Origin of the sequence: Heyndrickxia shackletonii (assembly GCF_001420715.1) — a bacterium.
In the GTDB taxonomy this organism is placed as follows: Bacteria; Bacillota; Bacilli; order Bacillales; family Bacillaceae_C; genus Margalitia; species Margalitia shackletonii.
The window spans coordinates 2,386,185-2,443,855 of the sequence record NZ_LJJC01000004.1 but is presented as its reverse complement, the minus strand read 5'-3'; the positions used below and the strand labels follow the sequence as shown (position 1 = coordinate 2,443,855).

The following is a 57,671-nucleotide window of genomic DNA, read 5'->3' as shown; positions in this document are numbered from 1 at the left end:
AGTGGATAAGGAACAAGAATATAGATCAATGGCAGTATCTATTAGAAGGAGGCGATGATGAAGAAATCAGTCAAGCTATTTCTAACCAGCTTACTTACAAGGTATTGGAAGGCAGTGAACTAATTGGTACGTTTACGCTTTCCCCAACACAAAGTGAGTGGGATGTACATATCTTCGGTCCAGAAGAAGATCAAAATTCACTGTATTTACATAGGTTGGCAGTTGCGCCGCGCAAGATGGGTAAAGGTATTGGAATGGCCATTATTCAATGGATACAAGAGAATATCCAAACAGATAAAAAGTATTTAAAATTAGATTGTGTGGCACATAACAAAAAACTAAACCAATTTTATCAAAAAAATGGATTTGAATATATTGGTGAGACGGATAGTCATAGTAAATATCAAAAAAGAATAAGGGGATAAATTCCCTTTATGAAATCTTCCTCATAATACGTAATGGCGAGTGCTGAAACAATTTGTCTTTGAACAAAATGTACATGAGCAGCAAAATAACCATTAAACAGACAGTTATTAATATTTCTTTTGAGTGCTTTTTCGTTTGTTTATTTTGAAACTGTTCCTTATATTTCAACTGGATTTTTTTCTTTTTAAAGTCTAATTTCATATTTCCTCCTAAAAATGGAATATTATTTATAATCTATTCTCCTTCTTTACAATAAATCCTTTTATAAGTATGAATATTTTTCCTCTTTTTAGTTCAGAAATAATTTAGAGGCTAAGAAGAGGAAAGTTGATGTGAGAATTCATGATTAATCTAAGAAAGTTTAAAAAGAAAAACTATACTATCGTTGATAATAAAATAGAGTATCTCAATAACCAGCCTAAAGTTACCGTTATTACCCCAGTTTATAATGCGGAAAAATATTTACGGAAAACGATTGAATCTGTTATTTCTCAAACATTAGGAATCGATAATATTGAATATATTTTAGTGGATGATTGCTCGAAGGATCAATCCAGAAAGATTCTTCTGGAATATTGCACTAAGTTTCCAACTATTAAGAGTGTCTTTTTAAAAGGCAATACAGGAACACCGGGGCAGCCGAGAAACATCGGAATTGAATTATCCACCTCGAAATACATTACCTTTTTAGATGCGGACGACTGGCTGGAACCAAATGGACTGGAAATCCTATTCAATATTTTAGAAGAAACGAATGATGACTATATCGTTGGCAAAACAATTGAGGTACAGCAAAATGGAACGAAAATAGTGGGGGAACATGAATCATGCAAGGAGAGAAGAATAGTATCTCCATACTCCATCCCTCATATTTTTCAACATTTAGGACCGAGAGCGAGAATGTGTAGGACAGATTTACTGAAAACAAATAAAATATATTTTCCGGAGATGAAATTTGCCGAGGATAAACAGTTTTTTATTGATGTATTAACAGCTTGTAGATCGATATCTACGACAACAGCTCCCATCTATTATTTAAATCGAGTGGATAATAGCGGCCGTTTAACAAATCAGACCAATATCCTTCAAAAGACTAATTGTAATTTGAAAGTTATCCAATATGTTATAAAGAAGAATTTAGATGTGGAAAAAGAAAAAATGATTTTAAATCGTTTGTACGAATTTGATTCGATTTCAAGATTTTTTAACACACCTCATTTTCAGAGGACAAGACTCAAATTCATTTATTATTTTACCTTTCGAAGAGTGTTAAGAACGGCAAAGTTCCTGAGGTATGAGTTTTCGGAGAATTTTTCAGACCCATTAAATAAAGTTGTGTATGAATTATTTCGAAATAGAAAATATAAGGAGCTTGTAAAGCTTTTGGAATGGAACAAAAAAGAAAAGATAAAGGAGATTCATATTAAAGAGAATCTCCCATATTTTAAAGTGCCATTTCTTGATGAGCCATTTCGATATATAAGATCTCCTATGTTTGCTTTAGTAAAAGAAGAGAGTATCCTTGAGAATAAATATATCCTTCATTTTAAGGTTTATGGAACCAATAAAGTATCCATAACTGACATTATCATCCGAAACTCAAAGGATGTCCTATTTGAGCACCACTTTGAAGTAGAAATGGAAGAAGACGGAAATGGCAGAGTAATCATTGATCTTGTATTACTGAAACATTTACCGCCTGCGCATTATTCCATTTATTTACGTTTTAACGATTATATGAAAATCAATATCCGTAAGATAGATACGAAACAATCCAAACGATGTTTTCAAAATAGGGACTATATTTTTTATCAAACCAGATACTCAAATGTCGGGTTGAAAATAAACAGTGTTTAGAGTATTTCCTTTTTTATAAAGCAATTGTTAAATCTCATTTTCTCCATAATACTAAAGGATCTGCTTATAAAATTCTACAGCAGATTCCGCCATTTTAAGTATTTTATTTTGCAGGTCAAGTGGTTTAATCACCTTTATTTTGTCAGTAAATCCAAGGACATATCTCTTGGCTTCATCCTCTGTATCAAAAGATAGCTTAACTGGAATCCACTCATCATTCGTTCGGGTGCCGATTTCAATAATACGTACAAAATATCCTGTAAATGTTAATCTCGGTAAGATAGACTCCGCGACCTCTGCATGCACTTCGTAAGTAGGTAAATTCTCTAAAAAAGCTTTTGTGGAGGAATTCCAGTAATGTGCAAGATTAAAGTTTTTTGGTCTTTCGAAAGTTTCATTCACTGGCATTGCATATTGAATACGTGAAGCACGATAATTTCGTATTTCACCATTTTCTTTGGAGGCAATAAAGTACCATCGGTGGCCTTTCGCAACTAGCCCAAGTGGCCCAACAATCCGCTCATCCTTATTTCCATCCGCACGCGTATATACGATTTTTAACTTATTTTCTTTCCATATGGCATTTTTAAGGATTTCAAAGGATACTATTTTTTCTTTTTGTTTTCTCCATGTATTTGTGTCAATATGTATCCGATTCCATATCTCTTTTGCGTTTTCACGATCTTTTATAGGGAGGGAAGCAATTAATTTATTTCTGGCATCATCAGATGTCCGGCCTAAATCTAAATCATCCAATAATTGGGCAGAAGGAGAAACAAGTAGAGCATGTATTTCCGATTCTTTTAATCCAGTCAAATCTGTTTGAAATCCTTCTAATAAGGACCATCCGCCCTTTTTACCGCGATCCGCAAAAACCGGAATACCTATACCGCTTAAAGCTTCCATATCTCTATAAATGGTTCGCTCAGAAACTTCTAGCTTCTCTGCTAATTCTTTTGCTGTCACTCGACCTTGTGTTTGTAATAACAAAAGAATGGATATCAAGCGATCTCCTCTCATCTCCAATTCACCTGCACTTTCAGTATTTTTATTTAAATATGACATTAGATGTCAAGAAATGCAATGTACAATGAAAATATCTTATTTAGGAAAGGATGGAACAGATGAAACCATTAACAGGAAAAGTTGCATTAGTCACAGGAGGAAGCAGGGGAGCTGGTCGGGCAATTGCTGTTGAATTAGGAAAAGCCGGTGCAACGGTATATGTAACCGGCCGGAGCACGAAAGGAAATTCCACTAATAATTGGCCGGGAACGATAGATGATACCGTTAAACAAATCGAAGCTTATGGAGGAAAGGGTATTGCAATTCGTTGTGATCATCGAAACGATTCGGAAACAGAAGCTGTCATTCAGCAAGTTCGGAAGGAGCAGGGGAAACTAGATATTCTAATCAATAATGTGTGGGGAGCGCATGATCTTGGTGTAGAAGGAGGGGCATTTTGGGAATTGCCATTAGAGCATTGGGATACTATGTTTACTACCGGTGTTCGGGCTCAATTAGCAACAAATCATTTTGCGATTCCTTTACTCCGTGAAAATACACAAGCCCTCATTATTCACACAACCTTTTGGGACGATAACAAATATACTGGTCAGTTTTATTACGATTTAGCGAAAAATGCTTTAATTCGTATGGCTTATGGGCTTTCAATAGAATTACATCAGGATAATATTGCTGTTATTGCCGTTTCACCAGGATTTATGAGAACGGAGCTGGTGTTGAAGCACCATGGATCAGATGAGGAACATTGGCAAGAGTCCGAAGAATTAAGGTTTACCGAAACTCCTTATTATGTTGGACGTGGAATAGCAGCGTTAGCAAAGGACCCAGATGTCATGAAAAAAACAGGACTAGTATTAAAAGCAGGTGATTTAGCCAAAGAATATCAGTTTACCGATATAGATGGGCGATATATCCCACCGTTTTCAATATAAATGATGGTTTCCAGAGAAAATTCGGTGGAAAAGGATGAATCCTAAATCCTTTTCCGTCTTATTCAAACTGACTTTGCTTTCATAAAAAAAGAGGCACACATAGAATGTGTACCTCAAAATATGCTTAACTCGCAAGCTGTGCTTTTTCTTGTTTCACTTTTTTCGTTTCTTGTCCTTTTAGACCGTTGAAGACAAGGTTTAAAACAATCGCTACAATGCTTCCAGATACAATTCCGCTGCCAAGAATCAAACGAATGGATTCAGGAAGCTTAGAAAGTACATCTGGAGCGATAGAAATACCTACTCCAATCGCAATAGAAGAAGCGATGATGAACATGTTTTCAATTCTGTTAAAATCAACTTGTGCAAGTTGGCGTACACCAGAGGCAACCACCATACCAAACATTGGAATCATCGCACCGCCTAATACCGGATTTGGAATAATGGTAGTAAGAGCTGCTACTTTAGGTAAAAGGCCAAGAGCCATAATAATTACACAAGCAGAGAATACAACTTTACGAGATTTTACTCCAGTTAGAGCGACTAACCCAACGTTTTGGGAATAAGTTGTGTATGGGAAGGCTTGAAAAATACCGCCGATAACCTGAGCAAGACCCTCAGAACGAAGTCCTAGCTTAACATCTTTTCCTTCAATTTTTTTCCCAACGATATCACCTAATGCAAAGAATACTCCTGTTGATTCAATCATACTGACGATTCCAACTAGAACCATACTAAGAATAGCAGATATATGGAAGGTTGGAGCTCCAAAGCGGAATGGGTGCACCATATGGAACCATGATGCTTTACCGACAACAGAGTAATCAACAAGTCCCATAAAGGATGCAACCACTGTGCCAAGAATTAGGGAAAGCAGAATGGAAATCATTTTTAAATAGCCTTTGAAAAATTTATTCATAATAACGATAGACACAAATGTAATGGTTGCTAATAAAAGATTTGTTCCGCTTGCATACCCAGGTGTATTTGCTGTACCTGTAATATCTCCAAATGCTGCACTTATCAAAGATGCACCGATTATGGTAACAACTGATCCTGTAACGACTGGCGGGAAAAACTTTACAATTTTATCCATAAATTGTGCTAAAATAAATACAACGATACCAGAAACAATAATCGCTCCATATATGGCCGTAATCCCGGAAGTTTTTCCGATAGCAATCATCGGACCTACTGCTTGGAAAGCACATCCCAATAATATCGGCAGTTTAATACCGAAATATTTTCCGCCAACGACTTGAAGCAGGGAAGCGACTCCGCAGCAAAATAAATCGATAGAGATTAAATACGTTAATTGCTCAGCAGTCATTCCGATAGCTGGGCCAACAATTAACGGCACTACCACTGCACCTGCATACATAGCGAGCACGTGCTGGAAACCAAGCGCTCCAAATTTCCAAAAACCTAATTTCTTCTTCACGTTGACCTCTCCTTTAATCTTCTATGAATTCAACTGTATGATTGGTAAGGCTTTTGATTCTTGCAAGGGATAAAACATCGAAGCCTGCATCTTTCAGCTTCCTGCCGCCTTCTTGAAACGATTTTTCGATGACAATTCCGATTCCCACAACTTCAGCACCTGCCTGTTTGACAATGGATGCAAGTCCAAGCGCTGCTTCACCGTGTGCCAAAAAATCATCAATGATGAGTACTTTGTCATCGGTAGAAAGAAAAGATTTACCGATATGAATCTCATTTTCTATTTGTTTCGTAAAAGAGAATACTCTTTCTACCCAAACATCGCCCTTCATGGTCATCGGCTTTTGTTTTTTCGCGAATACCATTGGAACTCCTAATTCCATCGCTGTTGTAAGAGCCGGAGGGATTCCGGATGATTCTAGAGTCAACACTTTCGTCACATTCTTGTTTTTAAAATAAGAAGCAAACTCTTTTCCCATATCAAATGTTAGTTGCGGATCAATTTGATGATTTAGAAAAGAATCGACTTTTAATACTCCGTCTGAAATGACTCGTCCTTCTGAGATAATTTTTTCTTTTAGACTTTGCATGCTGCACCTCCGAGAAAAATAAAAGACCTCGTAGAAAACTTTTACAAGTGAAAAGTTTCTACGAGGTCATACATACACCACGTCAAATAAACTTTCACTCGTAGTCAGTCCATTTACGGTGGACCGGTAGAAACTTGCAGACCGTATCTCTGCGATTATACGAGATGAATCATTCGTGTTTTTTGATTAGTATAAGACAAAATCCCTCTTTTGAAAAGAGTTTTTTTTGCAGAAAACGAATTTTCTATATAATTCAGATAGTATTATTAGGAAATAAGGTGAATTGTTGTAAACGCTTATTTATTTGATTTCATTTAACTTTTCGATAATATTAATAGTAACGAAAATATTCTGCTTTCATGGAGGATATCAACTATGGCAAGAACAAGATATACAAATCCAAATGGCGATAGAAACGTCAATTCCTTTAGAAGATTGATGCGATGGCAAAGGGAGCGCCGAAAAAAGATAAAGGATTTGTCTTATGTCGTTCCGCAAGAAGAGGATAAAAAGGATGCTTATCTGCAAAAGAATAGGGAAGACACTACCATCACTTGGATTGGGCATTCATCCTTTCTGATTCAAATGAACGGGTTAAATATTGTAACGGATATTGTTTGGGCTAAGAGAATGGGGTTTGATATTAGACTTGCTGAACCTGGCTTGAATCCTGAACAAATGCCGGAAATGGATGTGGTTTTAATCTCACACAGCCATTATGATCACTTGGATATTCCTTCTTTAAGGAAGTTGAAAGGAAACCCGGTATTTTTAGCTCCAGTTGGACTAAAAAACTATTTAGAGAGAAGAAAATTTTCACCTGTGAAAGAATTTAACTGGTGGGACTCAACCACCATTAAAAACGTTACATTTACGTTCGTTCCTTCCAAACACTGGACAAAGAGAACCTTAACGGATACGAATACTTCACATTGGGGAGGATGGGTGTTGGAAGGTAGAGGGAAGACTATCTATTTTGCAGGGGATAGCGGATATTTTGATGGTTTTAAGGAAATTGGGAAAAAATTCAAGATTGACTATGCATTAATCCCAATTGGCGCATATGAACCGGAATGGTTTATGTCTGCTCAACATATAAATCCTGAAGAAGCTGTTCAGGTATTTTTAGATGTACAGGCAAAAGTGTTTATTCCTATGCATTATGGTGCTTTTCGTTTGGCAGATGATACTCCGAAAGAAGCATTAGATCGTTTAATGGATGCATGGGAAAAGCAAGAAATAGATAAATCGTCTTTAGCGATTCTAAAATTGGGGGAAACGTTGACTATTTGAAATAATGATTAACATTTCTCCTAGCTTTTTTTAAAATTTTTCTTTTAATTAGGATTGTCATAAAAGATGGACTGTGCTATTCTTAGTATGTAATCGGTTACATATATAGGGGTGATAGAGCTGGCAACAATACGAGATGTAGCGAAAGAAGCAGGAGTATCCGTCGCGACGGTTTCCCGGGTGTTAAATGAAACCGGTTACGTGCATGAAGATACGAAAAAGGCTGTTACCTCAGCAATAGAAAAGCTAAATTATAGTCCAAACGAAGTGGCGCGTTCCCTTTATACACGAAAATCTAAGTTAATCGGGTTATTGCTCCCAGATATAACAAACCCATTTTTCCCATTGTTAGCGCGGGGAGTGGAGGATGAATTGCGATTGCATGATTTCCGCTTAATCTTTGGAAATACGGATGAAAACGCGGAGAAAGAACAGGATTATATTCAAACCTTTCAGCAAAATAATGTCATCGGAATCATTTCTATGACCAATCAATTAAGTAAAGCAACCTATCAGGATTTATCCATCCCGGTTGTTTTTCTTGATCGAACATCTTCCAGTCTTCCTTCTGTATATGCAGATGGCAAAGAAGGCGGACGGATTGCTGCAATGGAAATGTTAAAAAGGGGAAGCAGACGAATCACTTTGATTAAAGGACCTTCGCATATACAAACGGCACAAGATCGATTTAAAGGCTCTCTTGAAGTTTTAAGTGCTTCAGAAGTTGATTTTTATGTGATGTCAACGTCTTCTTTTTCCTTTACAGAAGCGGAAAAATGGGCAAAAGAGCTTTTCGGCAAATATGAAGATACCGACGGAGTAATCGCAAGTAACGATATTGTTGCAACAGCGGTTATACATGAAGCATTGCGAATGGGAAAGTCGATTCCAAATGATATACAAATTATCGGGTTTGATGATATTCCCCACAGCAGCTTGTTATTTCCGCCTTTATCAACGATACGACAGCCTGCTTATGAAATGGGCAGAGAAGCTGCAAAATTATTAATGAAATTAATGAAGAATAATCAAATGAAAGAAAATAGTATACAATTACCTGTTACATTCATCGAAAGAAGTACAACTAGAAAGGTTGATGATTATGTCTAAACTAGTCGTAATTGGGAGTTCTTCCATGGATTTGGTCGTTTCTGCTGCGAAACGACCTAGTGCAGGGGAAACCATTATTGGGGATTCCTTTAAAACGGTTCCTGGAGGAAAAGGAGCGAATCAAGCCGTTGCAGCAGCTAGATTAGGTGCAGATGTTTTGATGATTGGATGCGTTGGAAAGGACAATTACGGGAAAGCAATTTTAGATAATTTTAAGAAAAATAATGTTCGCATCGATTATGTGGAACCGGTTACACATTATGATACCGGAACAGCACACATCATTCTTGCAGAAGGTGACAACAGTATCATCGTCGTAAAAGGGGCAAATGACTTGCTGACTCCTGACTATATTGATAAAGCAAAAGATGTGATTCAAGCTGCCGATATCGTCTTGATCCAGCAGGAAATACCGGAGGAAACCGTTGAACATGTCGCTGAACTGTGTCATAGCTTTCAAGTTCCTTTATTATTAAACCCTGCACCTGCAAGGGAAATTAGTCAAAATGTGATTGAAAAAGCTGCCTATCTTACGCCAAATGAACATGAGGTCACCATCTTATTTAAGGGTTTGACAAAAGATGAAGCACTGAAAAAATATCCAAACAAGCTTTTTATTACAGAAGGAAAACGGGGAGTTCGATATTTCGACGGGGAAAAGGAAGTTCTTGTCCCTTCATATAAAGTGGAGGCAGTGGATACAACAGGTGCCGGTGATACTTTTAATGCTGCATTTGCCGTTGCATTGTCTGAAGGAAAAAGCGTGAAAGAAAGCTTACAGTTCGCTAATCGCGCAGCATCCCTTTCGGTTACGAAGTTTGGGGCACAAGGCGGGATGCCAACAAGAGATGAGGTAGAGAGGAAATTACAAGCATGAAACGACATGGAATGTTAAATAGTCATATTTCAAAAATATTAACGGATCTTGGGCATACAGATCAGATTGTCATTGCCGACGCAGGATTACCCATTCCGGAAGGCGTTCTCAAAATTGACTTATCTTTAAAGCTAGGAATTCCTAGTTTTAAAGAGGTTGTATCTGTCATCGCGGATGACATGGTAATTGAAAAGATTGTCATTGCGAGTGAAATGGAAACACAAAATCCTGCAACCTATCAATTTATGAATAAACACTTTCCGGAAGTTTTAAAGGAAAAGGTATCCCACGAAACATTAAAAGATCTAACTAGAAATGCAAAGGCGGTTATTCGAACCGGTGAAGCTACACCATATGCTAATTGTATATTACAGGCAGGGGTTATTTTTTAAAAAGGGGTGAAACCAATGGAAATCTCAATGCGGAATATTCATAAAGCTTTTGGCGCCAATCAAGTGTTAACGGGTGTTAACTTTGAGCTTCATAATGGAGAGGTCCATGCGCTGATGGGAGAAAATGGCGCAGGGAAATCAACGCTTATGAATATTCTTACTGGTTTACATAAAATGGATCAAGGAAGCATTATGATTGACGGAAAGGAAACAAGCTTTAGTAATCCAAAAGTTGCCGAGGAGTCCGGTATAACCTTTATTCATCAGGAATTGAATATTTGGCCGGATATGACCGTTTTGGAAAATCTATTTATCGGGAAAGAACGAAAAAACGCATTTGGCTTTTTAAAAATGCAAGAAATGAAAACGCTAGCAAAGGAACAATTTGAGAAATTATCCGTTTCAATCCCATTGGATAAAGAAGCAGGCCAATGTTCCGTTGGCCAGCAGCAAATGATTGAAATCGCTAAAGCTTTATTGACAGATGCTAAAGTTATTATTATGGACGAGCCGACTGCTGCACTTACGGAAAGGGAAATTCAAAAGTTATTTGAAGTAATTGCTGCACTAAAAAAAGAAGGCGTTTCCATTGTTTATATTTCCCATCGTATGGAAGAAATTTTTACAATATGTGATCGAATTACGGTCATGAGAGATGGAAAAACAGTTGATACAAAAAAAATTCCCGAAACCAGCTTTGATGAAGTGGTACGAAAAATGGTTGGACGGGAGCTGACAGAAAGATATCCTGAACGAAATCCAGCCTTAGGCAAAACCATTTTTGAGGTAAAGAATTTATCGCGAAGCGGTGTTTTTGAAAATGTCGATTTTTCCGTAAAGTCAGGTGAAATTATTGGTTTTTCAGGCTTAATGGGTTCCGGAAGAACGGAGATTATGAGAGCTATTTTTGGTTTAGATTCACTAGATTCAGGTGAAATTTGGATGGATGGAAATAAGGTATCTATCAAAAAGCCTCATCAAGCTATTAATCTCGGCATCGGATTCATAACAGAGGATCGAAAGGATGAAGGGCTTATTTTAGATTTTTCCATCACTGAAAATATGGTATTGCCTAGCTTAAAAAGCTTTGCTCCAAAAGGATTTATGCAAGAAAAAAGTGAACGTGAGTTTGTCAATATGCTGATTAAACGATTAACGGTAAAAACAGAGACAGCCTCTACGAGAGTCGGAAGTCTTTCAGGCGGGAATCAGCAAAAGGTTGTTATCGCAAAATGGGTAGGAATTGCTCCAAAGGTTTTGATTATGGATGAACCAACACGAGGTGTGGATGTTGGGGCAAAAAGAGAAATTTATGAATTGATGAATGAACTAACTCAGCGAGGGGTGGCCATCATTATGGTTTCCTCGGAGCTTCCGGAAATTCTCGGAATGAGCGACCGAATATATGTCGTTCATGAAGGCAAAATCAGCGGAGAGTTAAAGAAAGAAGAGGCAACGCAAGAAAGAATCATGACATTAGCAACGGGAGGTCAGTAAGATGAAAGCAGTCAGTGAGGAGAAATCGACAGTACGTGTCAATCATGTAAGTAATGTAATGCAAAAACTCGGTCCGCTACTAGGATTTATTATCATTGTCATTATCGTTTCTATTTTAAATCCAAGTTTTCTTCAACCCTTAAATATTTTAAATCTATTAAGACAAATTGCGATTAATGCGCTAATTGCGTTCGGGATGACATTTGTTATATTAACAGGCGGGATTGATTTATCTGTCGGCTCGATATTAGCTTTGTCAAGTGCACTTATGGCCGGCATGATGGTATCAGGATTAGATCCTATCTTAGCTATTATTATCGGATCGCTATTAGGCGGAGTAATGGGAATGGTTAATGGTTTGTTGATTACAAAAGGAAAGATGGCTCCATTTATTGCAACATTAGCAACGATGACCGTTTTTCGTGGACTTACCCTCGTATATACAGACGGGAACCCTATTACTGGATTAAGTAACAGCCGTTTGTTTCAGCTATTTGGACGGGGCTACCAATTTGGGATACCGGTGCCAGCCATTACGATGATTATTGCATTTGTAATATTATATCTTATCCTTCACAAAACCTCTTTTGGCCGTAAAACATATGCGATTGGCGGAAATGAGAAGGCAGCTATGATTTCCGGAATTAAAGTCACAAAAGTGAAAGTGATGATCTATTCATTGGCAGGAGTTCTTTCTGCATTAGCGGGCGCCATTTTAACATCCCGACTTGATTCAGCTCAGCCAACTGCTGGTACTTCCTATGAATTGGATGCCATTGCAGCGGTTGTTTTAGGCGGGACAAGCTTATCAGGCGGCCGCGGAAAAATATTCGGTACACTGATTGGTGCATTAATTATCGGTACTTTAAATAATGGTTTGAATCTTTTGGGCGTATCATCCTTTTATCAAATGGTCGTAAAAGGAATTGTCATCTTAATTGCAGTCTTACTAGATCGTAAAAAAGCAGCATAGGAGGGATGAATGATGAAAAGATTAATTTTATTAGTAATGACCGTATCTCTTGTTTTACTTGGAGCGTGTTCTATGGAACCGCCAAATTGGGCAAAACCTGCAGAAAAGCATAACTTAAAAAATATTAAAATAGGATTATCTGTCTCTACATTAAATAATCCATTCTTCGTATCGCTTAAAGATGGTGTTATGAAGGAAGCGAAAGCAAAAGGAATGCATGTAACCGTTGTGGATGCACAAAATGATTCGGCAAAGCAAGTGAATGATGTTCAAGATTTATTGCAGCAGGGTGTGGATGTATTATTAATTAACCCGACCGACTCAGCTGCCATTTCAACAGCAGTTCAATCTGCTAATGAAGTAGGAGTTCCTGTTATCACTCTTGACCGTTCTTCGGATAAAGGGAAAGTAGAAACATTGGTTGCCTCTGATAATATTAAAGGGGGAAAAATGGCCGCGAATTTTATCATTGATCAAGTCGGAAAAAATGCCAAAGTAGTAGAATTGCAAGGTGTTCCAGGTGCTTCCGCTACACGTGAAAGAGGAAAAGGATTCCATCAGATTGCGGACAAAGAGCTGCAAGTAGTGGAAAGTCAATCTGCTCATTTTGACCGTACGGAAGGACTTAATGTAATGGAAAATCTGATTCAAGGTCATCCGGATATTAAGGCCGTATTTGCACAAAACGACGAAATGGCTTTAGGAGCTCTAGAAGCGATTAATAGTTCTGGTAAAAATATCGTCGTCGTTGGCTTTGACGGAAATGACGATGCACTTAAATCTATTAAAGACGGAAAATTAAATGCTACTGTAGCCCAACAACCCGAACTTATCGGTAAGTTGGCGGTTAACGCTGCAGGAGATGTACTAAAAGGGAAGAAAGTAAAAAAATACATTCCTGCACCTTTAAAACTGGTGACGAAAAAATAATCGTATCCCCCCGTGCTTGGTTAACACGGGGGATTTTTTTGTCTCTCCAAAACATATGAAAAAAATTTCGTAAGAAAGCGCATTCAATTTAATTAGCCACCCTAAATATCAAAAAAATGGATTATAATAGGGGAAAAAGACAACAGGAGAAGAGATCATTGGATAAACAAAATAGCAAGTACCGCTGGGTTGTTTTTGCTACCGTCTTGTTTTCATATTTTATCATTGTTAGTCAAAGAACTGCTCCAGGCCTTATTTCTGATCAATTAATGAAGGAGTTTCACATTACAGCATCAACTATTGGTGCTTTAACGAGTATTCAATTTCTAGCATATGCCGGTTTGCAAATTCCAATTGGCATTTTGTCAGATCGGTTTGGACCAAATCGATTTCTCATCGCAGGTACATTATTGAATGGTATTGGGACTTTATTTTATAGTATAGCGCCTAATGAAGCAGTGCTTTTTGCTGCCAGATTACTGGTAGGACTAGGAGATGCAACCATTTGGATCAACTTGGTTCTAATCTTAAGTCAGTGGTTTAAAGTAAATGAATTTGTCGGATTACTTGGCTGGGCCGGGATGTCAGGAAGCTTTGGTTCCATTATGGCAACTGTCCCATTCTCCAGTATGATTGCTGCCTTTGGCTGGAGAAAACCGTTTTTGACATTTGGGATTCTAATTATTCTGACAGGCATATTACTTTATTGTGTACTTGTACAAAAACCAAAGAAATGGGAATCTGCCAAGAATGTGTCAGTCAACGAACATTCAAAACGAGAAAAAACGTTCACCATTTTACGCCGCCTCGTTTCGAGCCGGCAAGCATGGGCAACCTTTTTATGCCATTTTGGGATTGTCGGTACATATGTTGGCTTTATAGGATCATGGGCGGTTCCTTATGGAATGTCCGTTTACGGAATGACGCGGTCAGGTGCCAGTCAGCTCATTATGATTGGTCTTATTGGTGCGATTATCGGAGCACCTGTTACGACCTGGATTTCCAGTCGCTTAAAATCCAATAAAAAACCATATATAGTCGTACAAATTATTATCTTTTTAGGCTGGTTTTCCTTTCTTTTATTTAATGGAAAGCCGCCTTACGTGATGCTAATAGCTCTATTTCTCATTATAGGATATGGAAACGGGGCAAGTGCTTTGACATTTGCAGTGGTTCGGAAGTCATTTGATATTAAAGAGGTTGGTGTGGTATCAGGGTTTGCCAATACCGGCGGATTTTTAAGTGCTGTATTACTACCAACCATATTCGGAAAGGTACTGGATCATTTTCAACATGCATCAAGTTCGGTTGGGTATCACTATGGCTTCTTTATACCGGTGATTTTTTCACTGTTTGCGATTTTTGGTGGGATCCTCATTAAGGAATCTAGCAGCGAAGTGCAAACAAAGGAAACAACCCTTCGTTCTAATGAAATATAATTTACGATACAATGCTGGATCTACTTGTAATCAAAGTAGATCTTTTTTATGTAGGATGAAACTTATATAAGGGAACGAAATGAAGGGCAGGGAACAAACACATATAGATGAAGCTGGGCATATTGAATTGCGGAAAGCGCACATTAACTAGAATGTGGGGGACATAAAATCCAACATGAGGTACATTCTTGAAGTGAAAGGGCACATAAAAAGAAGCAGGTCGCATTGAATTACAGAAAAGGCATATTCATTGGAATCTAGGGAACAAAAACTCCAACATGGCGCACATACATAAAGATAAAGGGAACAATAAATTGTTTTTAGTTTCTCGTAGGCAAAGCTTTATGAAGCTCTTCATTAATTTAAAAAAGTGGAAATAGTAGGAAATAGAAATGACCGAATTCCTTTCATATGGAATTCCGGTCATTTCCATTTCAACTTTTTATTGCACTAAACACCCATTCGTACAGCAAACTAACAGGGTCAACTGAACCATAGAAAAACAAAAATATCTTATTTCTGACGGGACGTTATTACCCAAAACAATAGAGCAAAAGCACTGACAGCTGCACCTAATATACAAACTCCATTCCATCCAAAAATTGCGTATATGTTGGTTGAAGCAATTGAACCTGTTGCACTGCCTATAGAATAAAAAACCATGTAAGCAGCGGTAAGTCGACTTCTTGCTTCAGGAAGTACTGTAAAAATCATACTTTGGTTAGTGACGTGTACGGCTTGCACAGCAAGGTCAAGAAGAATAATACCAATAATCAAAACGAACAAGGAGTAATGGATAAGGCTAATTAAAAACCAGGATATTAACAATAAAGTTAGGGCTATACCTGTTGTTCGCTGCCCCAATCCTTGATCTGCCATCCGTCCAGCTCGAGTAGCAGCTAATGCTCCGGCCACTCCAACAAGACCAAATGCTCCAATGGCAGTGTGTGGAAGAGAATAAGGTGCCGAGCTAAGAGGCAGTACCAATGAAGTCCACAGAATACTGAAAGAAATAAAAATTAGTAGTGCCAGTATACCGCGAACCAGTAGAATCCTTTCTTGTATGAAAAAGAAAAAGACGGAACGCAATAGCTCTGGATAGGACATCGATGATTGATTATCCGTATAATTCGGTAATTTCCAGTTTAATAAACATACGACGAAAAGCATGAGTGCGGCAGAGGTAAGATAGACTAGACGCCAACTACCTATATCTGTCAATACCCCTGCGAATACTCGTGCCAGAAGAATTCCGATCACAACTCCACTGGTAACGAAACCTACTATACTTCCACGCTCTGCTGGAGAAGACAATGTGGATGCGTATGCGACGAGTGTTTGTGTTACGGTAGCAAGCATTCCTACCACTGCCATCCCTATAAAAAGTACAGTACTCGTGGGAGCCAAACCAATAATAACAAGACCAGCAACTGATAATAGCATTTGGCCAATAATCAGTCTCCGTTGGTTCAATAAATCACCTAGTGGAACTAGAAAGAGTAATCCAAGTGCATAGCAGATTTGGGTGATTGTAATGATAATGCCAATAGTTGAATGATCGATTTTGAACTCATATGATAAAGCATCAAGCAACGGGTGTGCGAAGTATATATTTGCAACAGCCATCCCACAAGCGATAGCAAACAACAGCGCCAAATAGCGCGACATGGTTGTTCTGGAACCTGATTGCAACTGATCATCTTTAGGTTTGGCAATCATTGTTGCTTTTTCTTTAACTTTCTCCATTATTAACATCCCCTTTATGTACCTAACAGTATAATATACCGTTCAGTACAAAATGATTCTTAATAAATATAACTATAGATAATTTTTAATGTCAAGTTGTTAATACGGATATTTATATCTCGATAAAACAATTACAATTTGACTAATTTACTTTGTTTAAATATGATTATAATATACTATTCGGTACATAAAGGGAGGATAATCCAATTACTCAAATTCGCAAGAGTAAGATTAATTTCCTGTAGGCAATTTTTTGAAAAGAGGGATTATTATGGTTCGACAACGTGAATTTGATAAGGAAAGAGCATTAGATGATGCTATGCGGATATTTTGGGAGAAAGGGTACAAGGGTACGTCATTAAATGATCTGACAAACAAAATGGGCATACAACGACCAAGCTTATACTCAGCTTTTGGAGACAAAGAGGAATTATTTGAAACTGCGTTACGCAAATATTCAAAGTTACATGCCTCCAATATTCGAAAAAAACTTCAAAACCCTCAATCTGTAAAGGAAGCATTCCGAACATTTTTTGAAGAGTGGGTGGAAGAAGAATATAAAGAAAGTCCAAGTAAGGGATGTTTTTGTATTAATACAATGGTTGAACTTGCTTCTCATGATGAAAAATTTGAAATCCTTACTAGGGAACATCAGATGTATCTTTCGGTCATATTCCAAGAAACGATTGCAGTAGGAATTAAATCAGGTGAACTCGATAGCAATCTAAATGCTAAAATGTTAGCACAGACACTAGTCGTTTCACTAATCGGACTTACCGTGTTAATGAAATCCCGTCCAGAGCGTTCATTTATAGAGAATACTGTAGAAATGATATTATCATTATTAAAATAATTTCTGCCCATTTAGGATGAGGCATTTTTTATCGATGAAATTGCATACCATTCTTTTCTTGAAAATATGCAATGATACCATTGGTCCACGGGAATATTAGATGTCCTTTTTTAAAACTTGAATCGGAAATTAATTGGGTATAAGATAGTGCAGATAGTATTACTATTTAGGAGTTATTTTATGAAAAAAATACTGATACCGACCATAATTATCTTATTAGGTTTTGTATCCTACTTTTCTTTGAACCCACATACGCATTCAAAGAAAAAGGAAAATTTAGTGTTATTGCCTGCCAAACCAGGACAAGTTGGAGTAGACAGCAGTAAATTATCACAAATTGATTCCATTGTAACGAAAGCAATAACAGACGGGGTCACCCCTGGAGCGGTAGTTCTTATTTCCAAGGATGGAAAAATCATAAAGGACTCGGCGTACGGTTATGCTGAAAAATATGATAAAGGGCTTCCACTTGCAAATCCAAGAAAAATGACGGTTAACACGATGTTTGATCTCGCTTCTATTACAAAGGTGATGGCTACAACACAAGCAGTAATGAAGCTGGTGGAAGATGGGAAGATTTCGATCCATGACCCAGTTGTTAAGTATTTTCCGGATTTCGGCAAGAATGGAAAATCCGCGATTACAATAGAAGATTTGTTAACTCATACTTCCGGTTTACCTTACTGGGAACCAGCTTATTTATATGCAAATGACTCATCAGAGGTATTGAAATTTATTGAAAACTTGAAGTTAGATTACAATACAGGTTCAAAACGTGTGTATAGTGACTTTAATTTTATGCTGCTTGGTTATATCGTTGAAAAGGTAACTCATGAATCACTTGAAACTTATGCAGAAACGCAATTTTATCGCCCGCTTGGTTTAAAACGTATCATGTTCTCCCCAAACAAAAAAGGAATGAAAGATATTGCTGCAACTTCTTGGGGAAATCCATATGAATACAATGAGATATCTGAACTTGGCTTAGACCCGGATCAGTTTTCAAAATGGAGATCCTATACTTATGTTGGAGAAGTGGAAGACGGAAACAGCTTTTATGCGAATAATGGGGTTGCCGGCCATGCAGGGTTATTTTCATCTGCAAAAGATTTAGCAGTCATAGGACAGATGCTTATGAATGGTGGAAAATACGGAAAAACGGACATTTTTAAGGACAAAACAATTGAAGAATTCACATCCGAAGATCGGTTTGGTCAAGGGTTAGGGTGGGAGAGAAATCAACCATTTATGGGAAAACTTCATTCTAGGGATGCATTTGGTCATAATGGGTCTACTGGAACACAAGTGATTATTGATCCGAACTATAATTTACAAATTATCGTATTAACAAATAAACAAAATAACGGATTACCAAAAGATGGTACATATCCAAGTACTACTCCATTAACTGCTGATATTGCGGATACAGTATATCAAGCTATAAAATAAACCTGCCAATTATGGCAGGTTTTTCGATAGGAATGCAATTTTTGGTAACACCCTTGATACCTGACACCGCTAGTTGATGGTGGATATTCGGATGTTATCTGCAGAGCCGGTTACCATATGTCCGCATAATGGACATTGTGCTTGCAATCCTTTGAATGCGCTTACATTAAAAACGTCTAAATTACCAAATGAAAAAGGTGAACGAAACCACGTTTTGCAATTATTATTTGTACAACAAAGCTCTAAAATTTTTTCTGCCATCGTTTTTCAAATCCCCTTTTTCATTATGTATATTAAAGAGAAATGATTTTAGTATATAAAGGGAATAAAAAAGCCTTCTCCATTGAGAAGACTAAAGTTTATTTGACTAGTCCAATACTCTTCAATCCGTTATATACACCGGAATTAGTTACTTCCGTAGTCTTATGCTTTGCATAGGCAAACAGATCTGGGTGACCATTTCCCATGGCAAAACCCTCTCCGACAACTTGAAGCATTTCTTTATCATTCATACCATCACCAAAAGCGATAGCACATTCTGAAGGTAAGTTAAGATAATCGAGAACTTTACTTACAGCATACCCTTTATTCACTTTATCGCGAATAACATCATAGCAATGACGCAAACCATCCACATTCACTTGAGAAAGGTGAATACCTTCTTGATCATACAGACTTGTTTCATTTTCGTCTACATTAATAAGCGTCAAACCAAGAATATCCTTTACTATATCAGCAGTAAAAGCGATATTCTGTTGTAAATGAAATTTCTCCGTAATTTCTTTAGTAAATGGAGACTCCATGTCTAAAAAAGCATTTTTTTCATGTGTATAAAAAACAATTTCATGATGATGCTTTTTAGCTATCTGAATGTATTTTTCAATCAGAAAAGAATCCATTGGTTCTTTAACAACACTATTCCCTTTATAAACCGCATAAGCGCCATTATAGCCGATAAACGAATGGATACTAAGCTCTTTTGCTATATCATAAATCTCGTGGAGCGGTCTCCCAGTCGCCAGAATAACTTCAATCCCTTGCTGTTTTACTTCTTTAATTGCTTTTTTAGTAGAGTCCTCTATCGTATCATCTGGACGCAAAATCGTTCCGTCAATATCTAAAAATAAGATTTTATAGTTACTCATGATCCTTCTCCCATTATATCTTTTTATATACAAGTGCATTTTACCATAAAACATATATTCTTGTTCCTCTAAGGTTCGTACAAAAAAGTACTTTATTGAAAGGCTAATGGTTTAGGCATTTAACAAATCCAGTTTTTGCGGTATAATATAGAATGCAAGAATACGACATTATAACCTAATATACTAAATTTTTCGTTGTAAGATTCAAAGCAGAAAGAGAGTGTTCAAAAATGGGTCGTAAATGGAATAATATTAAGGACAAAAAAGCATCAAAGGATGCTAATACAAGTAGAATTTATGCTAAGTTTGGCCGTGAGATATATGTAGTGGCAAAACAAGGTGAACCAGATCCTGAAGCAAACCAAGCGTTAAAATTCGTACTTGAACGCGCTAAAACATATAATGTTCCAAAACATATCATTGATCGTGCTATTGAAAAAGCAAAAGGCGGTTCAGATGAAAGCTATGATGAGCTACGCTACGAAGGCTTTGGTCCGAACGGTTCTATGGTAATTGTTGACGCCTTGACAAATAACGTAAATCGCACAGCTGCAGATGTCCGTGCTGCATTTGGTAAAAATGGCGGTAACATGGGTGTAAGTGGTTCTGTTGCCTATATGTTTGACTCAACAGCTGTAATTGGCGTTGAAGGAAAATCGGAAGAAGAAGCACTAGAACTTTTAATGGAAGCAGATGTAGATGTACGTGACATCATCGAAGAAGACGATTCAGTTATCGTATATGCTGATCCAGACCAATTTAACGCCGTACAGGAAGCATTCAAACAAGCAGGAATAACGGAATTCTCTGTTGCTGAAATTACGATGATGGCTCAAAATGAAGTAACCCTTGATGATGAGGCAAAAGCTAAATTTGAAAAATTAATTGATGCATTAGAAGATTTAGATGATGTTCAGCAAGTGTATCATAATGTGGATTTAGGGGAGTAATGCAAAAAACCTTGGTACACAAGGGTTTTACTAAATATTATCTCCTAGAAATTTAATGAACGATGATGTACAGTTTATAAAATCATAATAATTATTATGGTAAACGTTTTACCCACTTTTTGTATGAGAAATTCATATGAAGGGTGGGTTTTTTGTTTGTTTTTAGAAGATGTCTATAAGGAATTTTTATATGATCTTGAAATCAAAAACTATTCTCCAAGAACTATTAAAGGGTATAAAAACAACAACAAGGCATTTCTAAACTACTTAAAAAATGAATTTGAGATTGATGAACTAGAAGAAGTTACTTCCAAACACATTAAGTCCTATTTAATGAATTTGAAACAAAAGGGTTTAAAAGAATTATATATCAACAGTGTCCATAAGTGTTTACGTTCCTATTTTAAATTCATGGTTGAAGAAGGTTACATTGCAGAAAAGCGAAATCCAATTCTTTCTGTTAAATTCATGAAGGAACCAAAGGTCATCATTAAAACGTTTACTGATGATGAAATTAAACGAATGATAAATGCCTTTCCTAATAATAACTATCTAAATTTGCGGAACCGTCTTATCATAATGTTTTTTGTTGACTTAGGAATCAGAAATCTTGAACTTTGTTCCCTTACTCATTTAAATATCATGGAAACTATCATTCAAATACGGGGAAAAGGGAATAAGGATAGACATTTATACGTTTCACCTTTATTAAAGAAATACATGATTAAATACGAGCGTATAAAACATGAATATTTTAAAGATAAATTAATGATTGAAAACAATTACTTTCTTTCACGTAATGGTAAAACATTGACGATAGATGCTATTGAAAAAATTATCAAGGAAGCAGGAAAAAGGGCAAAAGTAAGAGATTCCATTCGTTGTAGCCCACACACGATAAGGCATTATTACGCTCAGAAACAATTAAAATTAGGGCTAGATGTGTATAGTTTAAGTCGGCTGTTAGGTCACGAATCCACAATGATTACAACCCGATATTTACAGTCATTGAATGATGAAAATATAGTTGAAATGGCAAAATCAACAAGCCCATTATCTAATCTATAAAAAGGAGTTAATAAATGAATCAATTAGATCAAGAATGGTTGCTACTAATACTTGAAGCAAAACAGCTAGGTCTAACAGTTGAGGATATACGAGAATATTTACAAGAAAATCAAAAGGAGATAATCGAAGATGATAAATAAGTATGAAAATAACGTTTTAGAATGGATTAAAAATCACTTTGATATGTCGGCTATTGTTGTTGAAGATTTCAATGTTTTACCTTACGGGAAGCGTATTCTTGATATGGAGGGAAATGAAATGACTGTCTTTTATGATTTTTGGACAGGTAATGTTAAAGAATTGTTTCCTCATGAAATAGCTTAAATAAAAAAGAAAAATGGCTTAGAGATACTCGCAATATCCCTAAGCCGATAAGTTTTCATTCAACTAAAACTGAATAAGAAACATCCTATTCCCCTTTATTATAAAATTTTAAAAAATAGATTGCAAGGGGTCTAGTTTACTATTGTCTTTTTTAGGATGTTTCAGTGTGAGTTGCCGATAAGCACACTATAATAAATTTCGTCAGGTAATGACCCAGCCATAGCTTAAAATGGGGATAGGACACAATAAGCATTTCCCTATTTATGCTTGTGTCTGAATGGTGAGGGCTACCATTAAGTGCTGATCGAAGGAAGGGTAGAGGTTGATATACCTGCAAGATATTTCACAAGTAGAATGTGTGCAAATTTGCGTATATTCGAAACTCTTAGGGCTACTTGATAGAGTAGGAATATTGAGAAGAAAATTCTCCGACAAATAGGGTGTTACAAATACGGATACCACAGACCGATACACTAAAAGGAACAGTCGCTTGTCTATTGTCATTGATTATTTTTTAATCTTTGACAGTAGGCAACAACTATGCCCAAGCCGTTGTCCACGACACTCAACCTAAAAGTTTAGGGAACATCAAAATCAAAGTCAAGTAAATAACATGAAAAACTTCATAATATTTTATAATAAAACCAAAGTTTTATCTTAATAAAATAATAATAGAAAAATAGAAAAAATAGTTGCCAAAATGAAAATAAATGCGTATAATAGAAGGGAGACCTTTAAAAATGTTTATAAATATCCCATAATATCATACTATATATTATTAACTTTAAGGATATAATAAACCATTTTTAATAAGGTGTCAACAAAAAAATAAAAACAGGAGGTCATGCTATGACATATTTGAAAGAAGAAAATGTTTCAAGTTGGAATATGGAACAAATTGCACTAAGGAAGGGGTTGCCTAATCTATATATATCAATGTTGAAGGCAATGGAAGGAGATCACAGATTTTTAGATTTACAGATAATGAGAAAGAGGAAAATTGAATACTGGGATAATGACAGAAAGATTCATGAATACATAATTGTTGTAGATAAAACATTAAACAAATATTTAACGAAATTGAAGAAGATTTATTGTAGCAATACTGAACATACTTTTTCCGCCAAATATAATGATTTAAAAGTTGGAGTAAGATCAACAAATAAAGTGTTTGAAGCAAGTGAAATTGAATCTATGTTTATTAATTACATAATTACATTTCCATATGGCTTTGTTGAGGTTTTAGATGGAATGTTTGTTACTGTACCTAGCATTAAGAATTTCAAAGGGGAAAATGACGAACACTCTAATAATAAATTAGTAAAATACATAGTTAGTAGCTTTGAAAAACAAGTGGTACTAAAAAGAATACATAAGGAAAAAGATGTAAAAAGATTAATGGTCAAGGGGAAAACGTATTTTGTTAAACAGAATGATTTAGAAGAAATCTCATATGAAGATATAATACTTTCTCAAAGTTCAGATGATGATGATACTGTTTCATTTGAGGAACTTATCAGCGAAAACTACTCTACATACGATTACGGAAAGAAAAAGGAATACAATTACATAATTAATAACTACCGAGACATATTAACGGATAAACAACTAGAACGCTTTGATTTGTTGGTGAATGCAGTAGAAACAGGGCAATTTGAAATAGATCATCTATTTCATCCAATACATAAGAATCAGTTTAATATTGAAGCTGTAGGGAAGATTTTATTTCCTGACCAAGATAATAATTATCGTCAACCAGCGGTTAGGAATATGTTGAAATCAATGAAAAGCAGAGTGAATAAGGATTTAAAAAAGCAAGGATTCGAGGAAATAGAAATCAGAAGTGACCTTGCACCGTTTCCAATGCTTCCACCAAAAGAGAATAAAATGTTTATAGATTTTAATATTGGTAGAAAATATATTAGAAAAAATTATCACATAAATGATTTATACGAAGGTATTGTTAAGTTTTATACTGATGAACAAGTTATTCCTCTTTATGAGTTGGTTGAATTGATGACAGGAAAAACAACGGTAGCTGAATTAATTAAAAAATATCATATAGATAAGAAAGTGGCTCGATCACTTGATGGAGCAGTATATACATACATACCTGATGAATTTGGGGAAGAAGTTATTAAGGGGAAAACATTTCGCTTATTAGAAAAGAAAATTGTTGTGAAAGATGGAACAAGTTATAGATATATTGATTTAAAGAATGTGGAAAATTTTAATATAATATCCTAAAATTGTTATTATTTTGTAATAACTATAAATAGAAGGGGATGTATTCTCCTTTATTCTTTCATGTTTGACCTCTCCCTTCTTGACCGCTTGGAAATATCCGAGTGGTTTTTATTTTGGATAAATACTCATAAATATTAATCAGATGGAGGAATGAAAATGGTAGAAATGATTTGTTTATCAGTAGTAGCAATTGCAGGAATGATTTTAATATCAAAAGATGGGAGGTAGGATAATGTGGATTTATCAAATATTCCATTAGACACTTGGCTTGGACAGGGTATATTCTGTTTACTTTTTGTATGGTTGCTGATTGATACCCGAAAAGAAGCCAAGCAAAGGGAGGATAAACTTTCAGCACAAATTGATAGGCAAAATGAAGCACAAGAAAAAATAGCTTTATCCTTACAACGCGTAGAAACACAAATTGAAGAATTAAAGGAGGGTAAATAATGGCTGAAGTTACTCAAGACGCTTATATTGCACTAAGAACATACATCACATCTAATTGGAAAACTGTATCACTAAGGAATGATACAAATAGAGAAATTAAACGACTTACATACGATAGTTCAAAGGTTAAATGGACACATACTAAAACTACAGAACAAGTACAAACAGGTGTCAATGACTTTGACGAACCGATTTATGACTATGTAGAAGTCGAAAGCAATCAAACATTAGAATTAACAATTACTCTCGCTGGTGCTGATTTTTCACTTCCAGCAACAATTAGTAAATCAGTCATCCTTAACAGTAATAATAAGGAAATCAGCGTAGAAAGTTTTCAACCCTTTACTTTTGAAAATGCAGGAGATCAATTAACTATTAAGCACAAAATACAAGTACCTGCGATTGCGTAGGTGATGGATTATGCAAATTGAAGTAGTTTCGTATATTTCCCCGATCAACTCCCTCGCAAGTCACAATAAAGAAGTAAATTTGAAGAATGAAACAGTTGAATTAATATCCGCTATTAATCATCTTGTTTCAGAAGCAGAAGTGCCGAAAAAACAAACGATAGTAATTGAATCATATGTATCAACAATTAATGGTGCAATAGTCAAAAGTGGTAATGAAATACAAAACGTTACTATTTCCTTGTCATCATTTGTAAGCCCTATAAATGGCGAAATTGACGTTAGAATTAAAATAATACCTAATGTAACAGTTTGCGAATTAAGCACCATAGAGGGGCAATCTAGTTGCTATTACATAGAAAATCCTTCATTTGTGGAGGTGATTTAGATGTTACAAGGGGACACAGTAAGATTGCAGTGTCATTTTAAGACATTTGACGGAAAGTCAGTCGATCCAATCGACCTTAAATTGACTATTTATAATAGTAAAAAGGAACAAATTGAACAAATACCATTAGATGATACTCACAAAGAGAATGTGGGTATTTTTTATTACGATTACAGTCCTGCCAGTGAATTGAACGAATTTATTTTCGAGTTTGCTGGCAGTGTTAATAATAAACCTATCCTATCTAGGGGTAGAGTAGAAATTAAATTTAATCAATAGGAGGTCACAAAATGGCACAAGAAATCAGTTTTACACAGGAACAACTAGATGAAGCAATTCAAAACGCAAAGAATGAATGGGTTGAAAAGGAACTTAATCCTATCATTACTGAAAGGGATGAATTATTACAATTCAAACCAAAAGATTTATCGGATGAAGAAAAAGCGTTACAAACTAAACAACAGGAATTATTTGATAAAGAGATTCAATTCGAATTGAAATCAGCAGGACTTGAACAATTTGCAGGTGTCGTCAAAGTGACGAATACTGACGAATTAACAACGGTGATTGAATCACTTACAGGTATTGTAAATGATATTAAAGTATCACTAGGGTATATCCCCGACAATCACAAGCAACAAAATGAATACGATACCTTTGCACAAAAGAATGATACCAAAGGCATGATTGCAACAAAATTAAGTAAATTATTTGGGTAAATTGCACTTTAACAATATGTTGGAGTGCTTTTTATATTAAAAATATTGGGTAGCGACCTAAACGCTAAAGGAGAATTTATATTATGTTTAAATCTACGAACTTTACTGAATTAGAACAAATTTCATTAGCGAAAGAAATTGCAGTTATCGGAGTACAAGCAACACCATTTACATCAATGTTAATGGCAAAAGGAAATATTGAGAAAGCATTGTCTACTGTCTATACATGGAGAGAAAAGACACTTGATAAAACTGATGATTTATCCGCAGTTGAAGGTGAAGATACTGCAGTATTTTATGAATCAGCAAGAGCAGAACTAAATAACATTTTGGAAATCTTCAAGAAAGGTGCACAAATTTCAGGAACAGCAATTGCAATGAAATCAACTCAATTTGCAGAGGAAGTAAACGATCGCCTTCTTGAATTGAAAATTAACATGGAAAAGAAATTCATCAATGGATTGCGTAATGATGGTTCTGCAGCACCTTTCAAACGTCAACTAAGTGGATTAATTGAAATGGCTGACCCTTCCAATGCTGTAAGTGTGACAGGAAGTGTCACAGAAGATGATGTTAAAAAGGTTATGCGTAATCTTTGGAATCAAGATTTAGCAGAAGGTCAAGTTTATGCTTTTGTAAATGCTGACATTAAAGAACAAATTGACGCTATTTACAAAGACAAATATGGTTATAACCATGTAACTACTTCTTTCGGCTTGCTTGTAGATTCTATTAATACAAACTACGGAACTGTAAACTTTGTACTTAGTAAACACGTTCCAGCCGACAAAATTGTTGTATTCAATGATAACTATGTTGATCTTGCCTATCTTCGTGAGCCACACTTTGAGCCATTAGCAAAAACGGGTGATTCAATTAAAGGTCAAGTTATTGCTGAAGCAACATTAAAAGTAGGTTCTAAGAAAGGTGTAGCAGTTGTAACTGTTGCAAGTAAATAATTCATTACATAACAAGGAACGTTCTTCTTAAATGGGGAGCGTTCTTTTATTTAATCAAAAGGAGAAAAGAGGATGAATGACAGAGATATTTATTTTCTAAAACGCAGACATAAGAAAATTAGTATGCAAAAAATAGCGAAATATATTGGTTGCAGCCAGTCATTAATTTCACGTTATGAAATAGGTGACTGTTTAATGTCAGAAGAAAAGATACAGCTTTACAAAGAATTTATAGATAACTATAAAAAATAATCAAGAATTGAGAGGTGAAACAGTGAACAGATATAGAAATTCGTCATGACCACTTCCTTTTATTTCATGAATGAGCGTTTGAAGAAAAATGAACACTTCAAACAATATGCTCTAGGAATAAAAGGAGGAAGCATTTCACTATTTTGTGAGATGTGGTTAATGACGACAAATAATGTTGTCATAGGATGTTTATAATTAAAAGGTAGTGGGAGATTTTCAATCTTTCGCTAATTGATGAAAGAATATTACAAAGAAAAATGTCCATCTTGGGCAAATAACGTTGAGGTTAAAAATGATTTAATACTAGGTGATGATATAGACAGCTTAGCAACTTGCAATCTATTAACCGACATAACAAATGAAAATTGGAAAGTTAATTACTTCTATAATTTTAAGGATTTTTACATACATACTGAAACTGAATTATCGACTATCGGGGTTGATATGGCTTTTACAAGGAATGTGAAGTGTTTTGATAACCATGTATCAAAGGAACATTCTAATAGCCCATACAACCCTTTTTGTATGAATTTAAACTTATACAAAGGTGTTAGTCGTGAAAACTACGGTAAAAAGTATTCTATGTCAACTTTACTCATGGTTATGAGTTATTATGATATTCCTTTACCAAAGTCACAAGAAGGTAAGGAATTACTGTTAGCGGTTGATACAGCTTTTAAGGGATATTACAGTAGTTATTTTAACCCTATACATACTAATTGGCTTGAAATCTTAGAGTACACAGAATTAATTGACATTCTGAAACAAAGGGATAGTAAATATTTTTACGACATTATCAAATACTTTGGATTACATGAAAAAGTATGGATTGATGAAAATGGCTTTCTTCAATCAAATATTAAACTTGAAGAAATTCAGCCATATTTTGATTGGAAACTAGAATTACCTAAGCAACAGTTTTCTTTAAGGAAGGAATGTATTAGAGAAGGTCATGAAATAGGAAAGAAGAGTATCCCAGAAAGAAGTCAATTAATCTCATTAGCTTTTACATCTAAAAATTATATTTCTTATACATACAAAGCATAAGTGGGGTCAATTATGACCCTGCCCTTTTTTATTAAATAAGTTTGACTTTATTTGACTTTTGACCAAATTTGACTATAATAAAAATAGGAGGATTTACCTATGAAGAACTATTTTTTCTGTTACAACAAGCGTGTATCTGATTTTCTAAAATCGAAGGAAATACACCATATTACAGTGGCACAAGATCCAAAGACGAAGAAAATTTTTAGTTTATTTGAAATTAACGAGCCACTCAAAAAGGCACTTGATGAATATAAAACACAAACGAAATAAATAATATCTCTTTATCTAAATCTATCTATAATCGGAGGTCACTAAATGAGAGTTAGTGAATTAGTAACAATAGAACAAATTAAAAGCTGGAAATCTGGCGATATTATCACCATTAAAGCAGGAACAGGAGCAGGAAAAAGCTACTTCATCAAAAACAACCTTTATGCAAGAGCAAAAAAAAATAAGAGAAAGATATTATTTCTCATACATAGAACTAATTGCGTGAATCAGTTTCAGTTAGAAATTGAACATGATAAAAAGACCGACAATATACATATTATGACATATCAGAAACTCGAAGCAATTTATAAAAATGGTGGAAGTTTTGACTTTACACCCTATAAATATATCGTTTGTGATGAGTTCCATTATTTTATGTCAGACGCTTCGTTTAATAAAACAACTGATATTTCATTAAATAGGATTCTTGAACAAAATAAAAAAATAAGAATCTTCATGTCTGCGACTGGTGACTATATGACAAAATACATACGAAAATATAAAAAATTGAATACAAAGGATTATGAATTACCAATTGATTTTAGCTTTATAAAAGAATTAACTTTTTTCAATAAAGATGAATCATTGGAAAAGTTTATTGAGGAAGCTATTAAGAAAAATCATAAAGGAATATTTTTCATTCAATCTGCCAAGAAAGCGTACAATTTGTATGAAAAATATAAGGAGCATTGTTTATTCAACTGCAGTAAATCAAACGCAGATTACTATAAATATGTTGATGAAGAAAAAATAAATCAAATGCTACTAAAAGAACAGTTCGAGGAAAAAATCCTTATAACTACAACTTGTTTAGACGCTGGTGTGAATATTATTGATCCTGATTTAAAGCATATTGTTTGTGATGTGAACGATACAGGAACACTTATTCAATGTATAGGTAGAAAACGACTGGAAAATAAAGATGACCACATTTATCTTTACATCAAGACAATAAACAATCAAACACTTGGAGGATTTCAAACACAGTTATCAAAGAAACTTGAAATGGCAAGATTCTTAAGAAAACATACAGTACAGGAATACATTGAGAAGTATCCGAGAGATTATGATAAATGGAGCATTGTTTATGATGATGTTGTAGAAGGTGAATCAGACAAAGGCACTAAGAAGGTAAATGACTTAATGTATTTTAAATGTCTTACTGATGGTTCAGAAATAGATATTATGTTAAGTCAAGGTGATTTTGGTTATTGCAAGGTAATTGCAAGGAAATTTGGTTTCTATGATGAATATGACGGATACCAATACAGAGTGATTGAGGAAGAATACGAGAATAACCAATTAGAAACTTATCTTGATAATGTAGTTGGAAAAGTAATGTTGAATAAAAGCGACAGGAAGGAACTGATTGAAAAAGTCAATGTCAAACAGGATGGAAAACTGTTAAAGAGTTTAGATAGCTTAAATTCTGCATTAAGAGAACGTAATATTGATTTTTTCATTAAGCAATTTGAAACAAGTCGTGTACTTGAAGGTAAGAAGAAAAAATATAAATCAGCATGGAAGGTTATGAAATTGGTAGAAAAATAGTTTTACCCCCCTAAATGAGCGTAAACCTCTTTATAGAGCTTGTCGCCCAAAAAAGGGGGTAGATTTAAAATATTCACCCCTAGGGACTAACTTTTCCGCTATCGCTACAAAGTAAGTCCTTCCCCTCAAGGGGAAATCTTATCTTTCTTAGGATGGTTTATTATGAACTGTCCTTTTTTCTATTCACAAATATAATCATTGGAGGAATATATAATGAAGCAAATTATTAATAGTATTCAATTACATATCAATGAATTACAGGATAATGTAGCACATTTAAAGGAAATTAATGATAACCAATTTAAATTGTATGATGAAGCGTTGTCCATCATGGACAAAATGGAAGGTGATAAGTAATGAATATTTATCAAGCATTACAAAATGTATCCTATAAGAAACAGGAATACTTTAAATGGAAACATGATATAAGATTCAATCAGTCCATTCCTAAGAAATCAGAAGAAGAATTTCTAAAGGTTGTTGATTTGAAATCATTAAACACTTTTCATAGGTGGGAACGATCACAGGAATATAAAAATTTATTATTGTTACTGTTAGAATCAAAAGTTGCAAATGATTTTGATGAAATATACAGAGTAGTTACGGATAAGGCAAAGGATGGAGATGAGAAATCTATTCGTCTCTTTTTGTCTATGCAGAAGGATATACAATCAAATGCAAAATTGGCAGCACAAACATTTACAAGTGTTGAAGATGAAGAAGATACGGAAGATGATGATTTAGATTTAAGTTGAGGGGGGACTATATTTAGTCCTCCTTTTTTTATTGGAGGTGAGTAGATGGCGGTTAAAAGTAAAAATAAGAAATTGGACAAGGTCATGAAGGACTTTCGATTGTTTGCTAAGAATTTTATTAAGATTATTGATAATAATGGGGATACTATACCTTTTACATTGAATCCTGAACAGGAACAATTCACAAATGAAATGGTTAAATATAATATCATTTTGAAAGGTCGTCAGATAGGATTTACAACGTGGTCATTGGCTTATATGTTGTATTCCGCATGTACTAAGCCCGATACAAACTATTTAATGATGACACACCATAATAAAGTTACACAAAGTTTACTAAGACGTATCAATAAAATGTACAACTCTCTTCCACATGATAACCCTAAGTATTCTCATTTGTTCCCTAAAAAGTTAATTAGCAACAGGGATGAAATATATTTTGATAATGGTTCACGTATTCAAGTTGCTACTGCTGGCGGTGAAGATAGTATAAGTGGTAACACATTTGAATTAATTCATCTATCAGAAATGGCTAAATATCCAAATGAAGCCCAGGAAGAAATCATTGCTACAAGTATTCCTGCCCTTGCAAAGAACCCAAATAGTAAGATCATTATTGAATCTACAGCAATGGGCTATAACGTATATCAAGAAATGTTTGTTAAGGCATACAGAGGTAAGGAATCAGTATGGAAAGCACACTTTTACAGTTGGCTTGCAAAAGCATATAGTGAACAATTTAAACATTCATTTGATGAAGCCGAGACATGGTACAAGTTACATAATCATGGTAAGAGATTGACATATGATGAACTTGAACATGATGAAAGGATTCTTAGGGATAAATATAAGGCAACTTTTAGACAGTTAATGTTTAGACGTTATTATATAGAAACAAATTCATTAGAAAAGTTTATGCGTGAATTTCCCACTACTCCAGATGAAGCATTTGCAGAAAGTAATAATGCTGTATTTGATACTAAGAAAATATTAGAAAGGTTACAGAACGTCATACCACCACTTGAAACTAAGGAAATATATGACGAATTGCCGGACATTTTAAAGCCATATATTAATAATAGTTTATTCATCTACCATTTACCTAAGAAGGGAATTAAACATTATGCAGGTGTTGACGTTGCTTCGGGTACTGGTGGAGATAATTCTACAATGGCTATTTATAATGCTGATGGTCAACAAATGGCTTCATTCTATGCAAATGAAATTCCTGTCTACAAGTTTGCGGAAATCGTAAACAGTTTAGGCAGGTATTTTAATTATGCCTTTATTTGTGTGGAAAGGAATAGTTATGGGTTGCCTCTTCTTGAAAAGTTACGAAAGGAATATGGTTATTTGAATCTATTGAAACAGAAAATATTTGACCAAAAGGGTAAGAAGAAACTTCAACTTGGATTCATGACCACTACCACAACGAAGCCGATAATCATAAATGATTTAAAGGAAAACTTTGAATTAGGCATGATTAATATAGAATGTGTTGAGACACTGGAAGAAATGAAAATCTATCAAGAGGTTAAAGGGAAAATGGGCAATAAAAAAGGTGCTAATTTGCATGATGACTTAGTTATTGCTACAGCTATGATGTGCCAAGCAATGAAGCAAAGTAAATATTATGTAGATATTTGAGGTTAGGTTCAGCCAAGAACTTAGACCTCTTTTTAATTTGTAAAGGAGGAATAAAAATTGAGTGATAAATTAGATCAGTACATAAATGATAAATATGACAATGCTAGTGATTGGTTTATTGAGGAAGTACAATCTATAAGCAATCAACAACGTGTATTAGATGTAATGGATAAAAAGAAATATCTAAATGGAAGTCATAAGATTAAGCAGACCCCAAGTTATAAATATAATGGCAAAGAGTTTAATCCTAGACGAATTGTATTGCAGTATGCTAAGACGTTATTGTCATTTCAGCAAAATTATCTGCTTGGAAACCCGATTACATTTACAGGTAATGAAGATATTGTAAAGGAATTTCTTAGAGTAAATAAGCAAGGTAAGTATAATCGTTTAAATCAGAAGATACTTGATAAGGTGCTGAAATATGGTTCAGTAGCAGAGTATGTATATTTGGATGGAAAGGTAATTAAATCAAAGTTGATTGATCCAAGTGAGGGCTTTCCTGTTTATGATAACGAGAATAATCTTATTGCTTTTATTGAAGCGTATGTGAGTGATGGGATTAGTTATTATAATGTGTTTACTGATAAGTATGTGGAGAAATATAACAATGAAGGTGATACGCTGAAATTAATAGACAGGAAGGTATCATTAAGTGGAATGCCTATTGTCTATCATAATGATAATGAATTATCAGATGTAGAAGGTAGAAGTGAATTAGATGATTGGATAGAGATATTGGACAGTATGGAGGACTTAATAAGTAAATATACTGATTCGTTCTACAAATTCATTGATCCGATATTTATTACTAAAGGTCAGACACTAAAAGGTGAATCTATACCAAGTGAAATTGTTGGAAAAGGTATAAATATGGATGATGGAGCAGATGCAGAGTTTTTGAGTAATAAATTAGATTATAAATCCTTTGAAACGATCTATAAGACGTTATTGCAATCGTTATTAGATACAAGTAGTACACCTGCTGTAAGTATGAATAAGACAGACATAAGCAATTTGTCGGAAGTAAGTTTAAAACTATTATTCTCATTAGCGGATGAAAAGGCAGGGTTAAATGAACAATTCATGCGTGAAGGTATTGAACAGAGAAATGAGAAGATTAGAAAGTTGTTAGCATTACAGGGAGTGACATTTGATGAAGAATCATTTGATACATTAGATTTCGTGTTTCATTATAACCAACCTTCTAATGATAAAGAAACGATTGAAAACCTAGAGAAGTTAAATGGTATGGGGGCTATTAGTTTAGAAACGATATTGGCTAAGAATCCTTATGTAAATGATGTGGCTACAGAATTAAAAAGGTTGTCCAATGTGGATAATAAAAAGGGAAATAACGAGGGAAATAATCATAATGATAAACAGGTCAGTTAAATTGACATGAATGGGTGCGAAGTTTAATAGAAATGTTGTAGTGTCAAGGTTAGATACTTTACATACTATATTAAACTTCACGCCCCTGTTATTATATTTTTTGTTGATTTTTTTAAAATAATGGGTTAGAATTATTGTCAACTAGAAAATTTTCTGAAAAATAGGCAAAGTTGAGTAGTACCAACACTTTTGGGGGTATGAAAGATTGCTACCTATAACAATGATTATGTTAACTTGGCTAATCCTTATCATAATAAATCTTAGATACAGGATAAGATACCTATTTTTTGGAAGAAATTCTTATAAAATTTTGCTTTTATTAGTCCATTTAATAGGATAGCCGATACCCCAAAGTCAAAAAATCAGCCCCCTAGCATACCATTTTACACACCCAATAAAAAAATTCATAAACTTCAAAGGATTCCCATATTTTATATCGAATGTACTAGATAAAAAGATATAAGGGGGGATTTTTATATTTATCTTTATTATTGTTGTTGTTGTAATACTTGTAATTGGCTATGCTGTATCGGCTTCACAAACAAAACATGACAAAAAAGTAAATCAAACAAGGGTAAATGTTAGAACAGACATTCAAAACAATTTACACTCCAAGGATTTTTACATAACAAGAAATTATCTTTCAGAGGAAAGTAGAAGTGGGATTTATTATGATGAAAAAAGTAAACGTTTTGCAGTCATAAAATTATCTCGAAAAAAATCTGATCCAACTCAATATCATTATTCACTAAAATTAATAGAATCAAAGGATATTGTAGAATCTGAAATTCTTCAAGATGATGTATCCATTACTAAAACGTCAAGAGGTGGACAACTAGCTGGTGCATTAATCGGTGGAGTTATTGCAGGTGGTGTTGGTGCTGTAATTGGTGGTGTTACTTCTTCTAAATCTACTACTGAAAAGATAAAGAAATTAACATTAAGGATTACAGTAAATGATACAAGCCAACCTATTATTGATGTTGTCTTTGCTGATTTTCCATCACCGAAGAATAAGAATGAAATTAAATTCACTGTAGATAGTATTGATTATTTTCATAAAGTTATAAGCGTCTTATTAAAACAGAATGAAAATGAAAAAAATCAAGTAATAATGCCTAATGCTATAAATTCTGTTGCAGATGAACTAAGGAAACTATCTGAACTAAAAAATGATGGTATTTTATCAGATGATGAGTTTCAACAACAAAAACAAAAAATACTCTCGAATTGAGGTGATTTACACATGATGGATAAGTTAATAGAGATGGATAAGAACCTAAGAATAGGACTTCTCTTGACCGCCTTCTTTTTGTCTTTTATTATATTTTTTGCTACTAGCAGTGGATGGTTTGTGTTATTAGGATTTGTTTTTATAGGAATACTTATAGTTTCCAATATTAAATATGATAAAAAGTATCGTGAAAATATTGAAAGTTCTTTAGAAGAAACTTTAAATCAATACGGTTTTGTATCAGATGTTTCTTATTTAAGTGATGACTACATTTCAGGAATAGCAATAAATGAATCTACACAGAAATTAGCTTTGCTAAAGAGAAATGCTAGGAATCAACCTTTTGTATTTAAAACGTTTGATTTTAATGAAGTTTTAGAGTCAGAAATAATTGAAGATGGTGCTTCAATAACTAAAACTTCAAGAGGAAGTCAAATAGGTGGTGCAATTGTTGGAGGAGCGTTAGCGGGTGGAGTTGGAGCAGTTATAGGTGGATTGAGTGCAAAACAAACATCAAATGAACGTGTTTATAGGGTTACATTAAACATAGTTGTAAATGATTTATTAAATCCAATTTACGAGATTAACTTTCTAAATGTCACTAATCCTCTAGATAAAAATAGTGAATTAGTAAGAGGTATGTATTCAGACATAAACAAATGGCATAAAATGATAAGTGTCATTTTAAAGAGAAATCAATTAAATAGTTAGCAATGTAAATAAGAGGTGTCAATATTTGATACTTCTTTTTTTATATAAAAAGAGAGGAATGATATTATGAATAACCTTCAACGTGTCCAATTAGAAACAAAAGGAGTTAAGTTAGATCAGTCAGAATTGTCTATTTATCTCCAAGAAAACGACTTGCAGCCATTTGATGAATATAACCCACAATCAGCAACAAATAAACGGAATATTTATCGTAGTGCATTAAGTGTACTTGAAAGTATCGCTTCATCACCCGACACTATGAAGTCATATAAGATGGATGATATTACCATACGGGATTTTCACGCAAAAGTATTGAATCAGATTGACAATTTGGAACGGAAAATAAGGCAAATGAAAACGGATGATCAGTTAAAAGGGGAATCTAACTTTTTCATGTTGTTTGCGGATTAAAAAAGGGTACTGCAATATTGCAATACCAAAAGTAGTTATAAAAAATATGCGAAAATTGTCGCAGTTTAATTATAACATTAATGGAATTTTACTGTAAATGATATAGTACAAAAGGAGGTATATAAATGTTTAATCTAGTTGATGACTTTCAATATATATTAGATAGTTTAGGTGTAGATGTTCAGATTAATGCAGTATCTACAAAGGCAGTAATAACTAATACACCTGTAAATGCTAATTATGATGATAAGAAGATCAATACACTTGATGTAATTAAACGCGGTGACAAGGTTAATTATGGTGATGGAGTGTTTTTAATCATTTCAGAGGTTAATGGGAATAGATACGGAAAATATAAAGCATTATTGAGAAGAACTAATTTTAGTTTACCTATTAAAATTGACGAAATAAAAGAGTTAGTTGGAACTAATGATTTTGGTGAACCCGTTTATAAAATAACTCCAATTAATGTAAATGAAGAATGTATAGTTGCTAATCAAACTGCTTCAGTGGAAAACGGTTCTATTAGATTACCAAATGGAAATATTGATTTAATGTTCCAAGACAATGAGAATACAAAGAAGATTAAACTTAACGACACCTTCACAGTAGCAGGACAGAAGTATAAGGTAATTGGATTTGATAATACTGAAATAGGATTAATTATTGCTAAATGTGAAAAAACTACTGCACTAAATTAGAAATATTATGATAAACCGATATTAAGTTATTGCAAAAGTCCACCCTATAAATTATAATAAATGTAATAATTTTCATACAAAATGTGGACAGTATAAACGTTGGTATATCAACATTTTTCATTAAATTTTAGATGATGTTCAGCAAGTGTATCATAATGTGGATTTAGGGGAGTAATGCAAAAAGCAGATCTTGAGAAGATCTGCTTTTTTAGATAATAGAGAATTCCATGTCCGTTGAGTCGCCAACCGTAATCCCTCGAGTTACTTTATAGCTCCTGCTACATCATACAAATCCAGGTCAATGTCAGTTTTGCTACCTAGGGCAAGCTTAGCAAGCTCTGATCCAATAAACGGCCCCATTGTTAATCCTGATGCCCCAAGTCCATTTGCCACAAAAATACCTTTATACCCAGGTAGTTCCCCGATAACGGGTAAAAATTCAGGAGTAAAAGGACGAAATCCAACTCTAGTTTCCATATATGTACTTTCCATTAATCCTGGAGCAATCTCCAACGCTTTGTTGAAAATTTCCTGCATTCCACCGGCAGTAATTCGAGTATCGAATCCCACATTATTTTCATGTGTTGCCCCAATCACAATCCGGCCTTCGTCAAAAGCTAATAGATATTGATCACTTGGAGGTATCACTACGGGCCATTCACTTGTATTTACTTGAGGTAATTCCAAATGAATAATTTGAGCCTTTTGAAAATGAACTTGAAAGTTTACGCCAAGCAGCTCTAAAAGTTGATTTGCCCATGCTCCAGCTGTAACAATGACGGAATCAGCAAAAATGGAGTTTCCATCTACGGAAATACCCGAAACTTGCTTGCCTTCAAATAGGAGTGTAGCATCACCAATGATGATTTTTGCACCATGTTTTTTGGCCCCATTTAATAAGGAATCACGAAGTGCTCGTCCATCAACGCGTGCAGCTCCGCTGACGTGAACCGCACCATAGCCATCAGCAAGCGGGGGAAACAATTCTCGCGTTTCTTCGGGAGTGAGGATGGACACTTCTCCCATTTCGGGTGCTTCATCTTTACGCTTCAAAGCCCGCTTCTCCATAGCTATCAGTTTTTCCTCATCCCTATGGATACTGATAGCACCTACCCGCGCATACCCTGTATTTTTTTCGTGATCTTTTTCAAGTTCTTTTATAAGAGTTGGATAATATTTTGCTCCGCCCTTAGCCAATTGGTACCACGCTTTATTCCTTCTCTGTGAGAGCCATGGACATACAATCCCTGCCGCTGCATCTGTTGCCTGACCAATGTCTTTTCGATCTACGACTATTACTTCCGCTTTTGCTTTTGCAAGATGATAGGCAGTGGAGGCACCGAGAATTCCTGCTCCAACCACAATATACTTTTTCATAAAAAACATCCTTTTTTTAACTTTAGTCCAGATTAATGATAACCATGAACACCTATTTAATTCAAGAAATCTTATTAAATTGGTTTGAAACAATTAATGAAACCCAATAAATGAATTTTTTGTCTTTAAAGGTGTCTTTACATCTGTACATTAAAGTGTTATATTTCATGTTGGAATAAGTAATTATTTGTGAAACTATTATTCTCAAAAAATTTACATTATAGAAGGAGTACATCATTATGGAAAAAAGTATAGCGGTGTCTCAAAGAAAACTGCTTCTCATCTCCGGTACAGGGTGGATGTTTGATGCCTTGGATGTAGGTATTTTATCCTTTGTAATTGCTGCACTTGCAAAGGATTGGAATCTAAACCCTGCACAAATGGGGTGGATTGGCAGTATTAATTCTATCGGAATGGCTGTCGGGGCCCTCCTTTTTGGGATATTAGCGGATAAATTTGGGCGAAAATCCATTTTTATGATCACTTTATTGTTCTTTTCTATTGGCAGTGGACTTTCAGCACTTGCACCAACCTTAACTATTTTTCTTATTTTACGTTTTCTCATTGGTATGGGGTTAGGAGGAGAATTACCGGTAGCTTCGACTCTCGTTTCCGAGAGTGTTCCGACGAAAGACAGAGGAAGAGTAGTTGTTTTATTAGAAAGCTTTTGGGCTGGCGGCTGGTTAATTGCGGCGCTTATTTCTTATTTTGTTATCCCGAAATTTGGCTGGCAAATTGCATTATTAATTTGTACCATTCCAGCTTTCTATGCTTTATATTTACGCTTAAGCCTACCTGATTCACCAAGATTTCAAACGGTGAATAAAGAAAAGCGCGAATCTGTCCTTAAAAAAATCAAACAAGTTTGGTCTAAAAAATATGCAAAAAGAACATTAATGCTATGGGTTGTCTGGTTTACAGTCGTATTTTCTTATTACGGAATGTTTCTATGGCTTCCAAGTGTAATGGTATTAAAGGGATTCAGCCTTATTAAAAGCTTTGAATATGTGTTAATCATGACGTTAGCACAGCTCCCTGGCTATTTTATGGCAGCTTGGCTAATTGAAAAAGTAGGTAGAAAATTTGTTCTCGTAACTTTTTTACTGGGAACAGCAATATTTGCTTACCTTTTTGGAAATGGGGAAAGCTTAACGATGCTAATTGTGTCCGGAATGTTCCTTTCTTTCTTTAATTTAGGCGCATGGGGAGCACTTTACGCCTATTCACCAGAGCAATATCCAACGGTTATCCGTGGAACAGGTACAGGTATGGCGGCAGCTTTTGGACGAATTGGAGGTATTTTCGGTCCATTATTAGTGGGAAATCTTGTATCTCAAAAAGTATCCACTGATTATATTTTTACAATTTTTTGCATATCCATTGTTATTGGCGTATTATTCGTTTTGTTCCTTGGTAAGGAAACGAAGCAAGTGGAGCTTGATTAGTATAAAAAGCTATCCTGTTGGGATAGCTTTTTTTGTCATACTTGGTAAGGATTATTAGATCTATATTTAGTGTAAACTCGCATTTGACTAACTTTTCTAAATTTTCATTGCGCATTTTTTTGATGTTACATATAATATTTTATAAGAAGACGTTCAAATTAATTTGAACGATAAATAAAAATTGAAGGTGACAGGAAATATGAAGGAACAATTGGAGGTATATGAAATTACCACGCTTGAGGAAGCGAAGGTATTAACAAATGAATTAAGGATGAAGATATTTTCCATTTATTTTGACCAAAAACCGAGATCAGCAAAGCAACTCGCGGATGAACTTGGCCTTTCACCCTCGAAGGTTCATTACCATATTCGGGAGTTAGTAAAGGTGGGACTCCTCTTTCTGTATGATACAAAGGAGGTAAACGGGATTATCGAAAAATACTATTTGCCGATTGCGAAGGATGTAAGGATTTTAATCAACCAGTTAGATACAGAAGGGAAACAGCAAATAGTAGATAAAACGATAAGCGATATGAAAAAACAGCTATTAGAGTCTTTTGATCATCATCCGGACCATAGTTTATTCCGAAGTTTAAATTTGCATCTAAATCTAACGGAGAAACAAGAATTAGAAACAGAATTAATTACTTTAATGGAGAAGTGGGAGAAGAGAATCAAATCCAGAGAACCTAAGGGCGATAAAAATTATGGAATTTTTATTTCCATGTTTGCAAAATCTTAATCCAATGGGGGAAAACAAGTGGAAGGTTATAAGGGGTTTCAATCATTTTTATTCTTATGGGGCGGTCAATTAGGGTCCTTATTAGGTTCAAGTTTAACATCCTTTGCTTTAGGGGTATATATTTTGCAAAAGACGGGGTCTGTATCCAATTTTGCGATTACACTGCTTTGTATGTCTATTCCAGGTCTTCTCATTTCACCATTTGCCGGTGCACTCGTAGACAAGTGGAATCGAAAAGGGATGATGCTTGCAAGCGATTGTTTATCAGGAATTGCAACACTCGGAATATTTGTTACCCTTTTCTTTTCGCAACTTCAGTTATGGCATATATATACAGCTGTCATCATGTGGTCCATTGCGGGGGCAATGCAGTTCCCAGCTTATCAAGCGATTGTGGCGCAAATCGTAGAAAAGAAACATCTTGGACGTGCAAACGGTCTTATTCAAATGTCAGATGCCGCTTCCAGTATAGTTGCTCCACCAATTGCAGGCATCTTACTGCCTTTTATACATCTTCAGGGAATCCTCATCATCGATTTCTTATCTTTCTTTTTAGCAATATTCTCTTTGTTAGTTGTAAAAATTCCGCCAATACATGCTTCTGAATCCTTTAGAAAAAAACAATCCATTTTAATCGATATTAAAGACGGAATTCAATATTTACGGCTGAACAAGGCTTTGTTATGGTTTTTAACTTATTTTTCATTGGCTAATTTTATACTAGGATTCGAAAATGTCCTGCTACAACCGTTAATCCTCTCCATAAGTAATACAAAAAGCCTTGGATTTGTTATGTCATGTATTGGAGTAAGCATGGTTTTAGGCGGATTGGTGATGAGTGCTTGGGGTGGTCCGAAACGAAAAACAAGAGGTGTTTTTGGATTTGGCCTAATTAGCTCCATCTGTTTTACCTTCATTTGGATTTGCCATTCTATTCCGGTGATGTGCATATTTATCTTCCTATCCTTTTTCTTTTTACCTTTTGGAAATACGTGTTCGCAGGTTATTTGGCAAAGTAAAGTGGAACTTAACATCCAAGGTCGTGTATTCGCTTTACGCAGAATGATTGCCATGTCCCTTATGCCAATTTCCTACTTATTATCAGCACCACTATTAGATCATGTATTTACCCCGTTGATGGACTCTCATGCACTTGGCGGCCAATTTCTTGGTGGATGGTTTGGAGTGGGTGAAAATGGCGGAATACGATTGTTTCTGATGATTTTAGGGTTGATTTGGGTTTTAACGTCGGTTATTCTTTCATTTCATAAAGAAATTAAATTATTGGATGAGGATAATAAACTAAAGGATTCTGTCGTTCCTGCTTCTGTTTCGTAGACTTGGCCTGTTCTTAGTGCAGGCTCTTTCTTTTGTCACTTATATTGAAAGATATTCATTTCCGTTTTTTTGCATTTGATTCCATTGTAAAAACTATATTAAAATAATTTCATCTGTACGAAGAAAATTAGCATGCAAAGAAGGCGGCTTACTTGCGAAAATCAAAAATTCTGCTTTTATATTTAATAGCAAGCTTTATTTGGATTTTCCTAACTGAATATCTGATGAAATATTTAGGACTGAATTTATCTGTAGTATTAATAGTGGAAAGAATTAAAGGGATTCTTTATATCATGATGACAGGCGGTTTTATTTATTTTTCGCTTATTAAAAAAGAAGAATTTGATTTCATCAAACAGGAGGAAAGAAAACTCTCCACCCTTATTAATTCGATGGTAGATTACGTTATATTTAAAGATGGGGAAGGGAGATGGATTCAAGCAAACCAATTTAGTCTAAAGCTTTTTCAATTAGAACATGTCCAATATAAAGGAAAAACAGATATCGATCTCACAAACTTAAACCCCTTTTACCGTAAAACATTGCTTCAAAACAAGGAGATTGATGAGCTTGCATGGAAAAAAGGAAAGCAATTTCGAAATGAGGAAAAAATTCTGCTTCCCAGCGGAGAGATGAAGACCTTTGAAACCATCAGGGTGCCCCTCTTTAACCCAGATGGCAGCAGAAAAGCATTAGTTGTAATTGGCAGAGATATAACGGAGAGATTAACGACAGAGCAAAAACTAAGTGAGAGTCAACAGCAATATAAATCTTTGTTCGAATATAATCCGGATCTTGTCTTTATGGTGAACTTAAATGGAACAATAACACAATTGAATCCCGGTTTTGAAATTATCAGTGGCTATCGGCGTGAAGAGTTTGTTGGAAAGCCAATATTTGAGTTAATTATCGCTGAAAGTCGGGAGAAGATTCTTGAACAATTTAACATTATTTTGAGTGGAGGAAGCCCGACCGTCAGTGAAGTAAAAATTAAATGTAAGGCTGGCAAAAAGCTGATTTTAAACTGTACAACCGTGCCGATGAAGATTAATGATCAACTGGTAGGGGTTATCTGCTATGGAAGAGATATCACAAAGTTAAAGGAAACAGAGGAAAACTTAAGAAAAACAGAAAAGCTTTCAGTTGTGGGAGAGCTGGCAGCAAGCGTAGCTCATGAGGTACGAAATCCGCTCACTTCTATTAAAGGTTTTATCCAATTATTGGAAGTGGAAGATCAAAAAAACAAGCGCTATTTTGATATTATTTTGAATGAGCTTGATCGAATCAATGAAATTGTAAGTGAACTTCTTGTATTAGCAAAGCCCCAAGAGATCGTTTTTAAAAAGTGCAGTGTTATTCAAATTCTCGAAGATGTAACCTCTTTACTTAAGTCTGAATCCAATATGCAATCAGTCGAATTAATGTTACATGCTGATGATGAAATCCCCATGATTAACTGTGATGCCAATCAATTAAAACAAGTTTTTATTAATATCATTAAAAACGCTATCGAAGCATCCCCACGAGGCAAGCCTGTACAAATTAAAGTGTCGAAACATCAAAATAAATCCATTCTCATCCAAGTGAAAGATAAGGGAATCGGGATATCTGCTGAACGTCTCAAAAGGATTGGCGAACCGTTCTTTTCTCATAAAGAAAAGGGGACTGGCTTAGGACTAACCATTTGTTTCAAAATTATCGAATCCCACCATGGGAAAATTCTATTTGAAAGTGAGCTTGGAAAGGGAACCACCGTGGATATTATTCTACCTGTGCCATCTAAACAATAAAAATATTGTGCAAATATAATAGGGATGTGCCATTTTACACATCCCTTAAAACTGCTTACTCCCAATGAGTTTTGATAAACTCGTCACGTCCAGATTTTTGACGATCTTCTTTATATTCCTCAGGACTCTTTTTATAAAAATCTTGGTGATAATCCTCTGCAGGATAGAAGGTCATCGCAGGAAGGATCTCCGTAACAATTGGCTTCTTAAATTTTCCGCTCTTTGCAAGTGCCTGCTTTGATTCTTCTGCAAGCTCTTTCTGTTTTTCATTATGATAAAAAATTGCCGTTCGGTATGAATCCCCGCGATCATGAAACTGCCCGCCCGCATCCGTTGGATCAATCTGCTGCCAATAAATCTCCAACAACTTTTCATATGAAAAAACGGAAGGCTCAAACGTAATTTGGACCACTTCATAATGTCCACTAGTTCCAGACTTCACATCTTTATATGTTGGATTCTCCACATGACCTCCAGAATAGCCAGATACTACTTTCTCAATACCATCCCACTGATCAAATGGCTTAACCATACACCAAAAGCATCCTCCCGCAAAGGTTGCCAGCTCGAATTGCTTTGTCATGTTGAAATTCCTCCCAATAAAGGTTGATTAATTAGGATATTATCATTTTAGTAGAGCGGAATCAATAATTAGACCTCTTATATCTAGTTATAAAAAAATTATATTTTAGAAATAATTTATCCTCTCTTGTTGTTCTTAATAATGAATAATAACAATATAATTGAAATATATTTATGATGGTGATGCCTCCTAACCATTATCAAACGGAGACACTCGGTCATGCTGTGGGTCCTAAAACCTTAGACGCTAGTCGTCAAGAGTGTGATGTGAGGGGGGGTTTAATGCCCCAATAAAATAAGAAAAGCGCAAGCGCCGCAGCTCTAGCGTACGGATTTCGTAGTCGCAGTCTTGAGATAAAGGAAACACAGTGAGGTAGTTCACTTGGAGCTAGACAAGATTAAACTTGTTAAATTATTTAGATGTTGAAAAATTTTATACTTTCCTATCCTTCAATAAAAGAATAATGATGCGATTCTTCGAGAAGAGTCGCATCATTATTCTTTTATCATTATACAAAAAAAATTTGATAGAAAAATAGAGTTATTTTAAAGGCTGTACAAAAAGGGGGTAATGTACGATTGACGTATCGCCAAAGAATGTCATTATTTGCCGTTATGGACTCAGTAATCGTGTTAACTGCAATATTCTTTAGTAGATTTTTGGTTACAGCTTCCTTTTATATTGTTACCATCCCAATTTTAGTTAGTTCAATCGTTTTACTTATAAGCCATCATTTTTATTCCCTTAAATTTAAACTATATAAAAAAGCTTGGGAGTATGCGAGTGTTGAAGAACTACTAATTATTTTTAAATCAGTAACTTTATCCATTCTTACAGCAGGGCTTGTTCAACAACTGATTAATCATGATATTTATTTTCGTGTTCTAGTTGTTACGTGGCTGCTAAATATCTTACTAATAGGCGGATCCAGATTCTGCTGGAGAATACTAGGCAATTTCGTTCTTAATAAAGCAAATAATAAGAAAAGAACTTTAATAATTGGTGCAGGTTCTGCAGGAATTATGGTAGCAAGACAACTAAAACGATCGAATGAGGCAGAACTTTTGCCAGTAGGCTTTATTGATGATGATAGCAGAAAAATGAATCTTGATATTTTAGGTATCCCTGTCTTAGGCAGGGTATCAGAAATTGAGAATATAGTGAGACTGCAAAATATTGATCACATTATTATTGCAATCCCTTCACTAAAGAAAAGGGAGTTAAATGTGATTTTCAACGAATGTGTTAAAACAAAGGTGAAAACTCAATATCTGCCTATGATTGAAGATTTAATAACAGGAAAGGTTTCTATTAATCAATTTCGTGATGTAAAGGTAGAAGATTTATTAGGACGTGATCCTGTCGAATTAGATATTGAAAGTATTTCAGAATATATAAAGGATAAAATCATTTTAGTTACAGGTGCTGGCGGATCTATTGGTTCAGAAATTTGCAGACAAATTTCAAATTTTGCACCAAAAAAACTATTATTGCTCGGTCATGGTGAGAATAGTATTTATTCTGTCGATTTAGAACTAAGGAATACATTTTCTAATTCCAGTATTGAATTTATCCCTATCATCGGGGATCTAAAAGATTTAAATAAAATGATGACTATTATGAAAAACTTTCAGCCTGATGTGGTTTATCATGCTGCTGCACACAAACATGTTCCATTAATGGAGGAGTATCCTGAAGAGGCCGTTAAAAATAATTTAATAGGAACTGTAAATCTCGCAAAAGCTGCAAGTTCATATAAAGTTGGAACATTCGTCATGATATCTACAGATAAGGCGGTTAATCCCACAAGTGTTATGGGGGCTACCAAGAGACTGGCGGAAATGATGATTCAATATTTTGATACTGTAAGTGAAACCAAGTTTGTTACGGTAAGATTCGGAAATGTTTTAGAAAGCAGAGGAAGTGTTGTCCCATTATTTAAAAAGCAAATTGAAAATGGCGGACCGGTAACGGTAACACATCCCGATATGGTTCGATATTTTATGACCATACCAGAAGCATCAAGACTAGTAATTCAAGCGGGAGCCCTCTCCAAGGGTGGAGAAATATTTGTGCTTGATATGGGAGAACCATTAAAAATTGTAGATTTAGCAAAGAAATTAATCAAACTATCCGGATACAAGGATGATGAAATAGACATAATTTTTACCGGGATTAGACCTGGAGAAAAACTCTATGAAGAATTGCTTAAAAAAGAGGAAGGATATGAGCAACAAATTTATCCCAATATTTATATAGGAAAAAGATCACTTATTTATGTAAATGAAATTGAGGACATTATCACAAACTATTTGATCTTTGATAAAGAAGATTTAAAAAGAAGACTCTTAGATTTGGCGAATAACAGAATGATGGACCATGCATTATTGGGAGCATCATTTTAAAATAATTGGATAGGTGGATAGAATCAATTGAAAAGAATAGTAGATGTGATCCTATCATTAATGTTATTAATTCTATTACTGCCACTTATATTGATGATTGGGTTATTAGTTCGAATCAAGTTAGGATCGCCAATCTTATTTAAGCAGGAACGTCCGGGATTATATGAAAAACCATTTTATCTATATAAATTTCGAAGTATGAATGATCAACTAGACAATGATGGACAATTACTTCCTGATGAACAACGTTTAACTTCGTTTGGAGCATTTCTTAGAAGATATAGTCTAGATGAGCTTCCTCAGCTTTTGATTGTTTTAAAAGGGGATTTAAGCTTAGTTGGCCCGCGTCCGCTACTAATGGAATATCTTCCGTTATATACAAAAGAACAAGCAAAAAGACATTTAGTTAAACCAGGGATTACGGGATGGGCGCAAGTGAATGGAAGAAATGCTATTAGCTGGGAAGAAAAATTCGAACTAGATGTATGGTATGTGAATCATCAGTCATTATCTCTTGATTTAAAAATATTATGGTTAACAATGAAAAAGGTTCTAAAAAAAGAAGGTGTTTCACAGCAACACCATGTTACGATGGAGAAGTTTAAAGGTAGTTACGCGATGGAGAGAGAGGATGGCGGTTCAAAACATGCTTAAAGAATGGTCATGCATTTATTATTTTAAGAGGTGTCTTAGATGCTAAATACAACAAAAGGCAAACGTATTTATCTTTCCACCCCGCATATGAGCGGTAAGGAAATGAAATATATACAGGATGCATTCGATTCTAATTGGATTGCACCGCTGGGATTTAATGTAGATGAATTCGAAAAAGGAATAGCAAATTATATCGGAGCCAAGGGAGCTGTTGCGGTAAGTTCAGGAACTGCTGCCATTCACTTGGCTCTTTCTTTATTGGATGTCAATAGAGGGGATACGGTGTTTTGTTCCACTCTTACATTTGTTGCCAGCGCAAATCCAATACTGTATCAAGGGGCAGAGCCCGTCTTTATCGACTCTGAGCCAAATTCTTGGAATATGTGCCCCAATGCTTTAAAGAGGGCATTCGAAGATGCTGCTATGAACGGTAAACTACCTAAGGCAGTTATTATCGTAAATCTCTATGGGCAATCTGCTAAAATGGATGAATTGCTTTCAATCTGTAAAGCCTATCAAGTTCCTATTATTGAGGATGCAGCGGAATCGTTGGGAACGATATATAGAGGAAAATTCAGCGGAACTTTCGGTGATTATGGAATATTCTCGTTTAACGGTAATAAAATAATTACCACATCAGGTGGGGGAATGCTTGTATCAGATAACGCAGAAGTAATAGACAAGGCTCGGTTTTTAGCTACACAGGCTAGAGATCCGGCAATATATTATCTTCATAGCAGATTAGGATATAATTATCGGCTAAGCAATGTACTGGCAGGAATCGGAAGAGGTCAATTAGAAGTGCTGGATGAACGAATTAAGGTCAAAAGGGAAATTTTTGAAACATATAAAAGAGAACTAGAGGGGTATTCCTGTTTATCTTTTATGAAAGAATTAGAGAATAGCTTTTCGAATAGATGGTTAACGGTATTAACCATTGATGATAAAAAGGCAGGTATTACAGTAGGTGAGATTGTAGACGCATTCGCGGAGAATGATATTGAGGCAAGACCAGTATGGAAACCACTTCACACACAGCCTCTTTTCAAAAATAGTAAATACTATCCGCATAATAATGAGAAGAGTATATCGGAAAAATTATTTTTAACAGGTATTTGCTTACCTTCAGGTACAAATATGACAAAAGAAGAACAAATAAAAGTAATAAATTGCTTGAAAAACCTATTAATCCATTCAAAATAACACAACGACAAGGATAATAGTAAAGATTAGAGTACGGTTAATGATGGAGGTATATATGGATAAAACAATCAAATTTTTAGATATATTTACAATCCTAAAAAAGCGTTGGCTATTAATTGTACTCTTTACAATACTTGTGGCTGCTATTAGCGGCATTCTTTCGTATTTCGTCTTAACACCTGTGTATCAAGCTTCTACACAAATCTTAGTGAATCAACGAAATTCCAATAATCAATTGGACACCGCATTACTTCAAAGTAATGTAGATTTAATCAATACCTATAGAGACATTATAAAAAGTCCCATCATTCTGGACAAAGTCATTAATAATCTTAATCTTGATATGACCACTGAAAAGCTCGGCAAAAATATAACGGTAAACAGCCAGCAAAATTCACAAGTTTTTACCATTATCGTACAAAATAAAAATGCAGCAAAAGCCATAGAAATAGCGAATACTGTTGCAGAAACCTTTCAAAATGATATTCAGTCGATAATGAAAGTCGATAATGTCAGTATCCTTGCTAAGTCTGAATTAAAGCAAAATCCGATACCAGTAAAACCAAATAAGGTATTGAATATTACCATTGGTATTTTAGTAGGACTTATGTTTGGGACTGGATTCGCATTTTTGATTGAAATGTTTGATAATACGTTAAAAAATGATCAAGAGATAATTGATCTCCTTGGTTTGACCGTCATTGGAACGATTCCAAAAATGGAAAAGCGATTAACAAGAAGCAAAAAAAAATCCGCAAAACAAAAAGCAGGAGATGAGACAGTTGCTTCGGAAGCATAAAAATATTGTTAAAGACGAAATAAAATTAATTACTTACTATCAACCTCAATCTTACATTACCGAACAGTACAGATTATTAAAAAACAATATACAATTTTCCTCTGTCGATAAGGAAATAAAAACAATTGTGGTTACCTCGCCTGAACCTGCAGATGGGAAAACGACAACTTCTGCCAATTTATCAATCGTTCTGGCGCAGCAAGGAAAGAGAGTTATATTGGTAGATTCTGATCTTAGAAAGCCTTCTGTACATTATTCTTTTAATATCAGTAATCTGCACGGACTTACAAATGTATTGACTCGAGAAATCAGCCTGGAAAACGCCATATTAAAAACCCATATCCATAATTTAGAAGTTCTAACAAGCGGACCAATACCGCCCAATCCATCGGAGTTATTAGAATCAAAAGCAATGGAACTGCTCATCTATCAGCTTCACTCGGGATTTGATTATGTAGTGTTTGACACACCTCCTATTCTCGCTGTTTCTGACTCACAAATATTAGCGAATAAATGTGATGGTGTCATTATGGTAGTATCAAGCGGGAAAACGCGAAAGGATGCTGCGTTGAAATCTAAGAATATTTTACTTCAGGCAAATGCAAGATTAATAGGGGTCGTAATGAATGGTATCGAGCAAAAGAGGAGAGAGGATTATTATCAATATGGCCCGTAAAGAAATTAAATTGCATACTAAGGAGGCGATTCCTTTGATTGATATTCATAATCATATATTGCCAAATTTAGATGATGGGCCAGCAGATTTTATCCATTGCCTAGACATGGTCCGTAACGCAATTAATGCAGGGATTACCCATCTTTTTGCAACACCGCATCATAAGAATGGACAATACGAAAATCCAAAAAAGGACATCCTCTTCCATGTACAGGAGCTAAATACTTATTTGGAAAGGGAAAACGTACCTCTCATTATTCATCCAGGACAAGAACTTAGAATTCATCATGACATTTTTTCCGCTATGGAGAGGGATGAAATACTTACGTTGAATAATCAGGGAAAATACTTATTGATGGAACTCCCTTCAAATGATCTTCCACGCTATACGCTGGAAATTGTCTACGAACTAATATTAAGGGGAATTCATCCAATCATTGTCCATCCGGAAAGAAATAGGATGTTGCTTGATAATCCCGCAGTTTTATTCGATTTAGTTCAAGAAGGAGCACTTGTACAGTTAACAGCTGGAAGTATCATCGGTTCTTTCGGAAAAAAAATACGTTCCTTTTCGGAGAAATTATTAAAGCATCAATTAGTTCATTTTATAGCATCTGATGCACATAACTGCACATCAAGAGGATTCTTCTTAAACGAAGCATATGAAGTAATTACAAAATCCTATGGTTCCGAGTTTACACTTTATTTGCAAATAAATGCTGAAGCTCTCCTAAATGGTAAACCAATCTTAACTTCACATCCTGTCCCAATAAAGAGAGGAATTTTTTCTTTTATGAAATAGCAGGCGCAAAGGATGGTGTTTGTTAAGGTGAATCATTTATATAATCCAAATAATCAGCTCAATAATCTATTTTTTACCTCTTCTTTAATCATCATGGCAATATTACTGCATCAATCACAAGTATTATTTGGTATCAATATATCATTTTCAGATATTTTTTGTTTTGTTCTATTCTTCATTATGATGATAAAAAAGGAAGTCATCATCCCTGTAGTACCAACTATTTTTTTTCTGATTGTTTCCATGATTGTTCTATCTTCTGCAGTATTTTTTATTCCAGCCGTTGTAATGTACAATCCTTCCGTAATGTCGATTGCAAATGATTATATAAAGCTAATAGCCATATTTATATACTTTATAACTGGCTACAATCTTACACATAAAAATTTAGTGAAAACTACGATTAAATGGTATTCTGTTTCCGGAATGGTTATTGGGGGACTAGGAGCCATTTTTACTGTTTTAAATATCCGTCTTTTTTCTAATCTATTATATTTTGATGACACAAGATACCGAGGGTTTATGATAGATCCGAATTATTTCTCTGTTCTCCAAATAACTTCTTTTGTTTATTTTAGCCGCTCAGAATTAAAGATGCGCTATAAGGCAGTGGCTTTTTTTATTTTGCTTTTTTCGGTATTAATTTCAGGTTCCAAAACAGGTATCATGACTCTAATTGGCTATTTAGCACTTCGAATGAGTGAATACATTCTTTTAAAAAGGAAAAGAGGCCTTGTTATTGCAGGACAATTGATTGTAGTTGGATGTCTGCTTGTCTTCATTCCTGTTCTTTCAACATCATTAGGCTATATTTTCAATTATTTGAGTACAATAGTGCCTTCTTTTTCAAGAGTACAGCTGCTCTTTACAGATTTTAGTGGAGCACTTTCAGAAAATGGTTCAGGCAGAACCGTAACATGGGAAGTCGCTATACAGCTAATCAAGCTTTCGCCGCTAATTGGAATAGGGATCGGAACGTATTCGAGTGTAGCAAATGAATTATTTTATGAAAATCATATATCCCATAATACATTTCTTCAATTATCTTCAGAATGGGGGATTCCACTTGCTTTTTTCTTCTTTATTTATGTCTTGATATTAATAATTAAAGCTACAACTTCTAAAAAAACAAATAAGAACACTAACTCTATGTTAAGAGATATCATTGTTATCCTACTATTAGGATCCTTGGCGATATCATTAAATAACGCAAGGATTCTTTGGTTGATATTAGGGGCGCTAGTATCTTCTTTAAATCCGAATAATTCAGTAAATGATGCGGGGGAAAAAGATGTTCAAGAGATTTTATCTTTTTATCAAAAGAAAAAAGGATATAATGCATAGCTTCAACAGAAATCTCGCTTATATGTCCGCAGGCACTTACGCTTATGATAACAGTATCAAATATATTATGCGATGTGATCGCTACACCATCGATAAGGCTAATGAAATCTTTCAAAAGAATTATTATCAATTATTAATAAGATTCGTCATTTTATTATTAAGGAAAATGGTATTTAATCAAAAAATCAGGATTTCAGAGTTTCATAATAAAACGGATAACTTTTCCGGATGTGTCTACAGACCAGTTAGAAGCATTACAGGCTATAACGACAGCAGAATATTCGACTTTCATCATAATAAAGTTTTAACGATATTTGCGACAAAAGATGATTTTCATTCGGTTCTTAATAATAACGAATATTTTAAGGACTATTTTCCGCTTCCCAAAATACTATGGATTGACGAAACAAATTTATTAATCATGGAAGAACTAATACAATTTCAACAATATAGTAATTGGCAATCGAAAGACTATCTATATATTATTCAAGAAATTTTTAATCGATATTTGGATTATTTTAATGACTGCAAACAGAAAGGAAATATTTCCTATAAGAGCCCGGAATCTTTTTTGTGGGAGGGGAGTGAATCACACGAAATAAAATCAATTTTAAATGAAATACATCCAATTTTATTAAATATGAATTACCCATGCTTAAAACTTCATGGTGATCTGTGGACAGCAAATATCATGCTGATAAAGAAGGCTACCAATCAAATTTGTATGATCGATTGGGAGTATGCCAATGTTTATTTATTTTTCTATGATTTTTTTAATTTAATGTGGCTTGAGGTATATGTAAATAATAACGAATTTTATATTTATCACTATATGGATGGCGAAATGGATACTTATTTTGAAAAGGTATTTGCTTTATTTGATTTAACCTTTCACAAGGAATATCGTTTAGATTATTTATATATTTTCTTTTTGAATTTTTACAAGGAACGGGTTTTGTCTTTGCATAAAAGTGAGAGGCATAAATTTATAAATCGGTTCAAAAAAACAATTGGACTACTAAAAAAGGGAAGCGAGCAAAAACAAAAATTGAGTCAGTAGGCGATTAAATGAAAAAAACCGTGATTATATTAATGTTGGTAACAATTATTTCGAAAATATTGGGATTTGCAAGGGATATCACATTATCGTATTTTTACGGAGCATCAAGTATTAGTGATGTTTATTTAATCTCCTTAACGATACCTGCGATTATTTTTTCCATCGTTGGGAAGGGCATATCAGTTGGTTTTATTCCCATGTATACGCGTATAGAAAATAAAAGCGGTTCCGAAAAAGCATCTTTATTTACAAATAATTTAGTTAATTTGCTGCTCGTCATTTCGATCATAATCTTTCTTATCGGAATCATATTTACGGAAACCATTGTTAAAATGTTTGCATCTGGTTTTGAAGGAGAGACGCTGGCTTTAACTGTTCATTTTACAAGAATATCACTAGTTGGTGTCTTTTTTACCGCCTTAATATATATATATTTAGGATACCTGCAAATAAAAGGAGCATTTATTATTCCTGCCGTTATGGGTCTGCCCGCCAATTTCATTACAATTGGCGCTATTTTTTTTAGCTCCTTTACAAATCCTTATCTTTTATCCATCGGGAGTGTACTATCAACCTTTTCGCAGCTTTTGCTTCTTTTTATTTTTAGTCACAAGAATCATTACCGTTATCAATTTACCCTTCATTATAAAGATGAAAATATAAAAAGAATGGCTGTATTGGCTTTACCTGCGATAGTCGGTACGTCCGTCGCACAAGTAAATTTATTAATTGACCGAACGCTTGCTTCACAAATTACGAAAGGAGGAATAACGGCATTAGATTATGCAAATACATTAAGCGTCGTTATTATCGGAGTATTTGTAGTATCGATAAGTACCATCCTTTATCCAAAAATATCGAAGCTTATTGCTGAAGGGAATATAGATGGCATGAAATCAATATTTTCAAATGCTATTAACATCATAAATATTTTAGTAATTCCTGCCGCAATAGGATGCATGTTCTTTTCAAGGGAAATCGTGGAATTGCTATATGGAAGAGGCAAATTTGATTCCCACGCAATAGAGTTAACTTCGTATGCGCTGTTTTTTTATGCATTAGGAATAATCGGTTTAAGCCACAGAGAAAATTTATCAAATGCCTTTTACGCTCTTCAAGATACAAAAACACCGATGATTAATGCAGGCCTCGCAATGTTTCTAAATATCATTTTGAATCTCCTATTATCCAAAATTTTAGGAATTGGCGGCATCGCATTAGCAACAAGTATTTCAACTACTTTTTGCACTTTTTTGTTAATAATCAGTTTAAGAAGAAAGCTAGGAAGACTGGGATTAAAAAAGCTCTCCTTTTCCTTCATGAAGATTATGATTGCTTCACTAGCGATGGGAGGAATAAGTAAGTACATTTATAAATTATTCATCAGCACAACCGGCCATATATTTACATTTATCTTTGCTGTTGTGATAGGAGGATTAATCTATTTTGTGCTTTTGTATCTTTTAAAAGTAAAGGAAATAGACACAATAATTTTATTGGTAAAGGGGAAATTAAAGAAATCGTTGGCAAAGGAAGCAGCTTAAGTTCAGGAGGAATTCGAATGAAAATTTTGATTGTTTCTACCGTGTCAGGAACGATTAATACGTTTTTAATTCCGCATATTAAATGGTTGATCGAGAAGGGAAATGAAGTTAGTGTTGCATCCAATTATGCTGAAGATATAGATGATAGAATATCGGAACTTGGATGCACGATATATTCTGTTCCATTTCAAAGGAACCCTTTAAAAATAGAAAATTATCAAGCCTTAAAAAGCATAAAACAAATAGTATTAAACGGAAAGTATGAGATGGTACATGTTCATACTCCTGTTGCATCCTTGTTGACCAGATTTGCTTGCCGGAAAATAAAAGGGGTAACGATGGTATATACATCTCATGGATTTCATTTTTTTAATGGAGCTCCAATGAAGAATTGGATTATATATTGCACATTAGAGAGATTAGCTGCCAGGTGGACGGATGTTTTGATAACGATGAATGATGAAGATTTCGATTATGGACAAAAATTAACATTAAGATCCAACATTCCTTGCTTCAAAGTGCATGGTGTAGGTGTTGATTTAAATAAGTTTTCGCCAATTTCCCGGGAGGAAAAATTAGCTTTGCGATCTGAATATCAATATAATCCCAATGATTTTATTGTTATATATGTAGCCGAACTAAGCTACCGAAAGCAACAAGATTTATTAATAAAATCGATAAGTAGACTGCAGAAAAATATTAATCAAATAAAGCTTTTACTAGTTGGAGACGGGGAGCTTTTGGAAACATATAAAAAGATGGCAGCTAATTTTAAGTTAGACAATCAAGTAGAATTTTTAGGATATCGAAAGGACATAGATAAGCTACTAGCTATGTCTGATATTGCTGTTTCCACTTCCAGACAGGAAGGGCTGCCAGTAAATATTATGGAAGCGATGGCAACAGGACTCCCAATCGTTGTGACTAATTGCAGAGGAAATCGGGATTTAATTACTAATAATTATAACGGAATTGTTGTAGGAGTAAACGACGAAAAAGCTTGTGCCAACGCAATTGAAAAAGTATATAGATCTAATAAAACGAGAACCATATTTTCTAAAAATAATATTAATAGTATACAAACCTATAAAATAAATAACATTCTTTCAGAAATGGAAGAGATATATTCTAATATATTTGCTGAAAAGACAAAACTGCTGGGAAAGAAGCTTAAAGCATAATAACAATGGTGGGGAGTGATAAATGATGACCGCTGAACTACGAATTGCCTATATCTTACAAATTCACAAAAATCCTGAACAAGTAAATAAATTTATTCATCAGCTTACAGCAAATAATGACGCTGATGTATATATTCATATTGATAGAAGACAACGCGAACAAATAAAAACCAAGATTGTAAAAAATCCTAATGTAAAAATTTTAGATCAAAGTTTGATTTGTGAATGGGGAGATTTTAGCCAAATCGATACGACGCTTCTGCTGTTGAAGGAAGTTTTATCTGCGAACAAATCCTATGATTTCGTATGTTTCAAAAGCGGTCAGGATTTACTTGTAAAAGATGGCTTCCATGAATTCTTATCCAAAAACAAAGGACAAATATTTATGCATTTTAATGACATAACCTGGAAGAATAAAGGAGTTATACTCCTTAATTGGCCAAAAGTAACAAGAAAAAGATATACAAACGCCCATCCATTTAGGATATACAGAAGATCTATTAAATACTTATACGATAAAGGCATTAAACTTTTCCCTAATACGAATTATTGGCCACAGGATTTTGAGTTCTATTGTGGTTCACAATGGTTTACCATTTCTTTTGAAGCAGCTAAGTATATTATCGACTTTTTAGAAGAAAATAAATGGTTTTATCACTATTTTGAAAAAACCTATACCCCTGATGAATGGTTTTTTCACACGTTATTAATGAATTCACACTTTAAGTCGAAGGTGGTAAAAGACAACCATTTATTTTTAAGATCAGGAATATCCTTAAGGGAACGGAATTCTCCTATTTGTTTGACTAAAGATGACATCCCTTTCATTGAGGAATCCAATAAATATTTTGCCAGAAAATTTGACGAATCCATCGATAATGAGGTAATTGACTATTTTGTAAATAAAATATACGAGTCTACCTTAAAAAACCATCATTTAATTAAATGATGACAGACTGTAGACAAACTCGATGAAGATCGAGCTTGCCTACAGTCTTTTTTGTTTTAAAATATAAATAGAAATAATACTTGGGGTGATGAAGATGCTTTCAAAACATAATTCCATTCAACGTGATCAAGTAGAAATGATCGCTTTAGACCAGTTGGTTCCCGAAAATCATTTAGTCCGAAAAATGGAGGCAGCGATTGATTTCTCTTTCATTTATGATTTAGTGGAAGAAACATATTCCGCAGTTGGACGCCCAAGTATTGATCCCGTGATCTTGATTAAACTTACCTTTATTCAATATACATTTGGCATTCG

At 34.6% G+C, this 57,671-nt stretch carries 61 protein-coding genes and 1 riboswitch (1 of these 62 only partly in view); of the genes, 53 read left to right on the top strand and 8 right to left on the bottom strand.

From position 1 onward, the window contains the following. Positions 1–425, top strand: the 3' portion of a protein-coding gene (locus AN964_RS11645) for a GNAT family N-acetyltransferase (protein ID WP_055739837.1). The gene continues 91 nt to the left of window position 1, outside the view; the window shows 425 of its 516 coding nt (coding positions 92–516); its start codon lies off the left edge, out of view; it ends in the stop codon at positions 423–425. Between the two features lie 7 nt (positions 426–432). Here AN964_RS11645 and ynzI read toward each other — a convergent pair whose 3' ends face one another. Further along, positions 433–627, bottom strand: coding sequence for a small membrane protein YnzI (gene ynzI, locus AN964_RS27665; protein WP_055739836.1), 195 nt, complete (start codon positions 625–627; stop codon positions 433–435). 141 nt (positions 628–768) lie between these two features. Here ynzI and AN964_RS11635 point away from each other — a divergent pair, with 141 nt between their 5' ends. After that, positions 769–2,283, top strand: a complete 1,515-nt coding sequence (locus AN964_RS11635; protein ID WP_055739835.1) for a glycosyltransferase family 2 protein — start codon at positions 769–771, stop codon at positions 2,281–2,283. Positions 2,284–2,334: 51 nt separating this feature from the next. On the opposite strand, the gene AN964_RS11630 is transcribed toward AN964_RS11635, so the two are convergent. Next, on the bottom strand, positions 2,335–3,303 hold the full coding sequence (locus AN964_RS11630) for a helix-turn-helix transcriptional regulator (protein WP_055739834.1): 969 nt from the start codon (positions 3,301–3,303) through the stop codon (positions 2,335–2,337). Positions 3,304–3,407: 104 nt separating this feature from the next. On the opposite strand from AN964_RS11630, the gene AN964_RS11625 reads away from it, so the two are divergent. Further along, positions 3,408–4,241 carry an SDR family NAD(P)-dependent oxidoreductase gene (locus AN964_RS11625; protein WP_055739833.1) on the top strand — a complete coding sequence of 278 codons (834 nt, stop codon included), beginning with the start codon at positions 3,408–3,410 and terminating at the stop codon, positions 4,239–4,241. Between the two features lie 124 nt (positions 4,242–4,365). On the opposite strand, the gene AN964_RS11620 is transcribed toward AN964_RS11625, so the two are convergent. Beyond that, positions 4,366–5,682, bottom strand: a complete 1,317-nt coding sequence (locus tag AN964_RS11620) for a nucleobase:cation symporter-2 family protein (protein WP_083489324.1) — start codon at positions 5,680–5,682, stop codon at positions 4,366–4,368. A gap of 13 nt (positions 5,683–5,695) precedes the next feature. Further along, positions 5,696–6,271: a xanthine phosphoribosyltransferase gene (locus AN964_RS11615; RefSeq protein WP_055739832.1), complete on the bottom strand. Its 576-nt coding sequence runs from the start codon at positions 6,269–6,271 to the stop codon at positions 5,696–5,698. Between the two features lie 81 nt (positions 6,272–6,352). Beyond that, positions 6,353–6,454, bottom strand: a riboswitch (purine riboswitch). Between the two features lie 192 nt (positions 6,455–6,646). Between AN964_RS11615 and AN964_RS11610 the strand changes: the two genes are divergently transcribed. From AN964_RS11610 to AN964_RS11575, 8 genes are all read left to right on the top strand, one after another. Next, positions 6,647–7,564 carry an MBL fold metallo-hydrolase gene (locus tag AN964_RS11610; RefSeq protein ID WP_083489323.1) on the top strand — a complete coding sequence of 306 codons (918 nt, stop codon included), beginning with the start codon at positions 6,647–6,649 and terminating at the stop codon, positions 7,562–7,564. A gap of 120 nt (positions 7,565–7,684) precedes the next feature. Then, entirely contained in the window at positions 7,685–8,674 is a 990-nt protein-coding gene (locus tag AN964_RS11605) for a LacI family DNA-binding transcriptional regulator (RefSeq protein ID WP_055741224.1), read from the top strand. Further along, on the top strand, positions 8,667–9,551 hold the full coding sequence (gene rbsK, locus AN964_RS11600) for a ribokinase (RefSeq protein ID WP_055739831.1): 885 nt from the start codon (positions 8,667–8,669) through the stop codon (positions 9,549–9,551). Before AN964_RS11605 ends, rbsK begins: the two co-directional genes overlap by 8 nt. After that, on the top strand, positions 9,548–9,943 hold the full coding sequence (gene rbsD / locus AN964_RS11595; protein WP_055739830.1) for a D-ribose pyranase: 396 nt from the start codon (positions 9,548–9,550) through the stop codon (positions 9,941–9,943). Before rbsK ends, rbsD begins: the two co-directional genes overlap by 4 nt. 15 nt (positions 9,944–9,958) lie before the next feature. Then, complete coding sequence (locus AN964_RS11590; RefSeq protein WP_055739829.1) at positions 9,959–11,440, top strand: sugar ABC transporter ATP-binding protein; 1,482 nt, start codon at positions 9,959–9,961, stop codon at positions 11,438–11,440. Between the two features lies 1 nt (position 11,441). Beyond that, positions 11,442–12,413 (top strand): ribose ABC transporter permease RbsC, encoded by a 972-nt coding sequence (rbsC, locus tag AN964_RS11585; RefSeq protein WP_055739828.1) that lies wholly within the window; start codon positions 11,442–11,444, stop codon positions 12,411–12,413. 12 nt (positions 12,414–12,425) lie between these two features. After that, the gene (gene rbsB / locus AN964_RS11580; protein ID WP_055739827.1) at positions 12,426–13,343 is read left to right on the top strand and encodes a ribose ABC transporter substrate-binding protein RbsB; all 918 of its coding nucleotides are present in this window, start codon (positions 12,426–12,428) and stop codon (positions 13,341–13,343) included. A 158-nt stretch (positions 13,344–13,501) separates the two neighbouring features. After that, a complete protein-coding gene (locus AN964_RS11575) occupies positions 13,502–14,782 on the top strand; it encodes an MFS transporter (RefSeq protein ID WP_055739826.1) in 1,281 nt (426 codons plus the stop codon). A 513-nt stretch (positions 14,783–15,295) separates the two neighbouring features. On the opposite strand, the gene AN964_RS11570 is transcribed toward AN964_RS11575, so the two are convergent. Next, positions 15,296–16,528 carry an MFS transporter gene (locus AN964_RS11570; RefSeq protein WP_083489322.1) on the bottom strand — a complete coding sequence of 411 codons (1,233 nt, stop codon included), beginning with the start codon at positions 16,526–16,528 and terminating at the stop codon, positions 15,296–15,298. Between the two features lie 271 nt (positions 16,529–16,799). Here AN964_RS11570 and AN964_RS11565 point away from each other — a divergent pair, with 271 nt between their 5' ends. The 3 genes from AN964_RS11565 (at position 16,800) to AN964_RS11555 (ending at position 19,137) form a co-directional block, all read left to right on the top strand. Beyond that, positions 16,800–17,381, top strand: coding sequence for a TetR/AcrR family transcriptional regulator (locus AN964_RS11565; protein ID WP_055739825.1), 582 nt, complete (start codon positions 16,800–16,802; stop codon positions 17,379–17,381). Between the two features lie 180 nt (positions 17,382–17,561). Further along, positions 17,562–18,830 carry a serine hydrolase gene (locus AN964_RS11560; RefSeq protein WP_055739824.1) on the top strand — a complete coding sequence of 423 codons (1,269 nt, stop codon included), beginning with the start codon at positions 17,562–17,564 and terminating at the stop codon, positions 18,828–18,830. Between the two features lie 91 nt (positions 18,831–18,921). Next, positions 18,922–19,137: a hypothetical protein gene (locus AN964_RS11555; protein WP_055739823.1), complete on the top strand. Its 216-nt coding sequence runs from the start codon at positions 18,922–18,924 to the stop codon at positions 19,135–19,137. 52 nt (positions 19,138–19,189) lie between these two features. Here AN964_RS11555 and AN964_RS11550 read toward each other — a convergent pair whose 3' ends face one another. Continuing rightward, positions 19,190–19,975, bottom strand: coding sequence for a Cof-type HAD-IIB family hydrolase (locus AN964_RS11550; protein WP_055739822.1), 786 nt, complete (start codon positions 19,973–19,975; stop codon positions 19,190–19,192). 230 nt (positions 19,976–20,205) lie between these two features. On the opposite strand from AN964_RS11550, the gene AN964_RS11545 reads away from it, so the two are divergent. The 23 genes from AN964_RS11545 to AN964_RS11455 all read left to right on the top strand — a co-directional run bounded on the left by AN964_RS11545 (position 20,206) and on the right by AN964_RS11455 (position 37,464). Beyond that, positions 20,206–20,925, top strand: a complete 720-nt coding sequence (locus AN964_RS11545) for a YebC/PmpR family DNA-binding transcriptional regulator (protein ID WP_055739821.1) — start codon at positions 20,206–20,208, stop codon at positions 20,923–20,925. 156 nt (positions 20,926–21,081) lie between these two features. Then, the gene (locus tag AN964_RS11540; protein ID WP_055739820.1) at positions 21,082–21,993 is read left to right on the top strand and encodes a tyrosine-type recombinase/integrase; all 912 of its coding nucleotides are present in this window, start codon (positions 21,082–21,084) and stop codon (positions 21,991–21,993) included. A 14-nt stretch (positions 21,994–22,007) separates the two neighbouring features. After that, positions 22,008–22,133 carry an anti-repressor SinI family protein gene (locus AN964_RS25535; RefSeq protein WP_083489321.1) on the top strand — a complete coding sequence of 42 codons (126 nt, stop codon included), beginning with the start codon at positions 22,008–22,010 and terminating at the stop codon, positions 22,131–22,133. Next, positions 22,123–22,317 carry a hypothetical protein gene (locus AN964_RS11535; RefSeq protein WP_055739819.1) on the top strand — a complete coding sequence of 65 codons (195 nt, stop codon included), beginning with the start codon at positions 22,123–22,125 and terminating at the stop codon, positions 22,315–22,317. Before AN964_RS25535 ends, AN964_RS11535 begins: the two co-directional genes overlap by 11 nt. Before the next feature lie 849 nt (positions 22,318–23,166). Further along, positions 23,167–24,564, top strand: coding sequence for a hypothetical protein (locus AN964_RS11530; protein WP_055739818.1), 1,398 nt, complete (start codon positions 23,167–23,169; stop codon positions 24,562–24,564). Between the two features lie 234 nt (positions 24,565–24,798). Next, a complete protein-coding gene (locus tag AN964_RS11525) occupies positions 24,799–25,014 on the top strand; it encodes a BhlA/UviB family holin-like peptide (protein WP_055739817.1) in 216 nt (71 codons plus the stop codon). Continuing rightward, a complete protein-coding gene (locus AN964_RS11520; RefSeq protein WP_055739816.1) occupies positions 25,014–25,424 on the top strand; it encodes a hypothetical protein in 411 nt (136 codons plus the stop codon). The genes AN964_RS11525 and AN964_RS11520 overlap by 1 nt, the downstream gene beginning before the upstream one ends. Before the next feature lie 10 nt (positions 25,425–25,434). Further along, positions 25,435–25,809, top strand: coding sequence for a hypothetical protein (locus tag AN964_RS11515; RefSeq protein ID WP_055739815.1), 375 nt, complete (start codon positions 25,435–25,437; stop codon positions 25,807–25,809). Further along, a complete protein-coding gene (locus tag AN964_RS11510) occupies positions 25,810–26,088 on the top strand; it encodes a hypothetical protein (protein WP_055739814.1) in 279 nt (92 codons plus the stop codon). Positions 26,089–26,099: 11 nt separating this feature from the next. Further along, a complete protein-coding gene (locus AN964_RS11505) occupies positions 26,100–26,528 on the top strand; it encodes a hypothetical protein (protein WP_055739813.1) in 429 nt (142 codons plus the stop codon). Positions 26,529–26,611: 83 nt separating this feature from the next. Continuing rightward, a complete protein-coding gene (locus AN964_RS11500; protein WP_055739812.1) occupies positions 26,612–27,487 on the top strand; it encodes an SU10 major capsid protein in 876 nt (291 codons plus the stop codon). A 72-nt stretch (positions 27,488–27,559) separates the two neighbouring features. Further along, on the top strand, positions 27,560–27,739 hold the full coding sequence (locus AN964_RS11495; protein ID WP_055739811.1) for a helix-turn-helix domain-containing protein: 180 nt from the start codon (positions 27,560–27,562) through the stop codon (positions 27,737–27,739). Between the two features lie 231 nt (positions 27,740–27,970). Continuing rightward, a complete protein-coding gene (locus AN964_RS11490) occupies positions 27,971–28,786 on the top strand; it encodes a hypothetical protein (protein WP_213083979.1) in 816 nt (271 codons plus the stop codon). A 99-nt stretch (positions 28,787–28,885) separates the two neighbouring features. Further along, positions 28,886–29,059, top strand: coding sequence for a hypothetical protein (locus AN964_RS26680; RefSeq protein ID WP_163258638.1), 174 nt, complete (start codon positions 28,886–28,888; stop codon positions 29,057–29,059). A 45-nt stretch (positions 29,060–29,104) separates the two neighbouring features. Further along, the gene (locus tag AN964_RS11485) at positions 29,105–30,610 is read left to right on the top strand and encodes a DEAD/DEAH box helicase family protein (RefSeq protein ID WP_055739809.1); all 1,506 of its coding nucleotides are present in this window, start codon (positions 29,105–29,107) and stop codon (positions 30,608–30,610) included. A gap of 213 nt (positions 30,611–30,823) precedes the next feature. Then, complete coding sequence (locus tag AN964_RS26345; RefSeq protein ID WP_161809236.1) at positions 30,824–30,967, top strand: hypothetical protein; 144 nt, start codon at positions 30,824–30,826, stop codon at positions 30,965–30,967. Next, positions 30,967–31,365 (top strand): hypothetical protein, encoded by a 399-nt coding sequence (locus tag AN964_RS11480; RefSeq protein ID WP_055739808.1) that lies wholly within the window; start codon positions 30,967–30,969, stop codon positions 31,363–31,365. Before AN964_RS26345 ends, AN964_RS11480 begins: the two co-directional genes overlap by 1 nt. Before the next feature lie 45 nt (positions 31,366–31,410). Further along, entirely contained in the window at positions 31,411–33,012 is a 1,602-nt protein-coding gene (locus AN964_RS11475; protein WP_055739807.1) for a terminase large subunit domain-containing protein, read from the top strand. Between the two features lie 57 nt (positions 33,013–33,069). Then, positions 33,070–34,407 carry a phage portal protein gene (locus AN964_RS11470; RefSeq protein WP_055739806.1) on the top strand — a complete coding sequence of 446 codons (1,338 nt, stop codon included), beginning with the start codon at positions 33,070–33,072 and terminating at the stop codon, positions 34,405–34,407. Positions 34,408–34,876: 469 nt separating this feature from the next. Then, on the top strand, positions 34,877–35,641 hold the full coding sequence (locus AN964_RS27660) for an SHOCT domain-containing protein (RefSeq protein WP_152982419.1): 765 nt from the start codon (positions 34,877–34,879) through the stop codon (positions 35,639–35,641). Between the two features lie 12 nt (positions 35,642–35,653). Next, a complete protein-coding gene (locus AN964_RS11465; protein WP_055739805.1) occupies positions 35,654–36,352 on the top strand; it encodes a hypothetical protein in 699 nt (232 codons plus the stop codon). 66 nt (positions 36,353–36,418) lie between these two features. Further along, positions 36,419–36,763 carry a hypothetical protein gene (locus AN964_RS11460; RefSeq protein WP_055739804.1) on the top strand — a complete coding sequence of 115 codons (345 nt, stop codon included), beginning with the start codon at positions 36,419–36,421 and terminating at the stop codon, positions 36,761–36,763. Between the two features lie 125 nt (positions 36,764–36,888). Beyond that, positions 36,889–37,464 carry a hypothetical protein gene (locus AN964_RS11455; protein ID WP_055739803.1) on the top strand — a complete coding sequence of 192 codons (576 nt, stop codon included), beginning with the start codon at positions 36,889–36,891 and terminating at the stop codon, positions 37,462–37,464. Between the two features lie 261 nt (positions 37,465–37,725). Here AN964_RS11455 and AN964_RS11450 read toward each other — a convergent pair whose 3' ends face one another. Beyond that, positions 37,726–38,850, bottom strand: a complete 1,125-nt coding sequence (locus AN964_RS11450) for an NAD(P)/FAD-dependent oxidoreductase (protein WP_280513056.1) — start codon at positions 38,848–38,850, stop codon at positions 37,726–37,728. A 230-nt stretch (positions 38,851–39,080) separates the two neighbouring features. Between AN964_RS11450 and AN964_RS11445 the strand changes: the two genes are divergently transcribed. From AN964_RS11445 to AN964_RS11430, 4 genes are all read left to right on the top strand, one after another. Continuing rightward, positions 39,081–40,286 carry an MFS transporter gene (locus AN964_RS11445; RefSeq protein ID WP_055739801.1) on the top strand — a complete coding sequence of 402 codons (1,206 nt, stop codon included), beginning with the start codon at positions 39,081–39,083 and terminating at the stop codon, positions 40,284–40,286. 199 nt (positions 40,287–40,485) lie between these two features. After that, positions 40,486–41,028, top strand: coding sequence for an ArsR/SmtB family transcription factor (locus tag AN964_RS11440; RefSeq protein WP_055739800.1), 543 nt, complete (start codon positions 40,486–40,488; stop codon positions 41,026–41,028). A gap of 18 nt (positions 41,029–41,046) precedes the next feature. Next, entirely contained in the window at positions 41,047–42,366 is a 1,320-nt protein-coding gene (locus AN964_RS11435) for an MFS transporter (protein WP_055739799.1), read from the top strand. Positions 42,367–42,518: 152 nt separating this feature from the next. Beyond that, on the top strand, positions 42,519–44,156 hold the full coding sequence (locus AN964_RS11430; protein WP_055739798.1) for a PAS domain-containing sensor histidine kinase: 1,638 nt from the start codon (positions 42,519–42,521) through the stop codon (positions 44,154–44,156). A 55-nt stretch (positions 44,157–44,211) separates the two neighbouring features. Here AN964_RS11430 and msrA read toward each other — a convergent pair whose 3' ends face one another. Next, on the bottom strand, positions 44,212–44,739 hold the full coding sequence (msrA, locus tag AN964_RS11425) for a peptide-methionine (S)-S-oxide reductase MsrA (RefSeq protein WP_055739797.1): 528 nt from the start codon (positions 44,737–44,739) through the stop codon (positions 44,212–44,214). Between the two features lie 578 nt (positions 44,740–45,317). On the opposite strand from msrA, the gene AN964_RS11420 reads away from it, so the two are divergent. The 12 genes from AN964_RS11420 to AN964_RS11365 all read left to right on the top strand — a co-directional run. Then, entirely contained in the window at positions 45,318–47,144 is a 1,827-nt protein-coding gene (locus AN964_RS11420; RefSeq protein WP_055739796.1) for a polysaccharide biosynthesis protein, read from the top strand. A 27-nt stretch (positions 47,145–47,171) separates the two neighbouring features. After that, positions 47,172–47,798, top strand: a complete 627-nt coding sequence (locus AN964_RS11415) for a sugar transferase (RefSeq protein WP_055739795.1) — start codon at positions 47,172–47,174, stop codon at positions 47,796–47,798. A 39-nt stretch (positions 47,799–47,837) separates the two neighbouring features. Then, entirely contained in the window at positions 47,838–49,001 is a 1,164-nt protein-coding gene (locus AN964_RS11410; RefSeq protein WP_055739794.1) for a DegT/DnrJ/EryC1/StrS family aminotransferase, read from the top strand. A 55-nt stretch (positions 49,002–49,056) separates the two neighbouring features. Next, positions 49,057–49,800, top strand: coding sequence for a YveK family protein (locus AN964_RS11405; RefSeq protein WP_055739793.1), 744 nt, complete (start codon positions 49,057–49,059; stop codon positions 49,798–49,800). Next, complete coding sequence (locus tag AN964_RS11400; protein ID WP_055739792.1) at positions 49,775–50,476, top strand: CpsD/CapB family tyrosine-protein kinase; 702 nt, start codon at positions 49,775–49,777, stop codon at positions 50,474–50,476. Before AN964_RS11405 ends, AN964_RS11400 begins: the two co-directional genes overlap by 26 nt. A 34-nt stretch (positions 50,477–50,510) precedes the next feature. Continuing rightward, the gene (locus AN964_RS11395; protein ID WP_083489439.1) at positions 50,511–51,278 is read left to right on the top strand and encodes a tyrosine-protein phosphatase; all 768 of its coding nucleotides are present in this window, start codon (positions 50,511–50,513) and stop codon (positions 51,276–51,278) included. 12 nt (positions 51,279–51,290) lie between these two features. Next, entirely contained in the window at positions 51,291–52,622 is a 1,332-nt protein-coding gene (locus tag AN964_RS11390) for an O-antigen ligase family protein (RefSeq protein WP_055739790.1), read from the top strand. After that, positions 52,570–53,682, top strand: coding sequence for a phosphotransferase (locus tag AN964_RS11385; protein ID WP_055739789.1), 1,113 nt, complete (start codon positions 52,570–52,572; stop codon positions 53,680–53,682). Before AN964_RS11390 ends, AN964_RS11385 begins: the two co-directional genes overlap by 53 nt. A gap of 8 nt (positions 53,683–53,690) precedes the next feature. After that, a complete protein-coding gene (gene murJ, locus AN964_RS11380) occupies positions 53,691–55,226 on the top strand; it encodes a murein biosynthesis integral membrane protein MurJ (RefSeq protein WP_055739788.1) in 1,536 nt (511 codons plus the stop codon). Between the two features lie 17 nt (positions 55,227–55,243). Then, positions 55,244–56,407 carry a glycosyltransferase family 4 protein gene (locus tag AN964_RS11375; protein WP_055739787.1) on the top strand — a complete coding sequence of 388 codons (1,164 nt, stop codon included), beginning with the start codon at positions 55,244–55,246 and terminating at the stop codon, positions 56,405–56,407. A gap of 25 nt (positions 56,408–56,432) precedes the next feature. Beyond that, on the top strand, positions 56,433–57,356 hold the full coding sequence (locus tag AN964_RS11370; protein ID WP_055739786.1) for a beta-1,6-N-acetylglucosaminyltransferase: 924 nt from the start codon (positions 56,433–56,435) through the stop codon (positions 57,354–57,356). Positions 57,357–57,450: 94 nt separating this feature from the next. Next, on the top strand, positions 57,451–57,671 hold a 221-nt coding region (locus tag AN964_RS11365; RefSeq protein WP_161809282.1), incomplete at its 3' end, for a transposase.

Excerpts from the sequence above, each read along its gene's own strand:
- AN964_RS11370 (WP_055739786.1), top strand. The coding sequence starts at position 56,433 with ATGACCGCTGAACTACGAATTGCCTATATCTTACAAATTCACAAAAAT.
- AN964_RS11410 (WP_055739794.1), top strand. The coding sequence starts at position 47,838 with ATGCTAAATACAACAAAAGGCAAACGTATTTATCTTTCCACCCCGCAT.
- AN964_RS11625 (WP_055739833.1), top strand. The coding sequence starts at position 3,408 with ATGAAACCATTAACAGGAAAAGTTGCATTAGTCACAGGAGGAAGCAGG.
- AN964_RS11450 (WP_280513056.1), bottom strand. The coding sequence starts at position 38,850 with ATGTTTTTTATGAAAAAGTATATTGTGGTTGGAGCAGGAATTCTCGGT.
- AN964_RS11405 (WP_055739793.1), top strand. The coding sequence starts at position 49,057 with ATGGATAAAACAATCAAATTTTTAGATATATTTACAATCCTAAAAAAG.
- AN964_RS11550 (WP_055739822.1), bottom strand. The coding sequence starts at position 19,975 with ATGAGTAACTATAAAATCTTATTTTTAGATATTGACGGAACGATTTTG.
- AN964_RS11610 (WP_083489323.1), top strand. The coding sequence starts at position 6,647 with ATGGCAAGAACAAGATATACAAATCCAAATGGCGATAGAAACGTCAAT.
- AN964_RS11565 (WP_055739825.1), top strand. The coding sequence starts at position 16,800 with ATGGTTCGACAACGTGAATTTGATAAGGAAAGAGCATTAGATGATGCT.
- msrA (WP_055739797.1), bottom strand. The coding sequence starts at position 44,739 with ATGACAAAGCAATTCGAGCTGGCAACCTTTGCGGGAGGATGCTTTTGG.
- AN964_RS11440 (WP_055739800.1), top strand. The coding sequence starts at position 40,486 with ATGAAGGAACAATTGGAGGTATATGAAATTACCACGCTTGAGGAAGCG.
- rbsC (WP_055739828.1), top strand. The coding sequence starts at position 11,442 with ATGAAAGCAGTCAGTGAGGAGAAATCGACAGTACGTGTCAATCATGTA.
- AN964_RS11375 (WP_055739787.1), top strand. The coding sequence starts at position 55,244 with ATGAAAATTTTGATTGTTTCTACCGTGTCAGGAACGATTAATACGTTT.
- AN964_RS11560 (WP_055739824.1), top strand. The coding sequence starts at position 17,562 with ATGAAAAAAATACTGATACCGACCATAATTATCTTATTAGGTTTTGTA.
- rbsB (WP_055739827.1), top strand. The coding sequence starts at position 12,426 with ATGAAAAGATTAATTTTATTAGTAATGACCGTATCTCTTGTTTTACTT.
- AN964_RS11495 (WP_055739811.1), top strand. The coding sequence starts at position 27,560 with ATGAATGACAGAGATATTTATTTTCTAAAACGCAGACATAAGAAAATT.
- AN964_RS11385 (WP_055739789.1), top strand. The coding sequence starts at position 52,570 with ATGTTCAAGAGATTTTATCTTTTTATCAAAAGAAAAAAGGATATAATG.
- rbsK (WP_055739831.1), top strand. The coding sequence starts at position 8,667 with ATGTCTAAACTAGTCGTAATTGGGAGTTCTTCCATGGATTTGGTCGTT.
- AN964_RS11570 (WP_083489322.1), bottom strand. The coding sequence starts at position 16,528 with ATGGAGAAAGTTAAAGAAAAAGCAACAATGATTGCCAAACCTAAAGAT.
- AN964_RS11500 (WP_055739812.1), top strand. The coding sequence starts at position 26,612 with ATGTTTAAATCTACGAACTTTACTGAATTAGAACAAATTTCATTAGCG.
- AN964_RS11480 (WP_055739808.1), top strand. The coding sequence starts at position 30,967 with ATGAATATTTATCAAGCATTACAAAATGTATCCTATAAGAAACAGGAA.
- murJ (WP_055739788.1), top strand. The coding sequence starts at position 53,691 with ATGAAAAAAACCGTGATTATATTAATGTTGGTAACAATTATTTCGAAA.
- AN964_RS11465 (WP_055739805.1), top strand. The coding sequence starts at position 35,654 with ATGATGGATAAGTTAATAGAGATGGATAAGAACCTAAGAATAGGACTT.
- AN964_RS11515 (WP_055739815.1), top strand. The coding sequence starts at position 25,435 with ATGCAAATTGAAGTAGTTTCGTATATTTCCCCGATCAACTCCCTCGCA.
- AN964_RS11615 (WP_055739832.1), bottom strand. The coding sequence starts at position 6,271 with ATGCAAAGTCTAAAAGAAAAAATTATCTCAGAAGGACGAGTCATTTCA.
- ynzI (WP_055739836.1), bottom strand. The coding sequence starts at position 627 with ATGAAATTAGACTTTAAAAAGAAAAAAATCCAGTTGAAATATAAGGAA.
- AN964_RS11505 (WP_055739813.1), top strand. The coding sequence starts at position 26,100 with ATGGCACAAGAAATCAGTTTTACACAGGAACAACTAGATGAAGCAATT.
- rbsD (WP_055739830.1), top strand. The coding sequence starts at position 9,548 with ATGAAACGACATGGAATGTTAAATAGTCATATTTCAAAAATATTAACG.
- AN964_RS11445 (WP_055739801.1), top strand. The coding sequence starts at position 39,081 with ATGGAAAAAAGTATAGCGGTGTCTCAAAGAAAACTGCTTCTCATCTCC.
- AN964_RS11545 (WP_055739821.1), top strand. The coding sequence starts at position 20,206 with ATGGGTCGTAAATGGAATAATATTAAGGACAAAAAAGCATCAAAGGAT.
- AN964_RS11535 (WP_055739819.1), top strand. The coding sequence starts at position 22,123 with ATGATAAATAAGTATGAAAATAACGTTTTAGAATGGATTAAAAATCAC.
- AN964_RS11390 (WP_055739790.1), top strand. The coding sequence starts at position 51,291 with ATGGTGTTTGTTAAGGTGAATCATTTATATAATCCAAATAATCAGCTC.
- AN964_RS26345 (WP_161809236.1), top strand. The coding sequence starts at position 30,824 with ATGAAGCAAATTATTAATAGTATTCAATTACATATCAATGAATTACAG.
- AN964_RS11475 (WP_055739807.1), top strand. The coding sequence starts at position 31,411 with ATGGCGGTTAAAAGTAAAAATAAGAAATTGGACAAGGTCATGAAGGAC.
- AN964_RS11520 (WP_055739816.1), top strand. The coding sequence starts at position 25,014 with ATGGCTGAAGTTACTCAAGACGCTTATATTGCACTAAGAACATACATC.
- AN964_RS11555 (WP_055739823.1), top strand. The coding sequence starts at position 18,922 with ATGTTATCTGCAGAGCCGGTTACCATATGTCCGCATAATGGACATTGT.
- AN964_RS11630 (WP_055739834.1), bottom strand. The coding sequence starts at position 3,303 with ATGAGAGGAGATCGCTTGATATCCATTCTTTTGTTATTACAAACACAA.
- AN964_RS11400 (WP_055739792.1), top strand. The coding sequence starts at position 49,775 with ATGAGACAGTTGCTTCGGAAGCATAAAAATATTGTTAAAGACGAAATA.
- AN964_RS11460 (WP_055739804.1), top strand. The coding sequence starts at position 36,419 with ATGAATAACCTTCAACGTGTCCAATTAGAAACAAAAGGAGTTAAGTTA.
- AN964_RS11590 (WP_055739829.1), top strand. The coding sequence starts at position 9,959 with ATGGAAATCTCAATGCGGAATATTCATAAAGCTTTTGGCGCCAATCAA.
- AN964_RS11485 (WP_055739809.1), top strand. The coding sequence starts at position 29,105 with ATGAGAGTTAGTGAATTAGTAACAATAGAACAAATTAAAAGCTGGAAA.
- AN964_RS11635 (WP_055739835.1), top strand. The coding sequence starts at position 769 with ATGATTAATCTAAGAAAGTTTAAAAAGAAAAACTATACTATCGTTGAT.
- AN964_RS11530 (WP_055739818.1), top strand. The coding sequence starts at position 23,167 with ATGACATATTTGAAAGAAGAAAATGTTTCAAGTTGGAATATGGAACAA.
- AN964_RS11455 (WP_055739803.1), top strand. The coding sequence starts at position 36,889 with ATGTTTAATCTAGTTGATGACTTTCAATATATATTAGATAGTTTAGGT.
- AN964_RS25535 (WP_083489321.1), top strand. The coding sequence starts at position 22,008 with ATGAATCAATTAGATCAAGAATGGTTGCTACTAATACTTGAAGCAAAA.
- AN964_RS11510 (WP_055739814.1), top strand. The coding sequence starts at position 25,810 with ATGTTACAAGGGGACACAGTAAGATTGCAGTGTCATTTTAAGACATTT.
- AN964_RS26680 (WP_163258638.1), top strand. The coding sequence starts at position 28,886 with ATGAAGAACTATTTTTTCTGTTACAACAAGCGTGTATCTGATTTTCTA.